Source organism: Variovorax sp. 10L426 (assembly GCF_056395305.1).
On sequence record NZ_JBFTJF010000026.1, the window covers coordinates 1 to 56,533 of the forward strand.

Annotated in this window: 52 protein-coding genes and 1 pseudogene (1 of these 53 cut by a window edge); 28 read left to right on the forward strand and 25 right to left on the reverse strand. The window is 64.8% G+C overall.

The annotated features are described in order from the left end of the window. Positions 1-215 precede the first annotated feature (215 nt). On the forward strand, positions 216-1,355 hold the full coding sequence (locus AC1DHL_RS26940) for an ABC transporter substrate-binding protein (protein ID WP_478163985.1): 1,140 nt from the start codon (positions 216-218) through the stop codon (positions 1,353-1,355). 107 nt (positions 1,356-1,462) lie between these two features. Here AC1DHL_RS26940 and AC1DHL_RS26945 read toward each other — a convergent pair whose 3' ends face one another. Genes AC1DHL_RS26945 through AC1DHL_RS26960 form a run of 4 tightly spaced genes read right to left on the reverse strand, consistent with a single transcriptional unit; the run spans position 1,463 to position 5,562 of the window. Beyond that, positions 1,463-2,431, reverse strand: a complete 969-nt coding sequence (locus AC1DHL_RS26945) for a PDR/VanB family oxidoreductase (RefSeq protein WP_478163986.1) — start codon at positions 2,429-2,431, stop codon at positions 1,463-1,465. Positions 2,432-2,477: 46 nt separating this feature from the next. Further along, on the reverse strand, positions 2,478-3,257 hold the full coding sequence (locus AC1DHL_RS26950; protein WP_478163987.1) for an SDR family NAD(P)-dependent oxidoreductase: 780 nt from the start codon (positions 3,255-3,257) through the stop codon (positions 2,478-2,480). 5 nt (positions 3,258-3,262) lie between these two features. Beyond that, complete coding sequence (locus AC1DHL_RS26955; protein WP_478163988.1) at positions 3,263-4,243, reverse strand: Bug family tripartite tricarboxylate transporter substrate binding protein; 981 nt, start codon at positions 4,241-4,243, stop codon at positions 3,263-3,265. Positions 4,244-4,287: 44 nt separating this feature from the next. Then, complete coding sequence (locus tag AC1DHL_RS26960; RefSeq protein WP_478163989.1) at positions 4,288-5,562, reverse strand: Rieske 2Fe-2S domain-containing protein; 1,275 nt, start codon at positions 5,560-5,562, stop codon at positions 4,288-4,290. 158 nt (positions 5,563-5,720) lie between these two features. On the opposite strand from AC1DHL_RS26960, the gene AC1DHL_RS26965 reads away from it, so the two are divergent. Beyond that, positions 5,721-6,473: an IclR family transcriptional regulator gene (locus AC1DHL_RS26965; RefSeq protein ID WP_478163990.1), complete on the forward strand. Its 753-nt coding sequence runs from the start codon at positions 5,721-5,723 to the stop codon at positions 6,471-6,473. Between the two features lie 10 nt (positions 6,474-6,483). Here the strand turns inward: AC1DHL_RS26965 and AC1DHL_RS26970 are convergent, their stop codons facing one another. After that, on the reverse strand, positions 6,484-7,512 hold the full coding sequence (locus tag AC1DHL_RS26970; RefSeq protein ID WP_478163991.1) for a GGDEF domain-containing protein: 1,029 nt from the start codon (positions 7,510-7,512) through the stop codon (positions 6,484-6,486). Positions 7,513-8,049: 537 nt separating this feature from the next. Here AC1DHL_RS26970 and pgaA point away from each other — a divergent pair. Genes pgaA through AC1DHL_RS26990 form a run of 4 tightly spaced genes read left to right on the forward strand, consistent with a single transcriptional unit; the run spans position 8,050 to position 13,718 of the window. Then, positions 8,050-10,104, forward strand: coding sequence for a poly-beta-1,6 N-acetyl-D-glucosamine export porin PgaA (gene pgaA, locus AC1DHL_RS26975; RefSeq protein WP_478163992.1), 2,055 nt, complete (start codon positions 8,050-8,052; stop codon positions 10,102-10,104). Next, on the forward strand, positions 10,101-11,897 hold the full coding sequence (pgaB, locus tag AC1DHL_RS26980) for a poly-beta-1,6-N-acetyl-D-glucosamine N-deacetylase PgaB (protein WP_478163993.1): 1,797 nt from the start codon (positions 10,101-10,103) through the stop codon (positions 11,895-11,897). Before pgaA ends, pgaB begins: the two co-directional genes overlap by 4 nt. Before the next feature lie 29 nt (positions 11,898-11,926). Further along, positions 11,927-13,180 (forward strand): poly-beta-1,6-N-acetyl-D-glucosamine synthase, encoded by a 1,254-nt coding sequence (gene pgaC / locus AC1DHL_RS26985; RefSeq protein WP_478103602.1) that lies wholly within the window; start codon positions 11,927-11,929, stop codon positions 13,178-13,180. 16 nt (positions 13,181-13,196) lie between these two features. Next, positions 13,197-13,718, forward strand: a complete 522-nt coding sequence (locus AC1DHL_RS26990) for a PgaD family protein (RefSeq protein WP_478163994.1) — start codon at positions 13,197-13,199, stop codon at positions 13,716-13,718. On the opposite strand, the gene AC1DHL_RS26995 is transcribed toward AC1DHL_RS26990, so the two are convergent. Beyond that, a complete protein-coding gene (locus AC1DHL_RS26995; RefSeq protein WP_478163995.1) occupies positions 13,715-14,128 on the reverse strand; it encodes a PaaI family thioesterase in 414 nt (137 codons plus the stop codon). The two genes, AC1DHL_RS26990 and AC1DHL_RS26995, sit on opposite strands and share 4 nt — an antisense overlap. Positions 14,129-14,349: 221 nt before the next feature. Here AC1DHL_RS26995 and AC1DHL_RS27000 point away from each other — a divergent pair, with 221 nt between their 5' ends. Beyond that, positions 14,350-15,222, forward strand: coding sequence for a sce7726 family protein (locus tag AC1DHL_RS27000; RefSeq protein WP_478163996.1), 873 nt, complete (start codon positions 14,350-14,352; stop codon positions 15,220-15,222). Positions 15,223-15,272: 50 nt separating this feature from the next. Next, the gene (locus AC1DHL_RS27005) at positions 15,273-16,226 is read left to right on the forward strand and encodes a sce7725 family protein (protein WP_478163997.1); all 954 of its coding nucleotides are present in this window, start codon (positions 15,273-15,275) and stop codon (positions 16,224-16,226) included. Between the two features lie 202 nt (positions 16,227-16,428). On the opposite strand, the gene AC1DHL_RS27010 is transcribed toward AC1DHL_RS27005, so the two are convergent. The 5 genes and pseudogenes from AC1DHL_RS27010 to AC1DHL_RS27030 all read right to left on the reverse strand — a co-directional run bounded on the left by AC1DHL_RS27010 (position 16,429) and on the right by AC1DHL_RS27030 (position 21,009). Beyond that, entirely contained in the window at positions 16,429-17,118 is a 690-nt protein-coding gene (locus tag AC1DHL_RS27010; RefSeq protein ID WP_478163998.1) for a PIN domain-containing protein, read from the reverse strand. Positions 17,119-17,129: 11 nt separating this feature from the next. Continuing rightward, positions 17,130-18,944 carry a DEAD/DEAH box helicase gene (locus tag AC1DHL_RS27015; protein ID WP_478163999.1) on the reverse strand — a complete coding sequence of 605 codons (1,815 nt, stop codon included), beginning with the start codon at positions 18,942-18,944 and terminating at the stop codon, positions 17,130-17,132. Positions 18,945-19,158: 214 nt separating this feature from the next. Next, positions 19,159-20,127, reverse strand: coding sequence for a DUF4236 domain-containing protein (locus AC1DHL_RS27020; RefSeq protein ID WP_478164030.1), 969 nt, complete (start codon positions 20,125-20,127; stop codon positions 19,159-19,161). 87 nt (positions 20,128-20,214) lie between these two features. Then, positions 20,215-20,370, reverse strand: a pseudogene (locus AC1DHL_RS27025) (DUF4236 domain-containing protein); the annotation flags it as partial. A 276-nt stretch (positions 20,371-20,646) separates the two neighbouring features. Continuing rightward, on the reverse strand, positions 20,647-21,009 hold the full coding sequence (locus tag AC1DHL_RS27030; RefSeq protein ID WP_478164000.1) for a PaaI family thioesterase: 363 nt from the start codon (positions 21,007-21,009) through the stop codon (positions 20,647-20,649). Between the two features lie 199 nt (positions 21,010-21,208). Here AC1DHL_RS27030 and AC1DHL_RS27035 point away from each other — a divergent pair, with 199 nt between their 5' ends. Continuing rightward, positions 21,209-22,822, forward strand: a complete 1,614-nt coding sequence (locus AC1DHL_RS27035) for an AAA family ATPase (protein ID WP_478164001.1) — start codon at positions 21,209-21,211, stop codon at positions 22,820-22,822. A gap of 325 nt (positions 22,823-23,147) precedes the next feature. Here AC1DHL_RS27035 and AC1DHL_RS27040 read toward each other — a convergent pair whose 3' ends face one another. Together AC1DHL_RS27040 and radA are read right to left on the reverse strand one after the other, a co-directional pair. Beyond that, a complete protein-coding gene (locus AC1DHL_RS27040) occupies positions 23,148-23,504 on the reverse strand; it encodes a hypothetical protein (protein ID WP_478164002.1) in 357 nt (118 codons plus the stop codon). Positions 23,505-23,776: 272 nt separating this feature from the next. After that, positions 23,777-25,168, reverse strand: coding sequence for a DNA repair protein RadA (radA, locus tag AC1DHL_RS27045; protein ID WP_478164029.1), 1,392 nt, complete (start codon positions 25,166-25,168; stop codon positions 23,777-23,779). 95 nt (positions 25,169-25,263) lie between these two features. Here radA and AC1DHL_RS27050 point away from each other — a divergent pair, with 95 nt between their 5' ends. Both AC1DHL_RS27050 and AC1DHL_RS27055 read left to right on the forward strand, forming a co-directional pair. Next, complete coding sequence (locus AC1DHL_RS27050) at positions 25,264-25,659, forward strand: MAPEG family protein (protein WP_478164003.1); 396 nt, start codon at positions 25,264-25,266, stop codon at positions 25,657-25,659. Positions 25,660-25,795: 136 nt separating this feature from the next. Continuing rightward, positions 25,796-27,724 carry a hybrid sensor histidine kinase/response regulator gene (locus AC1DHL_RS27055; RefSeq protein WP_478164004.1) on the forward strand — a complete coding sequence of 643 codons (1,929 nt, stop codon included), beginning with the start codon at positions 25,796-25,798 and terminating at the stop codon, positions 27,722-27,724. Between the two features lie 98 nt (positions 27,725-27,822). Here the strand turns inward: AC1DHL_RS27055 and AC1DHL_RS27060 are convergent, their stop codons facing one another. After that, complete coding sequence (locus tag AC1DHL_RS27060; RefSeq protein WP_478164005.1) at positions 27,823-28,707, reverse strand: LysR family transcriptional regulator; 885 nt, start codon at positions 28,705-28,707, stop codon at positions 27,823-27,825. Between the two features lie 116 nt (positions 28,708-28,823). Here AC1DHL_RS27060 and AC1DHL_RS27065 point away from each other — a divergent pair, with 116 nt between their 5' ends. The 12 genes from AC1DHL_RS27065 (at position 28,824) to AC1DHL_RS27120 (ending at position 39,613) form a co-directional block, all read left to right on the forward strand. After that, positions 28,824-30,518, forward strand: a complete 1,695-nt coding sequence (locus tag AC1DHL_RS27065; RefSeq protein WP_478164006.1) for an FAD-dependent oxidoreductase — start codon at positions 28,824-28,826, stop codon at positions 30,516-30,518. After that, a complete protein-coding gene (locus AC1DHL_RS27070; RefSeq protein WP_478164007.1) occupies positions 30,515-31,501 on the forward strand; it encodes a Bug family tripartite tricarboxylate transporter substrate binding protein in 987 nt (328 codons plus the stop codon). Before AC1DHL_RS27065 ends, AC1DHL_RS27070 begins: the two co-directional genes overlap by 4 nt. An 80-nt stretch (positions 31,502-31,581) precedes the next feature. Next, the gene (gene hpaR, locus AC1DHL_RS27075) at positions 31,582-32,013 is read left to right on the forward strand and encodes a homoprotocatechuate degradation operon regulator HpaR (RefSeq protein ID WP_478164008.1); all 432 of its coding nucleotides are present in this window, start codon (positions 31,582-31,584) and stop codon (positions 32,011-32,013) included. Next, positions 32,010-32,633, forward strand: coding sequence for a fumarylacetoacetate hydrolase family protein (locus AC1DHL_RS27080; RefSeq protein ID WP_478164009.1), 624 nt, complete (start codon positions 32,010-32,012; stop codon positions 32,631-32,633). Before hpaR ends, AC1DHL_RS27080 begins: the two co-directional genes overlap by 4 nt. Next, positions 32,630-33,382: a fumarylacetoacetate hydrolase family protein gene (locus AC1DHL_RS27085; RefSeq protein ID WP_478164010.1), complete on the forward strand. Its 753-nt coding sequence runs from the start codon at positions 32,630-32,632 to the stop codon at positions 33,380-33,382. Before AC1DHL_RS27080 ends, AC1DHL_RS27085 begins: the two co-directional genes overlap by 4 nt. A gap of 35 nt (positions 33,383-33,417) precedes the next feature. After that, on the forward strand, positions 33,418-34,875 hold the full coding sequence (gene hpaE / locus AC1DHL_RS27090) for a 5-carboxymethyl-2-hydroxymuconate semialdehyde dehydrogenase (protein WP_478164011.1): 1,458 nt from the start codon (positions 33,418-33,420) through the stop codon (positions 34,873-34,875). 1 nt (position 34,876) lies between these two features. Continuing rightward, entirely contained in the window at positions 34,877-35,755 is an 879-nt protein-coding gene (gene hpaD, locus AC1DHL_RS27095; protein WP_478103579.1) for a 3,4-dihydroxyphenylacetate 2,3-dioxygenase, read from the forward strand. Positions 35,756-35,769: 14 nt separating this feature from the next. Beyond that, positions 35,770-36,174, forward strand: coding sequence for a 5-carboxymethyl-2-hydroxymuconate isomerase (locus AC1DHL_RS27100; RefSeq protein WP_478103578.1), 405 nt, complete (start codon positions 35,770-35,772; stop codon positions 36,172-36,174). Between the two features lies 1 nt (position 36,175). After that, positions 36,176-36,976, forward strand: coding sequence for a 2-oxo-hept-4-ene-1,7-dioate hydratase (gene hpaH / locus AC1DHL_RS27105; protein ID WP_478164012.1), 801 nt, complete (start codon positions 36,176-36,178; stop codon positions 36,974-36,976). 9 nt (positions 36,977-36,985) lie between these two features. Beyond that, on the forward strand, positions 36,986-37,798 hold the full coding sequence (locus AC1DHL_RS27110; RefSeq protein ID WP_478103575.1) for an aldolase/citrate lyase family protein: 813 nt from the start codon (positions 36,986-36,988) through the stop codon (positions 37,796-37,798). Positions 37,799-37,810: 12 nt separating this feature from the next. Further along, positions 37,811-38,602 carry a class II aldolase/adducin family protein gene (locus AC1DHL_RS27115; protein WP_478103574.1) on the forward strand — a complete coding sequence of 264 codons (792 nt, stop codon included), beginning with the start codon at positions 37,811-37,813 and terminating at the stop codon, positions 38,600-38,602. A gap of 33 nt (positions 38,603-38,635) precedes the next feature. Continuing rightward, positions 38,636-39,613 carry a 2-dehydropantoate 2-reductase gene (locus AC1DHL_RS27120; RefSeq protein ID WP_478164013.1) on the forward strand — a complete coding sequence of 326 codons (978 nt, stop codon included), beginning with the start codon at positions 38,636-38,638 and terminating at the stop codon, positions 39,611-39,613. 40 nt (positions 39,614-39,653) lie between these two features. Here the strand turns inward: AC1DHL_RS27120 and AC1DHL_RS27125 are convergent, their stop codons facing one another. Continuing rightward, positions 39,654-41,462 carry a tannase/feruloyl esterase family alpha/beta hydrolase gene (locus tag AC1DHL_RS27125; protein ID WP_478164014.1) on the reverse strand — a complete coding sequence of 603 codons (1,809 nt, stop codon included), beginning with the start codon at positions 41,460-41,462 and terminating at the stop codon, positions 39,654-39,656. A 166-nt stretch (positions 41,463-41,628) separates the two neighbouring features. On the opposite strand from AC1DHL_RS27125, the gene AC1DHL_RS27130 reads away from it, so the two are divergent. Further along, positions 41,629-42,207, forward strand: coding sequence for a MarR family winged helix-turn-helix transcriptional regulator (locus AC1DHL_RS27130; protein ID WP_478164015.1), 579 nt, complete (start codon positions 41,629-41,631; stop codon positions 42,205-42,207). Here the strand turns inward: AC1DHL_RS27130 and alr are convergent. After that, positions 42,164-43,252 carry an alanine racemase gene (gene alr, locus AC1DHL_RS27135; protein WP_478164016.1) on the reverse strand — a complete coding sequence of 363 codons (1,089 nt, stop codon included), beginning with the start codon at positions 43,250-43,252 and terminating at the stop codon, positions 42,164-42,166. The genes AC1DHL_RS27130 and alr overlap by 44 nt on opposite strands. 170 nt (positions 43,253-43,422) lie before the next feature. On the opposite strand from alr, the gene lplT reads away from it, so the two are divergent. The 3 genes from lplT to AC1DHL_RS27150 are packed head-to-tail and all read left to right on the forward strand — an operon-like array spanning position 43,423 to position 46,131. Beyond that, positions 43,423-44,727, forward strand: a complete 1,305-nt coding sequence (gene lplT / locus AC1DHL_RS27140; RefSeq protein ID WP_478103567.1) for a lysophospholipid transporter LplT — start codon at positions 43,423-43,425, stop codon at positions 44,725-44,727. 19 nt (positions 44,728-44,746) lie between these two features. Beyond that, the gene (locus AC1DHL_RS27145; RefSeq protein WP_478164017.1) at positions 44,747-45,649 is read left to right on the forward strand and encodes a DMT family transporter; all 903 of its coding nucleotides are present in this window, start codon (positions 44,747-44,749) and stop codon (positions 45,647-45,649) included. Beyond that, on the forward strand, positions 45,646-46,131 hold the full coding sequence (locus AC1DHL_RS27150; RefSeq protein ID WP_478103564.1) for a glutathione peroxidase: 486 nt from the start codon (positions 45,646-45,648) through the stop codon (positions 46,129-46,131). The genes AC1DHL_RS27145 and AC1DHL_RS27150 overlap by 4 nt, the downstream gene beginning before the upstream one ends. Before the next feature lie 22 nt (positions 46,132-46,153). Here AC1DHL_RS27150 and AC1DHL_RS27155 read toward each other — a convergent pair whose 3' ends face one another. The 7 genes from AC1DHL_RS27155 to AC1DHL_RS27185 form a co-directional block, all read right to left on the reverse strand. After that, entirely contained in the window at positions 46,154-46,567 is a 414-nt protein-coding gene (locus AC1DHL_RS27155; protein ID WP_478164018.1) for a carboxypeptidase-like regulatory domain-containing protein, read from the reverse strand. Between the two features lie 86 nt (positions 46,568-46,653). Next, complete coding sequence (gene glcF / locus AC1DHL_RS27160) at positions 46,654-47,892, reverse strand: glycolate oxidase subunit GlcF (RefSeq protein ID WP_478164019.1); 1,239 nt, start codon at positions 47,890-47,892, stop codon at positions 46,654-46,656. A gap of 19 nt (positions 47,893-47,911) precedes the next feature. Then, the gene (glcE, locus tag AC1DHL_RS27165; RefSeq protein ID WP_478164020.1) at positions 47,912-49,012 is read right to left on the reverse strand and encodes a glycolate oxidase subunit GlcE; all 1,101 of its coding nucleotides are present in this window, start codon (positions 49,010-49,012) and stop codon (positions 47,912-47,914) included. Positions 49,013-49,039: 27 nt separating this feature from the next. Continuing rightward, the gene (locus AC1DHL_RS27170; protein ID WP_478164021.1) at positions 49,040-49,960 is read right to left on the reverse strand and encodes an SMP-30/gluconolactonase/LRE family protein; all 921 of its coding nucleotides are present in this window, start codon (positions 49,958-49,960) and stop codon (positions 49,040-49,042) included. A 151-nt stretch (positions 49,961-50,111) separates the two neighbouring features. Then, a complete protein-coding gene (locus AC1DHL_RS27175; protein ID WP_478164022.1) occupies positions 50,112-51,650 on the reverse strand; it encodes an ammonium transporter in 1,539 nt (512 codons plus the stop codon). 27 nt (positions 51,651-51,677) lie between these two features. Continuing rightward, positions 51,678-52,016 carry a P-II family nitrogen regulator gene (gene glnK, locus AC1DHL_RS27180; RefSeq protein WP_028249673.1) on the reverse strand — a complete coding sequence of 113 codons (339 nt, stop codon included), beginning with the start codon at positions 52,014-52,016 and terminating at the stop codon, positions 51,678-51,680. Positions 52,017-52,074: 58 nt separating this feature from the next. After that, a complete protein-coding gene (locus AC1DHL_RS27185) occupies positions 52,075-52,947 on the reverse strand; it encodes a TorF family putative porin (RefSeq protein WP_478103693.1) in 873 nt (290 codons plus the stop codon). A 165-nt stretch (positions 52,948-53,112) separates the two neighbouring features. On the opposite strand from AC1DHL_RS27185, the gene AC1DHL_RS27190 reads away from it, so the two are divergent. Then, positions 53,113-54,651 carry a YifB family Mg chelatase-like AAA ATPase gene (locus AC1DHL_RS27190; protein WP_478164023.1) on the forward strand — a complete coding sequence of 513 codons (1,539 nt, stop codon included), beginning with the start codon at positions 53,113-53,115 and terminating at the stop codon, positions 54,649-54,651. Between the two features lie 117 nt (positions 54,652-54,768). Here AC1DHL_RS27190 and AC1DHL_RS27195 read toward each other — a convergent pair whose 3' ends face one another. Further along, positions 54,769-55,953 (reverse strand): fumarylacetoacetate hydrolase family protein, encoded by a 1,185-nt coding sequence (locus AC1DHL_RS27195; RefSeq protein ID WP_478164024.1) that lies wholly within the window; start codon positions 55,951-55,953, stop codon positions 54,769-54,771. A 40-nt stretch (positions 55,954-55,993) separates the two neighbouring features. Beyond that, a protein-coding gene (locus AC1DHL_RS27200; RefSeq protein WP_478164025.1) for a molybdopterin cofactor-binding domain-containing protein crosses the window boundary here: on the reverse strand, positions 55,994-56,533 show its 3' portion. 3,189 nt of this gene lie beyond the right edge of the window; the window shows 540 of its 3,729 coding nt (coding positions 3,190-3,729); its start codon lies beyond the right edge, outside the window; its stop codon occupies positions 55,994-55,996.

A 56,533-nucleotide genomic window follows, 5' to 3' on the forward strand; every position in this document is an offset into this window, starting at 1 on the left:
GACGCGGCGCCCCAGGCGCCCCAAATCCATCGTCCCATCGGTACACTTTGGCATCGGCAGTCCTCGGTTGAAATTGGCGTCAGATACCAATGTCAACGCGCTCCGGCACGAGGCTGCCGACCCTCTACTGGTGAAATTTCCGGGCTAGCATCGCCGCGCCGGCATGCAGCCACGGCGCGGCGCTGAAAAAAATCATTCGAGGAGACCCGACTCATATGGATCGTCGTACTTTTGTCCGCGCCACCGGCGCGGGCGTTGCACTGGGATGTGCCTCGCTGGCGCGTGCGGCCTTCGAGCCCGTCGCCGCAGGCGACGTGATCGCCATCGGCCAGAGCGCCGTGCTCAGCGGCCTGCTGGGGCAGACTGCCCTGGTCATGCAGGCAGGGGCCCGGCTGGCGTTCGACGAGGTGAACGCACAGGGCGGCATCGGGGACCGCAAGCTGAAGCTGATCGCGCTCGACGACGCCTTCGATCCGGCCAAGGCCCAGGCCAACTACCAGACGCTGATCCAGAAACACAACGTCCTGGCCTGCTTCGGGGGCGTGGGCGCCGCCACCACGCTGGCCGCCCTGCCGCAATTGCGCAGTGGCGGCACGCCCCTGGTCGGCGCGACGGCGGTGGTGGACTCGGTGCGCGACAAGGCCGAAGGCATCGGCTACTTCACGCGGGCCAGCCAGCAGCGCGAAGCCATCGCCCTGGTGCAGCATCTCCACACGCTGGGCATTCGGCGTCTGGCGGTTGGGTACTTCAACTCGAAGGGTGGCGAGGAAGTGCTGGCCCAGATCAGACAGGCGGCAGAGAAGTCCGACATGTCGGTGCTCGGCGCGGCTGCAGTAGACGGGGACGGCGGCAACGCCGCCGCGGCGGGCAAGGCACTGTCGCAGATGCGGGCGCAGGCGGTCATTCTGTACCTCACCGCGGCGCCGGCCGCCGGACTCGTCCAGGCTGTGTGGGCCGACGGCGGCGCGCCCTCCTTCTACGGCATGTCGATCCTGGCCGGCGACGTTGCCGCAAAGCTCCTGGGCCCGCAATCGCGCGGCATCGCGATTTCGCAGGTCACGCCCTTTCCCTGGGACGCTGCCGATGCGGATGCCACCCGCTACCGCCAAGCCGCCCAGGCAGCCAAGGTGCCCCTGGGCTACCACAGCTACGAGGGCTACATCTCCGCCCGCGTGCTGGTCCAGGCGATCCGGTTGGCAGGGCGCGACCTGAGCCGCGCCAGCCTGCATGCGAGCCTGCGCAAGCTCAAGACGCGCGTGGCGACGCTCGACGTCGATTTCAGCGCGGGGCAGAGCACGGGCTCGGAATTCGTCGAACTGGTGCAAGTGCGAAGCGACGGCCGCTACGTGCGCTGAACACGGCGCGCCGAGATGGCGCGAGGGCGGGCTTTCCACAATCGGGCCGACGCAAGCTGGCAGGCGGCTGAACAAACGTGCCGGCCTGAGGACGCCGCGCCCTACGACTACACGTCGAGCACCAGCTTCCTGCCCGTGCAGCGCGAAACGCAGATCATCATGCTCTTGCCCGACTGGCGCTCCATCTTGGTCAGAATTCCGTCCTGGTGGTCCAACTCGCCGTCGAAGCCAAGCACCGCTGTCTCGCAGGCGCCGCAAACGCCCTCCTTGCAGCTGTAGTCGGGGTTCAGGCCGGCATCGATCAGCGCATCGAGGATCGACTTGCCCGCAGGCACTTGCACCGACTGCCCGCTCTGTTCGCACACGACCTCGAAGCCGTGCATCCCGGCGGACGAGTCCACGGCCACCGCCGCGAAGCGCTCGATGTGAGTGTTGAGGCAACCCAGTTGCTCGCACGCCTTCTCGAAGGCGCCGAGCATCGGTGTGGGGCCGCAGCAGTAGTAGTGGCTATCGACGCCGCGACCGGCCAGCAGCTTGGCCAGGTCGGGCGGTCCGCCGGCCTCGTCGTCGAAGTGCCAGGTGACTGCGGCCTTGTCCTTCAGAGCCTCGATGGCTTCGACGAAGGCCGCTTCCTTGCGATTGCGCGCACAGTACAGCAGCTCCACCGGTTCGCCCAGGGTCGTCAAGCGCTGCAGCATGCAGAAGATGGGCGTCACACCGATGCCACCGGAGACCAGCACGCTCTTGGGCGCGTTCTCATGCAGCTCGAAGTTGTTGCGGGGGCCCGAGATGTCGATGACCTGCCCGACGCGCAGGTGCTGGTGCACGAAGCGCGAGCCGCCGCGGCTCTTCTTGTCGCTGAGCACACCCACCACGTAGCGGCCGCGGTCGCTCGCCGGGTTGCACAGCGAATAGCTGCGCACCAGGCCGTTGGGCAGGTGCAGGTCGATGTGCGAACCAGCCCCGAACAATGGGAACTCCGCGCCCGCGCCGGTGGGGTGGAACTCGACGCTGACGATACCGTCGGCCTCATGACGCATGGTGTGCACGAAAGCCTTGAGCGTGGGGGAATGCATTGGCGTGAGATGGGTGTCGGTGCCGCCAGATGGCAGCTCCGGTCTGTCACATGATGTGCAAGCCTCCGTCCACCATCAGGGTCGTCCCCGTGATGAAGGACGCCTCATCCGAGGCCATCCAGAGAATGGGATACGCGATTTCCATCGGGTCTGCCCATCGGCCGACCAAGGAGGTGTCCTTGCGTTCGGTACGCAACTGTTCCAGGCTCTTGCCCGCCCCCTGGGCGCGCGCCGCGTGGAACTCGGTCAGGGTAGAACCGGGACAAACCGCATTGGCACGCACGCCGTGGGCGGCCTCCTCGAAAGCGAGACTGCGAGTGAACGCCAGTTGGGCTGCCTTGGTGGCGTCATAGAGAGCCATGCCCCTGCGGCCCGTGACGGCGTAGCAGGAGGACACGTTGACCACACTGCCCTTTCCGGACGCCCGCAACGCGGGCAGCGCTGCCTTGCAGTAGTTCGACATACCCACGAGGTTGACCGCAACCATGGCCTGCCATTCCTCTGCGGTGACGTCCTCTATGGCGGCGTAGTTGCGCATCGCCGCATTGTTGACGAGCGCGTCGAGGCGCTGCCACCGGCTCAGGCACATGCGAATCACCTCCTTCGCTCGGTTCTCGTCTCGCACATCGGCCTCGATGGTGAAGACCTGGGCCCCCGGCATCTCCGCTTCAATGGCTTGACGGGTGCGTTCAAGTCCTTCGGCGTTGGCGTCCACCATCGCAACGGAGGCACCGTTCGCGCAGAACAAGGCGGCAGTCGCTGCGCCGATTCCGGAAGCCGAACCCGTGATGATCGCAACCTTGCCGGCCATTCGTTGATGGGTCATTTCCGTCATTCCACCTTGGCGCCGGTTTCCTTGATGACCGCGCCCCAGCGCTTGATCTCCGTGTCGATCCATCGGCTGAACTCCTGCGGTGAACTGGCGATGACCTCGAACTCCATGTCCTCCAGCTTCGACTTGATCTCCGGCGTGTTCAGGATGCGAACGAACTCCTCGTTGTAGCGTTTGATGATGTTGGGCGGTGTTCCACCCGGCGCCAGAAAGCCGATCCAGGAGGTGGCTTCGAAGCCCTTGAGACCCGATTCAGCCAGCGTGGGAATGTCAGGCGTGCTGTGGAAACGACGGGCGCCCGTTGTTGCAAGCAGCCGGAGACGCCCGTCTTTGACGAAGCCCTGCACATTGCCTGGAACGAAGAACCCTGCCTGCACATTGCCCGCCAGGAGGTCGGCCACAGCCGGTGCTGCGCCACGGTAGGGAACGTGGGTCATCTGGAAGCCGGCGCTCGACTTCATCATCTCCATGGTCAGATGGGACGCACTCCCGATGGACACAGAGCCATAGGAGTACTTCGTCGGGTTGGCTTTGACCTTGGCGAGAAAGTCCTGCACGCTGGTGATCCCGGTCGATGGATTCACGACCAGATACTGGGGCGATTTCACCGCCAGGGTGATCGGCGCGAGATCCTTGCGCGGGTCAAAGGGCATCTTCTCGAACAGGGTGACATTGATCGCCAGCGGTCCGTTGTATCCCACCAGGAGCGTCTGACCGTCCGGTGCGGACCGGGCCACCTCGGCGGCGCCGATGTTGCCGCCAGCCCCGCCCTTGTTCTCGACCACGAAAGGCTGGCCGAATGCTTCCTGCAGCTTGGGGGCCACCAGACGGGCCAGTACGTCGTTGGTGCTTCCGACGATGGGCACGATGATGCGAACCGGCTTGTTGGGGCGCCAGTCGGCCGCGGCCTGGTCAGCCCAGGCCTGCCCCGTGGCGGCTGACGCCATCACGACGGCAGCCAGCAATGTGGTGAGTTTCACTTTGTCTCCTTTGATCGTTGGGTATCGGCTTGTCTCGTTCAGGCCTAGAGGCTGAAGACCGGCTTCTTCGTGCTGTCGGCAAGATGCTCACTGGCCCACTCGAGCGGGCTCTGATCCTTCGGCAGTAGCACGCCAGCGGGCCGAACACGCTGCTGGCTCGAATCGAGTGCCGGAGGGACGTCCCCTTTTTCCAATCCGATCGCGGCTTCCTGGAGCATTCGGCGCGCCATGACGATGGCCTTGTCGGTCGGCAGCAAGCGCTCGGCCTCGTGATCCTGGATGGGCCCCATGCTTTCCTGCAGCGAATAGTCCTGGGCGGAGAATCCGAAGACGCCGCTGTAGGACCGCTCTTCACGCTGGGCAACGCGGTCGATCAAGTAGTCGTTGTCTCGATTGGCGCGCGGCACGAAGCTTCCCGGCGCCTCGTAGTCCACGTGGATGCCCTTGCCGGCCTCCATGGCCTCCCGCTCTTCCGCACCCAACGCGCGGTCCGGCTGCCAGTTGATGCTCCATGCCCAGCAGTTGTGATCATCGATCGGCACCCAGATATGACCAGCCAGCGCGTGATCGCCGAACGGGGCAATCAGCGTGAACCATGGGAACAACCACTGGGTGATTCGCCAGTAGTAGGAATCCGGCTCGCCGTTGCGCCGGCCAAACAAGCTCAGGCCGAAGGGCGTCTTCTCGATCTCGAAGATCACGTTGCCGTCCGCCTTGATGTAGTCCAGCGCCTTGACCCCCTGGTGCATGGGATCGGTATCGACCTCATAGCGGTGCACGTAAGACACATGCGCCGTGTCGATGCCGCCCTCCATGGCCTGGAGATAGCTGCTGCGCTGCAGGCGCTTGGAGACGAAGACACGGTCTGCCGGCAACGTGCACCACTCGATCTCGGGCAGCTCCGGCTGCATACCCTCCGGCCCCATGTAGGCCCAGACGATGCCACCGCGCTCGATGCAAGGGTATCCCTTGATGTGCATCCGGGCGCACGACTGGGGGGACGACGGGACGTCCACGCATTTGCCGTCGCCATCGAACTTCACGCCGTGGTAGGCGCAGCGGATTCCGTTCTCTTCGTTGCGACCGAAGAAAAGCGACACACCCCGATGGGAGCAGAACTCGCCGATCAGGCAAGCCTTGCCGTCCGTATTCCGGAAGGCCAGCAGCTTCTCGCCCAACAACTGCACTCGCACCTGCGGCCCATTGGCCTCTTCGATCTCACTCGACATCAGCGCCGGGACCCAATAGCGCCGCAGCAGATCGCCCATGCGCGTTCCTGGCCCGACCCGGGTCAATGTTTCCGACATTTCCTTGTTCATCGCGTCATCTCCAGTTTGTTCAGATCTGTCCGACCTGCGGACACATGTATCCATAGTACGGACTTCATTGATCCAAGTCAACAGGTGAGATCAGCTGTCCATCTGATGGACAATACGCTTCGCGACAATGAGAACCAACCGAACGAAAGAGGTGCGTTGTGGATGCTGAGGAGAAGTCGAGCGAAGGGGTTCGGGCGGTAGAGCGCGCACTGGACATCCTGATGGCCTTCACGTCCGGCGATCACGAATTGACTGCGGGCGAACTGCTCAAGCGCGTGGACCTGAGCCGTCCGACCCTCTACCGTTTGCTGCGCACGCTGGAAAACAAGGGATTCGTTGTTTCCTCCGGGGATCCGCAGCGCTTTTCACTGGGTGCGTCCGTGGCGCAGCTGGCCCATGTGTGGAGCAACAGCATGGATGTTGCCGCGGTCGCCCAACCCATGCTCAAACGACTGTGGGATCAGACAGGAGAGACTGTCGCGCTGCTCGTCCACGAGGGCAACGACCGCGTGTGCATGGCGGAACTTCCCAGCGCCCAACCGTTGAGCTTCAAGCGCGGCGTGGGGCACCGGGAAGACGTGACCCGTGGAGCCAGCGGGCGCGTCATCCTCGCCCATCTGCCATCCCCCGAAACGTACCTGCAAGGGGGCCACGACGAGCCCATCGACCTGGCCGCGTTTCGCAGGCGCCTGAAAAAGATCCAGGACCAGGGCTATGAAGTCAGCCGCGACGAACTCATCAAGGGCGCTGTGGCGGTCGCGGTCCCCTTTTTTCTCGGAGACGGCAAGGTCATCGGGTCACTGGCGGTCTTTGGTCCTGGCGTGCGCGTGGATCATGAGCGCGTGTCGTTCTTCGCGGAGCTTCTGAAGGCTGAAGCAAAGAAGCTATCCCAGGCGCTTGGGCAGCGATAGTCGTCCAGCGTCAAGCCATCGGTTGCAGGCCAATGCGGGTGACGCCGAATTTCTCATGCGCTTTCGTGAACACGAACGATCGCTCGAAATCGGGTCGATTGTCCGGTTCGGAGTTGACGCTCCAGCAAATCTCGAAGTTGTCGACAGGCTTTGCCGCCCGGCCGGCGTAGAAGCTCGTGTAGCACTCGCTGACCCGCTCGAGCGCATCCTGGGCATATCGCTTCGCGTTCGCCGGATCGGGCCAATGGACTTGCGCCAGCGCGCAACGAAAGCTCAACGCGATCCGCTCTCCGAGGATGGGCTCGGTGTTGAAGTCGCGGAAGAGGTCGCGCAAGCGATTGCAGAAACCCAGCGCGGCGATCAGATCGCCGCGCACCAGGAACAAGAACTCATCACCCGCCGCGTACTTTCTGTAGAAGCGGCGTTGGGTCAACGGGACCTTGGCGAGCGACTCGCTTCCGACTGGAGAGCCGCCAAATTTCTTCTTGTACATCTCCTCGTCCCTGCGCATGGTGGCGTGGATCTTCTGCACGATGCCCCTGAGCAACCGGTCGCCGCGCTCGAATCCGAACTTCTGGTTGACGCTGCTGAAGTCATGGATGTCGAGGAGGATCAGGTGACCTTCGCGCTGCAAACCCTGCGCCAGCGCGAACATGGCAAAGTCTTCTTCAAGACGGTCCTGCCGAGGTATGCCGGTGACGACGTCGAGCGTGAAGCTGCGATTGACCGATGCCAACATCCGCTTGAGATTCTCGATTTCATCGTCCTTGCGCTTGCTCGCCACCTCTTCCGCGAACCAGAGCCTGTCGACCAGAAACCACGCAGCGCTCGCCGCAAGCATCATCGAGAAGATCAACAACGGCCACGAAAGCAAGAGCACCGAGCCGTCGACATGCACGACGGTGTCGGCCGGCACCAGGAAGAAGTCGACCAGCGTCTTCCGGAAATCGTCACTCAGCTTGGCGGCCCCCAGCAGCAAGCTTGCGACCGGGCCCACGACCGCGATCACCAGTTTGGGATTGACCGGCCTGAGTTTCATGCGGGGCTCACAACGCTACCGGAACCACTCGGCCGACGAGAGGTAGCTTCTGTCGCTTCTCCCCCCCACGGCCAGAACCAGGCCGTGCCCCCCGCAACCAGCATCTGGCCGTCGGGCAGCAGAACGGCAGCGGCAGAGGCATGCACGTGCTTCATGCTGCCGGCGAGCGACCAGGCGCCGGTCTTCGGATCGAACAGTTCGGCAGTGGCGCCGTCGCCGCGGCCTCGCCGACGGCCTGGACCTTTCGCGACATCATCTTGATCCCCCGCCGCAGCCCCCGTGCAACGGGGTGGGCCGCGCATGTTCAGTAGAAAGCGGTGCCTTTCGCCTGCCCGAAGTAGATCTCGTCGGGTGGGTGCCTGTCCAGCGATGCGTGCGGAGGCCGGACGACGCCAGAGAGGATTGATCGTATGCTCCCGGCGGATGACGCTCCGACTGCGATTCACGGCCCGGACCCGCTGGAGGTGCATCGGAATCGCTGTGACGGTTGCATGCGGCAGTGCGGGGGGACAGACCGCGCCACCGCATGACCCGGCCATGCCGGTGCCCGGCGCAGCTGAAACCGCCCGCGCGCAAGCCGGTCCCGACAAACATTCCGATGCCGGGACGGAGGCGTCGGCGTCGGCGTTGCTCGAGCGCGGCCGCGCCTCCCTGCGTGCCGGCGATCGGTACGCGGCCCTCGCCGCCATCGCGCAGGCCCGACGCCTGCAACCCGACAACGCCGAGATTGCCCAGGCCCTGGCCGATGTGCTGATGGAACTGGGCGCCCCGAGTGCCGCAGCCCAGGTGCTGGGCGCGCGCGCTGACCCAGGCGTGCGCAGCCGCGTCGCCGGCCAACGCCTGCGCTGGGCCATCGACATCCCCCCGCGCTCGCCCGATCCGCGGCATCGATTCGACGATGTGGATCCGGCACTGGCGCGCCTGAACCAGCTGCTCGCCGAGGCGCGCGCCGCCGTCCCGCCGGATACCGGGCTCATCATCCGCCTGGAGCGCGACCGTGCGGTGGCCCTGCGCCATCGCGAGCGCTGGCAGGAGGCGGTCGACCAAGTGGGCGCGCTGCGCGAAGCGGGGGACACGCTCCCCGCCTATGTCCTGCGAGCAGAAGCGGACGCACTGCTCGCTCTGCGCCGCCCGATGGATGCTCGCCGCGTCTACGAAGAAGCCCTGCAGCGCCTGTCACCGGCCGAGCGCGCGGATGACGACGGGCCGTGGCGCTCGATCATGGTGGGGCGCGCGTACGCCGAGGAAGAGAGCGAAGACTTCGATGCCGCCTTCGCCACTGTTGACGCCCTGCTGGCCGCCGCTGGCCCTCCTTTTCGCAGCGCCGGCGAGTTCCAGACGCCGCGCGAGAACGACGCCTGGCTCGAGGCAAAAGCGCTCGACGCCGCCATACGCAGCTACGCGGACATGCCGGCCGAGGCGTGGGCACGGATCGCACCGCTGGAGCAAGGCGCGCCGGCGCTGCCTTGGCTGCGGGCGCAAGAGGCCGATGTCGCTGCGCAGCAGGGCTGGCCTCGCTTGGCCGAAGACGACGTGGACACCGCCGCGGCCCTCGCGCCGGAAGACTTCGGCGTCCGCGTGCAGCAGGTGGATTCGGACACGCGCCGACATCGCCTGCTGCGGGCCGATGAGCGCCTGGCGCCGTTGCTGGAAGAGGGCGCGGACATCCCGCGCGTGCAGCAGGTTCGTCGGGAACTCGACGCCGCAATGGGCCCCAGCCTGAGCTTCGAGCTCGGAGGAAGGCACACCAACAGCCAGGCACTTCAAGGGCCGGGGAATGGCGGTGAGGCCAGTCTTCAGGTCGAGTCCTCGACCTTCGCCGGAACATGGCGGCTCATCGGCATGGCCGACAGCAGCTCCGACTCGCTGGAGGAAGGCCGCGCCGAGCGCCATCGCTTCGGCGGCGGCGTGCAGGCCCGCTGGCCCGATTGGAAGCTCAATGCGTTGGCATGGTCCCAGACGGGCTCCCTGAACACTTCCGGCGGTTCGCTCGCCGCTCAGTGGGAGCCTACCGATCACTGGACCTTTCTGGCGGACGCCGCCAAGCATTCGCCCGACGCCCCGTTGCGCGCCGACTTCCACGGCATCACCGCGGACGCCGTGCGCGGCGGTCTGCGCTATGCGTGGAGCGAATCGGCGGAGGCGGGCCTGAAAGCGCAGTACATGGACTTCAGCGACGGCAACAGGCGGGACCTGGTGACGATCGACGGCGTCCTCAAGGTGCTCGAGCAGCCCCACCTGCGCGTCACGCTCAAGCCGCGCATCGAGTGGCAGAGCAACAGCCTGTTGGTCACGCCGTATTTCAATCCGAGCGAATCGTGGCTGCCGTCCATCGAGGCTCAGGTCGAACACGTCATGTCGCGCGTCTACGAGCGCACACTCTTGCAGCGGCTGCGACTGACCGTGGGCATGTTCGATCAACGCTTCTTCGGCGAACACGCGGTTGGCGGCGCCGCGTATGAACAGACCTGGCGCCACGATCCATGGACCGAGGTGACCTGGGGCATCGAATGGGCGAGCGCGGTGTACAACGGCCAACGCGAACGCACCCTCAACGGCTACCTGAAGCTCGAACACAAGTTTGGACGATGAGCACGAACCATCCCTTGAGCACAGCGATCTGCGCCCTCGCGTCGGTGCTGCTGGGGATGTGCATTGCCGCGCAACCCGCGTCCGCGCAAGAACCGTCTTCGATGTCCTTGTCGCCACCCGCCTTCGCAACCATCGGCTTCCATGATGTGGTCGATGCCAAGAGCGAACTGGACGATGACGCGGTCACTGCCGACCGCCTGGTGAGCTTCTTCGACTGGCTGCGCGGCAACGGATGGACGGCGGTCTCGCTGGATGACATCGCGCGCGCGGGCCGGGGTGAGAAGGCGCTGCCGGCCAAGGCCGTGCTGATCACGTTCGATGACGGCTACCGAAGCTTGTACACCCGTGTCTATCCGTTGGCCCTTGCCTACGGAATCCCGATCGTCGCAGCGCTGGTCAGCGACTGGATGGAGCCGCCTGCGGGCTCGTTGGTGAAGTACGGCAGCCGCATGGTGCCGCGGGAGCGCTTCATCTCCTGGGATCAGGCACGCGAGATGCAGCGTTCGGGCCTGGTCGAATTCGCGCTACATACCCAATCGCTGCATGATGAGGTCGTCGGAAACCCGCAGGGAAACACCATGCCCGCCGCGGTGACGCGCAGCTACGCGGCCGGCGTCGGATACCAGAGCGAGGCCGACTTCGTTGACACCGTCCGCGTCGACCTCGCAAACGGGCGCGCCACGCTGATGCGCGAGTTGGGCCGCGCGCCGCGTGCGCTCGTGTGGCCCTACGGCCGCTACAACGCCACTGGCACGCGGGTGGCTCGCGGTCTGGGATTCGAGTTTGCGCTCGTGCTGGACGAAGGGCCCTCCAGCCTGCGAGAACCTCTCAGGATTGCTCGCTACTTGCCCACCTACAACCCTCCTCTGCTGGATCTGGTGCGGAACCTGCGACCCGATCCGAATGAAAGGAGGGTGGATCGCCTGGTGTGTCTGGACCCGGAAGCCTTGTGGACCGGAGACGAGGCCACGAGCAACGAACGGCTGGGCCATGCGATAGAGCGCGTGCGCGCGCTGGGCGTGACCGGCCTCGTCGTCGATGCGGTTCGCCACGACGCGCAGGGGCAAATCACCGCCGCCTGGTTTCCGACGCACGAACTGCCGCTGGCGGGCGACTGGCTCTCGCGCATTGCCTGGCAGATGCACACACGCGCCGGCGTGAAGGTCTATGCCCGCTTGCCGCACCGCGCATCGCTCGAGGTCCTGGGCGATGAGGCTCGGGTGCGGCGCCTCTACGAAGATCTGGGCGCACTCGTGCCGTTGGACGGTTGGCTGCTCGAGAACAGCGAAGTGCCGGCGCTGCCCCGCTTCGATGGTCCGCCGCCGCTCTTCGTGCATCGTCCTGGCATTCCTCCGAGTTGGTCCGCCTGGGTGGTGCGCGATCGGCGGCAATCGATGCTTCCTGCACTCGGCCAAGGTGACGGTATCGACGCGCTGGGCTGGCGGTCTTTTGCCGCGCTGGACGCCGCGCGACCCGGGTTGGAGTTGGTGTGGCTCGCGCCGACGCGTGCGACGACCGCCGCGCACCCACTCGCCGACATCAGCCTGGGGCCCGCCGGCTTCGGCGAACCGATCGCCGACAGTCGCCTCGCGCCGGTCGATCCCACGCTGACCCGCTGGTTCACCGGTGCCCAGCCACCCGACGCGCGACTGCTTGCCCGCAGGGCCATGGACTTCGAGCGCCACGGCGGCGTCTCGCTGGGCTGGTGCCCTGACGACCCTGTTGCAGACCTGCCTGGGGCGGCTGTCGTGGCGCCCGCGGTGTCTGCGTCCGTGTTTCCTCTGCGACATTGAGACGCAGGATCGCACCGAGGCTGAACCCAATGACCTTCCAGGACCTCATCGCCACCTTCTGCTTCGGCTATCCCTTCGTGATGGCGATCTACTGGATGTGTGGTGGCGCCCTCTACGTCTTTCTGCGCGGCCGCCATGAGCCGCGGCCGGAGGAACCCCCGCCTCTCTGGGACTATCCGGGCGTATCGGTGCTGGTGCCGTGCCACAACGAGGAGCGACAGCTGGCCGAAACCTTCGGTGCGCTGACGCTCATCGAATATCCGAACTTCGAGATCATCGCGATCAACGACGGCTCCAGCGATCGGACCGGAGCCTGGCTCGAAGCACTCGCCCTGCAGATGCCGACGCTTCGCGTGGTGCATCTGGACAGCAACCAGGGCAAATCCACCGCGCTGAACGCCGGCGCGTTGGCCGCTCGTCACGAGTTGCTCGTCTGCATCGACGGCGATGCGCTGCTCGAACCTCACGCGCTGACCTGGCTGGTGCGCCGATTCCAGACGGACCCCCGCATCGGTGCCCTCACGGGCAATCCGCGCGTGCGCAACCATGCCACGCTGCTGGGGCGCCTGCAGGTCGGCGAGTTTTCTTCCATCGTCGGACTCATCAAGCGAGCGCAAACCGTCTACGGGGCACTCTTCACCGTCTCCGGGGTCATCTGTGCTTTCCGCAAGCGCGCGTTGCAGGACGCCGGCTGGTGGTCGCGCGAGGCCCTGACCGACGATGTCGATGTGAGCTGGCGCATCCAGCTTGCGGGCTGGCGCGTGGTCTTCGAGCCCAAGGCCCTCTGCTGGATCCTGATGCCGGAGACCCTGCGGGGGCTGTGGCGCCAGCGCCTGCGATGGAGCGAGGGGGGGACGACGGTCATGATCAAGGTCTTGCCGTCACTGCTTCGCCGGCCGGGCCTGCTGCCGATATGGATCAATTTCGTGGCGGCGATCGCCTGGGCCTACGCAGTCGGGATCGGCTTTCTGGTCTGGGCCGTCGTTCCATTGCTCGAGCACTGGGGGTTCAGCTTCCCTGGAATCTGGCCGTCCTTCGGCCCGTATCCCCGCGACTGGGGCCAGGTTCTCGCGATGACCTTCCTTGTGCAGGCCCTGACCAGTGCGGCGATCGACGAGCGTTTCGAGCGGGGGATCCATCGCTCATTGTTCTGGATCGTTTGGTATCCGCTGGTTTTCTGGGTCGTCCAGGCCCTGACGTCGATCGTCGGGGCACCGCGTGCCATATGGCATCTGGGTCGGACGCGCGGCACCTGGGTGAGTCCGGACCGAGGCCTGCGCTGACCTTCAGGAGCATGCAATGCATCGAGAGACGTCTGCCGACACCCCTCAGCGAGACGGCGAGCCCCCGGTCAGGCCGGCGCCGCCGCAACAATGGCCGCCTCGAATCCCGCCGACGCACGCGCCGTTTTGGATGCGGACTCGGGATCGAGTGTTGACCGTCGCCGTGTGGATGGCCTACCTGTGGATCCTTCGCGAGCGCATCGTGATCCTCGTTGGCCGGTTCAGTCCTGAACTTGAGGCGTTTCTCAGGAAGAGGATCGATGTCGAGTTCACGGTGTACCTGCGGCCCTATGTCTGGGCTGCCGCGGTCCTCGTGGCTTGGATCGTCTTGTTCGGCGTGCTCCGTCGACGATCCCTGTCGGCCTCGGCGCACGCTGAGCACGAGGTGCCAGCGTTGCCTCCCGAGCCGCACTTCGCGACCGCAGGTGTGCCTGTATCGCAACTGCCGGTGTGGCGCGGCGCGCGCTGCCTGCATGTGCAGTACGACACGGAAGGCCGCATTGCGGGCGTCGCACCATCACTGCCTGCCGCTCACTAGAGATCTGCCAACAAGCCGGTCGAGGTGGCTTCGGCGGCCAACTTGCCTGCGGGGTTGTAAAGCGAAGCCTCCAGAAAGGTCACCCGCTTGCCGCGCCTGATCACGCGCCCCTCGACCCAACCCTCACCGGGACCGACCTTTTCGTAGAAGCTGACCTTGATCTCCAGGCTGAAGACGGTTTGCGCGTGCCCGGTGTCGTTGATCACCGCATGCGCCATCGCCGCATCGAGCCAGGCCGTGATGAATCCGCCCTGAGCGATCGTGCCGTTCGTGTGGCAATACTCGGGGCGAACCGTGAATGCCGCCTTCAGGGCCTTTCGTTCGGGGTCCCATTCGGTCACGTGGAAGTTGCCCATCGATTCGCTCAGTGCCTTGCCTGAGCGGATTCGTGCGTCCAAGTCGTCGTTCATTGCTCGCGCCTGCTGTTGGAGGTGGGATTGTCGCGCCGGGGGTTGATGGGCAATGCTCGAGCTTTCAAGCCCCAACGGCTGTCGTTGCCTGACCAGATCGATTCGATGGCCAGGATGGGTTCGCTATAGTGCGCGCTAAACCGCCCCTAGAGGCCTATCACTTCCGGCGGCTGCACTGAATACAAAAGCGTTGCCATACGCAAGTCTGGCAGACACAGACGATGACACCGATCGAACGCAACCGAATCCTTGCAAGGATGTTTACACGCCCGGTGTTGACTGCACTAGCCCGTACGGGAAGTACCGTGCCCGCGCTCTCCTTCTTGGCGTCCACGGGTGTGGCCGCTCGCGCGAAGGGGCCGGCCGTCATGCAGTTGTTTGAGCGGGCATTCGAGGATATCAGGAAGCACTACCGCAACGAGTACGTCTACAAGACTGCAATCGCCAATCGCATCGTCTTTGGGCGTCATAGTCCTCGGACGGCCGCCATGCAAGTCGAGCTTCAAGTCGGCCACTCAATAGTCGATGTGGCCGTCTTTAACGGCACTTCGACCGCATATGAAATCAAGACGGAACTGGACACCACCAAGCGGGTGAACTCACAGTCCGCTGACTACCTGAGAGCATTCGACCGCGTCTATCTCGTTACCCATCCTCAGTTTGTTCAAAGATTTGAGAAGGCCGTCGACGCACGTGTGGGCATCCTTGCTCTGACGCGAGATGAAAACTTGAGCGTCGTACGTCCAGCGTCTAGCAATGCCCACAGCATCAGTCAACAGACGGTGCTTCGCATGCTCCGCCGTAGTGAGTACATGGCAGCGGCACAGCAGATTTACGGTCCCCAGCCCAAGTTGCCCAGCGGGTTGTTGTTTGCTCATTACGAGAAGCTCTTCACCGATATGTCGGCAGAACACGCGCATGAGGCGCTCGTCAGAGCGATGCATGCCCGGACGACCGAACCTTCGTATGTTGAGTTCATATCGGCGTTGCCACAGAGCTTGCGAGCCCTGGGATATGCGACACCGATGTCGAATACTCAAAGAAATCGAGTACTTTCAACTCTTGCGTCACCTTCATTGTTACGGTTAGCATAAAGTGTATTCATCGCGATAAACGCGATTGCCGGCTGGGAGGCGGCTACACGATGTACTTTCCATTCTTGTATGGAAGAAGATCCGAGTTTTTGGCATTGCGAGCGATGCTCGCTGACTATCGATCACTCGATTCACTCGTTCCGGTCATTGAGCCGGTGAACGCGAAGCCAGATGACTTGCTGAGATGCTTGGAGGCGTTCGGCAAGGCGGGGCGTGCAGCAGCGGTCATCATCAACCCAGACAAGCATCAACTCGATACGCGAGCTGCGACGCAGACGTGGAGAAAGGCGGTCGATCCCGTTCTAAAGGCTCATCCAAGTCTAATTCCCGCGTACCGCTGCCATGCTGCGTCCACCCAGTCCAACATCGACGCGTTTTTTAAACTTTATCCGACTGGCGACACTGCCATCGTCTACGCGAGTCCAGGACTGAGCGACGCGGAAATCAATGCGCTTGCAGCCAGTCCCCGCGTGCGCTTTCACATTGTCCTGAACGGCAAGATGACCGCAGCACAACGCTCGATGCTGCCTAAGACCAAGTTTGTAGACATACGGGACGACTTCAACAAACTTGACAGGAACGCTGACTACGGCGCGCCCGAACTCTTCACAGATCGCCATAAGACCTTTCCCTCTCAGGGGGTAGGATTTGGCGACTACACGTCCGTTGGCTCCCTCTTTCGGGATGGCGGCACAACTCCGCACGCAGTCGCAGTCCACGCGATCTACCGCAATAAGTCCACTTCCGACTTCTGGATCGAGCACTTCGTCTCGGATGACATTGACAAAGACGTTGGCGACGTAGCAAGCAAGTACCTGCAGGCTGTCAAGAAGCTGGTTAACGCGGCGAAGAAGCGCCCCGCTGAGTTCGGGACAAACTTTGTACTAGATGCCTACGCTGCCCATGTGAAATCTTCGGAGTATCCGGGGCTCGGCAAGAACAAGGAATTACAGATCGGGCATCACATCTGTCTGATGCTCGACGTACTAGCCGGTTCGACCTGAGTTTAGGCTTAGCAAGAGCAAGCTTTGCGCGGCGACGCTCTACAAGAACGGCAAGTCAATAGCAGAATGCTCCTGCGCATCGTGGATACCTTTGTGATTGGGCCCAGGGCGAAGAGCTTGAGCAGTGCGACCCGTATCTAACCCGGTCATGTCAGGCGGGTATCGGAACGGCCATCGCGGGCGACGTATTGCACGCCTTGGATCAATTCTTGGTCGACCGAGCGGCCGGACTCAGCGGCGCATAGATCAATACCCCCTCGATGACCTTGATCACATCCATGGTCTCGAGCCTGGCAATCACGGCAGCCACCTTGTCAGGTGCTGGTTCCTGACCGATACGTGACTGGATGCGGGTCTTCAACGCTTCGAGGTTTCGTGGCCTGCTGAACCCGCGAACGTCGTTCAGGATACCGCCGTATACCAAGCTCACGGACTTCGGCTTCCCGGCCTTTGGTACGGATTGAACGCGCGCTGGCGACTCGCTGGCGGCAGACTTGGGCGGAGCATTCGATGTCGCGACAACCGACTTCGAAGGGAGTTCGGCGACCGCGGGCATGACGGCCAGATCTTCCACGCGCTCGACTTTCCGCCCCTTCGACAGGGCGTGAGCGATCACCGGGTCGTAGTCGCCGTCGGCCGCGACGATCACGAATCTCGCATTCGGTTCGTGCCTGCCAACGAGGTAGCCCAGATAGAGCACAAGGTGAAAATCAAGCGAGTTCTTGCCGGGCCTGGAGATGTCGACGATGGAGACTCGCTCGCCCAGTTCCAGGTACTGCGGAAGTGCGCCGATCTCTTGCTCGCCGAAAAAGATCCAGGCTTCGCCGTCTACGCCCATCCATCGCGCCACGCATTCCGGCGCTGGCCGTCGATTCTGCAGATCGATCAGCAAGTAGGTCTTGGTCAATGCGGCACCGCGTTGGCAACGATAAGCCGTGAAGTCGCGCGTGTCGCCCCGACATAGAACAGCCGCATTTCCTCCAGCGCATCGCCATCCGCAGCGCTCGCGTCGCTACCCACCGCAGGCTGGCGCGCCCCCATCACCGCGACGACCGGAAACTCCAGACCCTTGCTCGCATGCAGCGTCATCACCTTGATGTCGTCGGCCAGCGGATCGAAATCGTTCGTGCCCTTGCGCACCTTGTGCGGCAGGCGACGACGACTCAACGCCCGTGAGCACTCGTCCATCAGCGCCCAGCTGCGGCACAGCACCGCCATGTCGCCCCAAGCATGGCCTTCGTTGTGGGCGCTGGCCATCAGCTCCGCGATGCGGTCGGCCTGCTCGCGCGGGCTCGGCAAGTCGATGACGATCGGCTCCGGGCCATCGCGGCCACAGCTCACGGGTTGCAGGATCGGGATGCCGTCATCGTCCTTTTCCTGCGGGCGCAACAACTCCGACGCCATCGCGCTGGCGGTCTGAAGGATCTGCCGGGTGTTGCGGTAGTTGATCTTGAGGATCGTTGTGCGCCCCTGTGCCTGCACGCCGACGCTCTTGAAGCTGAAGGGCTTGCCCCGCCGCTTGTCGTAGATGCTTTGCGCATCGTCATAAAGCAGCAGCAGGCTGTTGGTGCTCGGGTCGACCATCTGCGTGACCAGCTTGAGCCACTCCGGCGCGAAGTCATGACCTTCGTCGACCAGCACCGCCAGATACTGGCCCGAGGGGATCATGCGACGGTCGACCCCTTCGATGACGTTGAGCACCATCCGATCCATCTTGGCGCCCACCGGCAGCTCGTTGGGCGGCAGCGGCTGGCCGAAGGCCACCAGCTGATCGCGGCACCACTTGTGGAAATGCCGGACATGCACACGGTCCGACAGTCCCTTGGCCCGCATCGTTGCGTGCAGCTTGACCGCCAGCGGTTCGTTGTAGCAAAGGATGAGCACCGGCTTCGCACCGGCGGTCGCGGCCTTGGCCAGGTACTCCGCGCGGTAGCCCAGGATCATCGTCTTGCCCGATCCGGCCACGCCGTGGATCACGCGGTGGCCGTCGCCGAGGCTGCGCGCGAGTTGCTCCTGCTGCAGGTCCATCACGCGAAGGAAATCCGGGATGGCTGCCTCTTCATTCGCATCGTCGAAGAGCGAGCCTTGATCGGGCACACGCACTTCGGGAAACAGGTTCCACCGCACGCGATCGATCTGGGGTAGCGACAGCGTGCCGCGCATGAGCTGCGGGAACATGTCCCACAGCCGAGATTGAAAGGCTTCAGGCTCGGCGTCTTCGAGCATTTCGTCGGAGCAGATCACCCGGTGCGGCTCGATCGCGCGGGAAAGGCCGGCCGCTTCGAACTGCTTTCGCGTGATGCGCGTGAAGACGACGCCGTAGCTCCACGGAAAGGTGAGCATGCCTTTGTATTTGCCCTCGTGCTGCACCAACTGCGCGTCGCGCTTGAGGGCATCGACCACCTGCAGGGTCTGGTGGCGGGCCTGCTCGATGGGGTTGGGGACGCTCTTTGGCACACCGTCGGGCACGATCTGCCAGTCGCCGCGGCTGGCCTCGCGGATGGTGTCGAGGCGCCAGTCCTTGGTCTCCAGGATCAGGAGGCCGCGGCGCGGATGCAGGACCACGAAGTCCGGATGGCATTGCTTGGGGCCGATGGGGACGTCGAACCACAGCAGGTAGTCGTCGTCGAGCTTCTGCTGAAGCCGTTCCGCCAAGCGGCGCTCGCCGGAGGTCATGCGGGCGACGCATGTGCCGAGGGCGGGGATCAGGACGGCCATTGGAGAGATTCCCTAGGTTGGTCAGCTTGGCATCATGGCTGTGGTGCCCATTGGAGAGCACCCTTCGGCACGAAGCGAGGCACGAACTGTGGAATATGCCCTAGCCTTAGGACGTAGTGTTCGGTTTGCCTTTGGGTCTCCGAAATGCAGCGGAAGAGGCAATTCGAGGCCGCCTTCGCGAATCGCCACCAGTCTGCTGACGCGACGATGCCGCTCAAGCCTCGAACGGCTGAATCGGCTTAAATACGCCGGTCTTGCTCATCGTGCGGCGCAGTTCGAACCGCGTGAGCGCCTCGACCACGTCGAGCGCTTCCAAGTGCGCGAAATCGATCGTCTCCCAATCGAGGCGATTGACTCGGACCGACAGCAGATATTCATCGCTGAGCTGCGCGGTGGTTGTGCTCCGCCGCTGGGAGTAGGCCGAGAGGACAACGTCCTTGGCGACGGGAAGCGCAGCGAAGGTTTCCCCAATGAGCCGAAAGGCGATCCCATGGATGTGCGCCATATACATCTTCTGCACCCTGGTCGCGGACAGATCCTTGATTGAAAGCCGAAGGCCGCGTGCTGGCACTGCAGCCAAGCGCGTCGGCATGTCCTCTATCTCGGGCAAGTCCACGTCGAGCATCACCAAGGCTCCGCCTTCTTTGATCTCAAAGACGACTTCGGTCTCCCGGGGCCAAGTCACGTCTTGCAGTGCCATCTCGAGAAAGGACTCCATGGCACTCAGATCGCGATAGATGTCGACTTCGACCAGCGCCTTGCGCTGAGCGATGTCCTGGTCGTACTCTTGCTTGGCCACCGCCCATTCACGACCATCCTCTTTGTGGGCCTCGGCCGCCGCTTCGTTCTCCCTTGCGATCAATTCGGTTCTTCCGGGAACGAAGCGCTCCCACCATTTGGCGCGCCGCTTGATCGGTGCGACCGGAGGTGGCTCCATGAACTCTGGCGCTTGGAAGCGCGGCTTCACCTTCGGATCCGGCGTCTCATCGTGAATGTGGTCAAGGGAGTTGATCTGCGAATTGATCCGCTCACAGGAGTCCGCAATCAGCGCGCGAAGTTGATCCTTGCCCTGGCCTTTCGCGAGCGCGATGTGCTGTTCGCTCGCCTGCCGTCCATCGGTGTCCGTGAATACGATCTGGCCGTCATCCTGAACGGAACATAGCAGCGCAATCTTCTCCTGCACAGGCTCTGGCCGCGCCGCTAGCGCCCTCTGTACGGTGCGTGGTGTCGACCTCGAATTCCCGGACGAGAGGCGAGTTCGAGAGGAAAGGCCAGTGCCAGGAATCCCGGTGTTGAGGAACGTTCCCCTCTTCCCAACGCCGATAGAAGCGCCACGCGGACCGAACGTCCAGCTTGAGCCGCTACCGGAGATGTTCCAGCGCACGCCTGGCGCAAGCTTGATCGACTTGCGGAATCTCACTGCCACTTTTCCCCCTTTCGCTATTCATCGCTGGGCGGATTGCCTATGAAGTCAACCGTACCGCGATGAGGATGCTGCCTTCGTGGCGACAAACCGTCCGGCCCCGGCGACCAAGACTGTAGCGAACTCACCGACTGCATGGCCGACGGTCACTTTTGGCGACGACGAACATCGTGGCCTAGAGATCGGCCAGTAACCCGGTCGACGTGGCTTCGGCCGCCAACTTGCCTGCGGGGTTGTAGAGCGAAGCCTCAAGAAAGGTCACCCGCTTGCCGCGCCCGATCACGCGTCCCTCGACCCAACCCTCACCGGGGCCGATCTTTTCGTAGAAGCTGCCTTGATCTCGAGGCTGAAGACGGTTTGCGCATGCGCGGTGTCGTGCATCACCGCATGCGCCATCGCCGCATCGAGCCAGGTCGTGATAAATCCGCCTTGGGCGATCGTGCCGTTGGTGTGGCAATACTCGGGCCGAACCGTGAATGCCGCCTTCAGGGCCTTTCGTTCAGGATCCCACTCGGTCACGTGGAAACTGCCCATTGATTCGCTCAGTGCCTCGCCTGAACGGATTCGTGCGTCCAAGTCGTCGTTCATGGAGTGCGATTGATGGTGGGGGTGGGGCATGGTCGTGCCGGGGCCGATGGACAATGCTCGGGCTGCATGCAGGCGCGAATTGCCGGTTCGCAGTGCGGAAGCGGTCGTTGCCGGCAAGATCCCGAACTTCCGCAGTCGGGCCAGCACCGGCCGTCATAGCGACCGCGGCATCGGCTGATGCGTCAAAAAGCAAAAAATTTAACTTCAGCAAAAGCAGCTACGAAGCCAATCGAGTAGTCTAATTAATTTTGATATGACAGAAATCGCTCTGATAAAGCTAAATATTTCAACTGGCGCGACGGCGACCGCCATTGAGGTGTATGCGGGCAAGCCGGTATTCATATTGGGTCGAAACGGCACAGGAAAGTCTGCGCTGATACATGGATTACACGGTCAAATTGGGGAGAGGGTTGTATATCTACCGGGTTCCCGCCCAAATTACTTCGACAACGAAAGCCTTTCGCTCACGCCTGCATTGCGACGCAATCTCACGCAGAATTTGCGCTCTTGGGATTTGTCTCCTGATACCAGATGGCGGGCCATTTCCGGCACATCGCGCAATGAAAAGGCTATCCACGATCTTCAGGCGAAGGAAACGCAGTACAAGATTGACGCTGCCAACGAAGTTAAGCGAGATGGCAATACATCACCTGCAATTTCGCGTCTTCAATCAAATAACTCCCCTCTTGATCGCATAAACGCCTTGATTGCACAGGCGAATTTACCGATTTGCATGTTGATTGATGGAGGAGAGTTAAAGGCTACGCAGTCAGGCGATGTCTACAGTTTCGCGAGAATGTCAGACGGCGAGCGATCTGCGCTAGTTCTCTCGGCAGAAGTGGTCGCGGCGCCGAAGGGCTCGATCTTCTTAGTGGACGAACCCGAACTTCACCTGCATCCATCAATAGTTGTACCTTTGCTAAACGGCCTTATTGCTGAAAGACCTGACTGCGGTTTCGTAGTTAGTACACACGAGCTTGAGCTGGCCGGTAGTGCGCCTTCTGCTCAGGTTGTATTGGTACGCGGCTACTCCTGGAAAGACAGCGCATGGGACATCGATGTGCTAAGTGATTCAAACGAAATTCCAGATTCGCTTCGCACCGACTTAATCGGGTCGCGTCGAAAGATTCTTTTTATTGAAGGAATCCCGAACAGTCTTGACCAGCCTTTGTATTCCTTGCTATTTCCTCGGATCTCCATTCGCTCACGCGAAAATTGCCGCGAGGTTATGCGTGCTGTCGCTGGCCTTCGTTCTGTCCCTGCATTGCATCGAGTAGAAGCATTTGGACTTGTCGATCACGACGGAATGGGAGACGAGCGATCCGCTGAACTAGAACGCGAAGGCATATATCCACTACCAGTCTTTGCGGTAGAAAGTCTTTACTACTCCGCAGAAGTGCTTTCGGCAGTTGCAGCACAACAAGCCGCCACGTTTGGAATTGCGGCGGAGGAGTTATTGAGTGAGGCGAAACGCCTTGGGTTGACGGCTCTCAATGCGAGCAACGTAGTCGAGCATTTGGCAAGCAGGATCGCAGAGAGACAATTAAGAGACAAGCTAATGCTTTCCTTACCTGACCGTCATTCAATGATCGAAGGTAGAGATGGATCGATCAGTTTATCACTGCCGTCCCCTTATCCGAACGAACTAGCACGAATTATCAAATTAGTGAAGATCGGAGACGTTGATGGCGTCGTATCCAGGTATCCGGTTAGAGAATCAGGTCTATTGGGCAACCTAGCAAAAGGTCTGCGATTTTCGAATCGACAGGACTTTGAAAGAGCCGCACTAACTCGCATCGGCGCGGATGAAGATCTCCGATCGGCGTTAAAGTCAAAGCTCGGCTCGTTGGCGTCTCGCCTGGAATGAGTCCCCGAGCGACCAACACTTGATCGCTACCGCCTACCTTTGGCGTCTCAGCGTGACCTATTGTGTCGTCGATGCCGAGCTTTTGGATGTCCGCTTGAGGGTCAATTGAAAGCGGCTTTTGTTTGAATTTGCCTATCATCCGGTGCGACGAACGCGGCGAAGAGCAAAGAGCAAAGAGCGACGTTGCCCCAGGGCAGCTTCGCGCACGTTGCTGCGTTCGTTTGTGCGCCTCCAGCGAATGGCTGGAGTGAGGCTTAGGCAGACACCCCAGGCGACGTCGAGCGGCCAACTCAGCCGCAAGGTGCGACCGAGCTTTCATTGGTCTTCAGTGCAACGCCTCACGCACCGACCGAATCGCATCGGTCACCGTCTGCATGCGCCGCACCATCTCCGCGTTGACCACCTCCATCAAAGCGCTCAACTCGATCGGCTGAATGCGGAACTCCTCGATTTCCTGCAAGTAACTCGGCGTCAGAAAGCTTTGCACACAGGCGTACGCACGGTGCGCCGCGCGCAGGCTGTTGAACTCGTCCTCGACGAGTAGCGCGGCGTTGCGTGCCGCCCTGTTCTTGGCTGACTTCCGAAGCGCGGGACTTGTTGCCGGGCGGCGTCCAGTGGCTTTTCGCCTTTTGGAATTAGGGTTGCCGGAAGAACTCGCGGTTGAGCGATCAGACTTAGCCATTTTTTTAACTCCCTATTGAAACGGTCTCGCTTCAACCGCCGCATCCGCTTCCAAACGGAGGCGGCGGCCCGAACGGGTTGGAAGACCGGGGGAGTTTCTTACGAAAGAACCGGCAGGACTTGCGTCCTCCCGCTCGAGCCGCCAAAAACAGGGGCACAAGCGACGAAGCCGCAGGCCAAAGGCAGCTGCGGCTTTCGCCGTAAAAAACTCCATTGCGGGCTTCCAAACCCGATCGCGTCCTTTTTCGACGCGACTCGCGCAGTATGCCAGCGCTACTGCATCTGCCTCACGATATCCAGAGCCTCCTCAATACGATCCACCGCATGAATCGTCAGCCCTTCAATTTCCTTCGCCCCCTTCCTCGGCGCATTCGCCTTCGGCACGATCGCCACACTGAACCCCAGCTTCGCCGCCTCACGCAACCGCTCCTGCCCACGCGGCGCCGGCCGCACTTCACCGGCCAGCCCCACTTCCCCAAACGCAATGAACCCCTTGGGCAGCGGCTTCCCCCGCAAGCTCGACGTGATCGCCAGCATCACTGCCAAGTCCGCCGCCGGCTCACTGATCCGCACCCCACCCACGGCGTTGACGAACACATCCTGATCCATGCAAGCCACCCCCGCATGCCGATGCAGCACCGCCAGCAGCATCGCCAGCCGATCCCGATCCAGCCCCACCGACAGCCGCCTCGGGCTCGGCCCACCGTTGTCGACCAGAGCCTGAATCTCCACCAGCATCGGCCGCGTGCCTTCCAGCGTCACCAGCACCACGCTCCCAGGGACCGGCTCCGCGTGCTGGCTCAGGAAGATCGCGCTCGGATTCGCAACACCCTTGAGCCCGCGCTCCGTCATCGCAAACACGCCGATCTCATTGACCGCCCCAAAGCGGTTCTTGATCGCCCGCACCAGCCGGAAGCTCGAATGCGTGTCGCCTTCGAAGTACAGCACCGTGTCCACCATGTGCTCCAGCACACGCGGCCCGGCGAGCGCGCCTTCTTTCGTGACGTGACCGACCAGCACCACCGCCGTGCCGCTGGCCTTGGCGAAGCGCGTGAGGTGCGCCGCGCATTCGCGCACCTGCGCCACGGAGCCCGGCGCGGAGGTGAGCTGGTCTGAATAGACAGTCTGGATCGAATCGATCACCGCGATCGCGGGTCGCGTGGCGTCGAGCGTGGCGATGATCTTTTCCAGTTGGATCTCGGCCAGCACCTGCACCTGCGAATGGTCGAGGCCGAGCCGGCGCGAGCGCATCGCGACCTGCGCGCCGCTTTCTTCGCCGGTGACGTAGAGCGCGTTGCGGCCGGCGCGTTGCAGCGCATCGACGGCCTGCAGCAGCAGCGTGGACTTGCCGATGCCCGGATCGCCGCCGATGAGCGTGACGCCGCCGTCGACGATGCCGCCGCCCAGCACGCGGTCGAGTTCGTCCAGGCCGGTGGGCGTGCGGGCGACCTCGGAGGCTTCGATTTCAGACAGGGTCGCAAGCTCGGCGGAGCCCGCGAGCGCCGCGAACTGGGTGCCGAAGCGGTTGTTGGCGGTGCCGCCCGCGGGCGCGGCGACCTGCTCGATCAATGTGTTCCAGGCGCCGCAGCTGGGGCATTTGCCGAGCCACTTGGCGCTCGTGCCGCCGCATTCGCTGCAGACGTAAATCGTTTTTTCTTTGGCCATGGCGTCGAGTGTAGGGAGGCGCAGATGTAACACTCCGGCGCACAATGGCGCGCCCGAGGCTGAGACGCCGCACATCGATCAACCAGGACCTTGATATGACCACCACCCTGACGCTCGTGATCTACATGGCCATCCTTACGTTTCTCACAACGCTTGTCGCGAGCCTCATCCGGGTCAAAGGATGGACCTTCCCCGGCACCAGGCTTGCGCTCGGGAACCGCGACAACTTGCCCGAAGCCACGCGATTCGCGGGACGGGCCGAGCGCACCGCCCGAAACACGTTCGAGAACTTCGTGCTCTTTGTCGCGATCGCGCTGGTTGCGCATGCAGCGGGCGCCACCAGTCCGAAGATCGCCACGGGGGCGGAAATATTCTTTTGGGCGCGCGTGCTGTACATCCCGGTCTACTACGCCGGGATCGTCTATCTGCGCACGGCGATCTGGGGGGTGAGCATCGTGGGTCTGGTGATGATGGTGCTTGCCATCTTGTAGGCTCTTGTAGGGGCAACTCACGCCAGCTGAGCACTTCCGCGACCATCTCTCGTTCAGCGACATTGCGAGGCGCGCGGGAGATGCAAGCGCTGCACAGGTCGCCGCCGCGGCATCCCGGCGCTAGACTCGCTGGACCATGACGGCAAGCCTCGATCAGCCTTCCCGGCAGGTGTTCACACCGCAGGCGTCGGCCGGCGAGGCGGATCGCTTACCGCCTTTGGCAGCTCTTGCCGAGGGCGCGCTGCTGGACCGCGAACTGGAAGACCGGCTGCGTCGGCGGCTGTTCGTGCTGGGTCATTCGGCCGTGCGCCAGGGCCTGATGGCGGTGGCTGTGTTCGCAGCGGTCTTCTCGGCGCTCACCGGCCCGCGGCTTGCCATTTTCCTGTGGGTGGCGCTCGTGTGTGCTGTGCTGATGGTGCGCCTGTACTTCCTCGAACAGAACCTGCGGGTGTACCCGGCGCCCCAATACGCCGAACGCCAACCGGCCGGCAACTGGCGCTACTTCGCGCCCTACACCGCGACCAGCGTGGCCTGGGGCCTGGGGCCGTGGTTCCTGATGCCGCTGGGTCCGATCCCGACCGAGTGGCTGGCGGTGCAGGCGGTGTTCGTATCGGGACTGATGACAGGCGTCGTTCCGGTGGTGGCGCCGTCGCGCACGGCCCCCTACGTATGGCTCGTGCCGCTGGCGCTGGGCATGGCGACACGCGCCGGGGTCCAGGGCGGAGCGGTCGGCTGGACCCTGTGCACCTACATCCTGCTGTACGCGATCGTGGCGTTGCGCTTTGCGCGCCAGCAGAGCGAACTGCTGCGCGCCGGCCTGCGTTCGCAGATCGAGAAGGAAGAGCTGTCCCGACAGCTGATGGCCCAGTCGCACGACCTGGAGCGGCTGAACACCGAGCGCAGCCGCTTCTTCGCGTCGGCCAGCCACGACCTGCGCCAACCGGTGCACGCATTGGCATTGTTCTCCGAGGCGCTGCGGCGCGAAGTGCAGGGCACCCCGGCGCAACGGCTGGCCGACCGCGTGGTGGAGGCCACGCAGTCGGTGAGCGGTCTGCTCAACGGATTGCTCGACATTTCCAAGATCGACGCTGGCGCGGTGCAGCCGGTGTTCGCGCCAGTGGCGATCGATCAGATCTTCCTGCGCCTGTCCCAACTGTATGAAGACCGCGCCGCCGCGGCCGGCCTGCAGCTACGCTTTCACCCGATCCCGTGCGAGATCGTGAGCGACGCCGATCTGCTGCTGCGCGTGCTGTTCAACTTCGTCGACAACGCCTTCAAGTACTGCGAGCGCGGCGGCGTGCTGGTGAGCGCGCGGCCGCGCGGCGGGCGCATCAGGCTGGCCGTGTGGGACACCGGGCGCGGCATCGGCGCCGAGCACCTGTCGCGGGTGTTCGATGAGTTCTACCAGGTGGACAACCTCCATCGCGACAGCGCGCGCGGGCTCGGAATCGGGCTGGCGATCGTCAGGCGGCTCGCGGTGCTGCTGGAAGGTGAGGTGGGCTTGCGTTCGGCGCCGGGGCGGGGCAGCGTGTTCTGGATCGAGCTGCCGCTGCACCCCAGCGCTGCTGCCCGGGCCAGTGCGGTCGCCAACGTCGCCGGTGCGCCGGTGCCCTGGGTGGCGAGCGCCGGTGCAGCGACGCCCGAGCGGCCGCTGCGCGTGTTGCTGCTGGACGACGAGGCAGCAGTCTGTGAGGCGATGCGCCTATGGCTCGCGCCCTACTGCGCTGCCATCCACACCGCGCAGACGGTGGACGAGGCGGGCGTCGTGGTGGCGCGCGAAGGCGCGAGGCTCGACGCGTTGCTGGTGGACTTCCGGCTGCACGGCGAACTCAACGGGATCGGCGCCACGCACCGCCTGCGCGCCCAGGCCGGGCGCATGCTACCTGTCATCCTGATCACCGGCGACACTGACCCGGTGCTGGTGCGTGAAGCCTACGACAGCGGTCTGGTGGTGATGTTCAAGCCGGTGCAGCCCGAGCAGTTGGTGAAGCGACTGCGCGAGCTGTGTGCGGCGCCGGCCGGTGCGGGCATCCCGCCGTGCGACAGCGCGCGTTTGTCAAGATGAAGTGTTTCTCATTGTTGGCAAATTGGTAGCTTTGCCAACAATGAGAAACGATTCAGCCAATCGCACTCGGTGCAGACGTCGAGTGCCGGGAGGCGCACTCAGTGGCTCGCGCCGAATTCGCGCACGAGAAGTTCCGCGAAGGCCTCGGCGGCTGGCGACAGTGACCGGCCGCGCTTGACCACGACCGCGATGTTGCGCGCCACCGTAGGTCGCACAAGTCGCCTGGCCACCAGATTCGGGTAACTCGCGTGCGCGAGTATCGATGCGGGCAGCACCGAAGCGCCGAGTCCGCTCGCTGCCATCGCGAGCGCAGTGCCAAGCAAGGTCACCTCGTGCGCAATCTTCAGTTCCACGCCCGCCTGGGCGGCGGCGCGGTCGATGCTGCCGCGCACGCCGTAGCCCGGCTTCACGGTGATCAGCGGATGCGCGGCCAATTGCTTCCACGAGATCTGCGGAGACGATGAAAGTCGCATCTCGCGGTCGACGATGACGCTCAGATGGTCGCGCACGAAGACGCGCTCTTCCAGCCCCGCGACCTTGCCGTCGAGCGTGCCGACGCCGAAATCAACCTGCTCCCTCTGGATGCGTTCGACGAACTGACCGGGCGCGCAGTCGTCGATATTGACCTGCACATCAGGATGGGTGCCGAAGTAGCGCTGCATGGCCTTCGGCATCAGGGTCTGCGCGATGGTCGACGTGGCGGCCACGCGCACGCGGCCATGCCGGCCGCTGGCGAGGTCGGTCATGGCAGAACCGAGCGCGTCGAGGTCGGCCAGCACACGCTCAGCGAAGACGATGGCCTGGTCGGCGGCCTCGGTGCTGCGCAAGGAGCGCGTGGTGCGATCGAACATGCGCAGGCCCATGCGCTGCTCGAATTCGCGCAGCAGCACGCTGACCGCCGGCTGCGTCAGCGCAAGCTGGTCCGCCGCGCTCGACAACTGGCCGCTGTGATACACGGCGACGAAGGCGCGCAACTGCCGCACGGAGGGCACACCTCGCATAGATAACGGTTTTTTATGAATCGCCATGAAAGCTTCATTTTTGAGCCGGCGCACATCGGCATCTAATCGCCGGCTGAGATTCCTGGAGACAACGAGCAATGAGTGAAGAACTCGAAACGCAGGTGCTGATTGTCGGCGCCGGCCCCGTCGGCCTGACGCTGGCGATGGATCTGGCGCAGCGCGGCATCGACGTGCTGGTGGCCGAGACCCGCCATCGCGGTGAGCCGCCGAACGTGAAGTGCAACCACGTGTCGGCGCGCTCGATGGAGATCTTTCGCCGGCTGGGCGTTGCCGCCAAGCTGCGCGACAGCGGCCTGCCAGCCGACTACCCGAACGACGTGGCCTACCGCACGACGATGACGGGCGACGAGTTGTCGCGCATCCCGATTCCCGCGCGCCGCGACCGCTACACCGCAACGGGCGGCCCCGACACGTGGTGGCCGACGCCGGAGCCGCCGCACCGCATCAACCAGATCTATCTGGAGCCGGTGCTCTTCGCGCATGCCGAAGCGGTGCCGGGCCTGCGCATCCGCAACCGGACGCGCATCGACGACTTCACGCAGGACGATGAGGGCGTGTGGGCGAACGGCGTCGATCTCGACGACGGGCGGCCGGTGCGCATCCGCTGCCGCTACATGATCGGCTGCGACGGCGGGCGCTCGATGGTGCGCAAGAAGATCGGCGCGCAGTTGCACGGCACCGATGTCGTCGGCCGCGTGCAATCGACCTACTTCCGCGCGCCGGCGCTGCTTGGGCTGCTGAAGCACGCGCCTGCCTGGGCCACCTTTTCGCTCAATCCACGGCGCTGTGGCAACGTCTACGCCATCGACGGGCGCGAGACCTGGCTGCTGCACAACTATCTGCTGGCGGACGAGACGGACTTCGAGGCGGTCGACCGCGACTGGGCCATTCGCGAGATCCTGGGGGTCGGCCCGGAGTTCGAGTACGAGATCATCTCGAAGGAGGACTGGATCGGACGCCGACTGGTGGCCGACCGGTTCCGCGACCGGCGCGTGTTCATCTGCGGCGATGCCTCACACCTGTGGATTCCGATGGCCGGCTACGGCATGAACGCAGGGATCGCGGATGCGATGAATCTGTCGTGGGTGCTCGCGGGCCGTTTGCAAGGCTGGGCAACGGAGGCCGCGCTGAATGCGTACGAAGCGGAGCGCCAGCCGATCACCGAGCAGGTGTCGAACTTTGCGATGAACCACGCGATTGCGTTGCAACGTCAGCGCGAGGGCGTGCCTGCGGGCATCGAAGCGCCGGGCGCGGAAGGCGACGCGCTGCGCGAAGCCACCGGGCGTGCGCTCTATGACCTGAACGTGCAGCAGTATTGCTGCGGCGGGCTCAATTTCGGCTACTTCTATGATCGTTCGCCGCTGATCGCTTACGACGGCGAACCGGCGCCGGCCTACACCATGGCCACCTTCACGCCATCGACCGTGCCCGGCTGCCGCACGCCACATCTTTGGCTCGACGATGGCCGATCGCTCTACGATGCGATGGGCACAGGCTACACGCTGTTGCGGCGCGATCCGAATGTCGATGTCCGTTCGATCGAAGCCGCTGCAGCTTCGCGCGGCGTGCCGTTGACGGTGCTCGACCTTCGCGCCGCCGACGCCGAGACACTCTACGACCGCAAGCTGGTGCTGTCGCGGCCCGACCAGCACGTGGCGTGGCGCAGCGATGCGGTGCCTGCCGATCCGTTCGCATTGATCGACCTCGTGCGCGGCGCCGGAACGCCCGCCGCGCTGCAACTCGAAGAGAAAGACAAGGAGACCGTCCAGTGAACCGCCGTCAAGTCATCCGCCGCATCGGCACCCTGTCCACCGCTGTCTGCGCAGCCGGGCCATCGTGGGTCCTCGCGCAGGGCGACCGGCCGATCACCATCGTCGTGCCCTACGCGCCGGGCGGCACCACCGACATGCTGGGCCGGCTGATCGCGCAGCAGCTCGGCACTGCCCTCGGCCGCACCGTCATCGTCGACAACAAGCCGGGCGCCGGCACCGCGATCGGCGCCAGCCAGGTCGCCCGCGCTGCACCGGACGGCAATACGCTGCTCGTGGCGACCAGCACGACGCTCGCCATCAACCCATGGCTCTACAAGAAGCTGCCCTACGACCCGGCGAAGGACTTCGCGCCTGTGGGGCTGATCGGCGCGGTGCCGCTCATGGTGGTGGTGCATCCTTCGGTGAAGGCGAACTCGCTGGCCGAACTGGTGGCGCTCGCGAAAGCCAAGCCCGATGCATTGAGTTACGGATCGGCCGGCAACGGGAGTCCGCAGCACCTGGGGCCCGAGATGTTCAAGGCAGCGACTTCCATCAATCTCAGCCACGTGCCCTACAAGGGCAGCGCCCTGGCGCTGACCGATCTGCTGGGCGGCCAGATCCAGCTGATGTTCACGGACATCGCGCCGGCCCTGCAGCATGTGCGCACCGGCAAGCTGCGCGCGCTCGCCGTCACTTCGCTGAAGCGCCAGAGCGCCGTGCCCGAAGTGCCGACGGTGGCCGAATCCGGAATCCCCGGCACGGCCGGATTCGAGGCCGTGGCATGGCAGAGCATCGTCGCGCCCGCAGGCACGCCAGCCGAAATCACCGAACGCTACAGCCGCGAAATCGCGAAGATCCTCGCTCAGCCCGATCTGCGCCAGAAGCTGGAGCGCGAAGGGCTCGAATCGCGATCGAGCACGCCCGCCGAGTTGGCCGCCTACATGAAGACCGAAGCCAAGCGCTGGGGTGAGGTGGTGCGCCTCTCGGGCACGACGATCGACTGATCGTTCCGAGGGGCCACGAGGGTTAACCCGAGGAGGGGTCACAAGCCGATCATTTAACATGTTAAGTAAATGAGGGCTTCATGACGACCACTTTCGCGCACCGCAATCTTCCGCGCCTGCTCTTGCAAGCGCGAGAGGCCGTGATGGCCCATACGCGCCCCAGCCTGCGCGAGCATGAATTGTCCGACCAGCAATGGCGCGTGCTGCGCGTGCTGGGCGAACACGGCGCGGTTGAAACAGGCCGTGTGGCGCGCGAGGCTTTCATCCTCGGACCCAGCCTGACCGGCGTGCTGGCGCGCATGGAGCGCGACGGGCTCATCACGCGGAGCCGCGATCCCGAGGACCAGCGCTGCACCGTCATCGAGGCCACGGCCCATGGCCGCAAACTGGTCAAGCGCCTTTCCACCAGCATCGAAGCGCACTACAAGTGGATGGAAGAGACGCTGGGCAAGGACAAGCTCGAGCAGATCTACGCGCTGCTCGACGAACTGATCGCATTGGAACAACCATGAGCTTTCTCCCAACGGGCACCGTCTACGGCGTGCTGCTGAACTTTCGCAAGGAAGTCGAAGCACTCGCGCCGCAGATGGACCAGCCCCCCTACAAGGCTCCGCCGAAGGCGCCGATCCTCTACGTGAAGACAGCCAACACCTGGAGCCCGAACAGCAGCGCCATCGCGGTGCCGGTGCGCGTGCCGGAGGTCGAGGTCGGCGCGACCGTCGCGATGGTGATCGGCCCGGACAACGACGTCGAAGGCTTCGTGCTGATGAACGATCTCTCGATTCCGCACACGAGCTTTTTCCGGCCTCCGGTGAAGTTCAAGTGCCTGGACGGCTTCCTCGGCATCGGCCCCGCGATGCGTGACGCGCAGGACGTCGCCGATCCCGCCGACTTCAAGCTCGAAGTGCGCATCAATGGCGAACTGCGCCAGTCGGTGGACTTCTCGCAGACGGTGCGCAACGCCGAGCAGTTGCTGTCCGATGTCGGCGCCTTCATGACGCTGCAGCACGGCGACGTGCTGATGCTGGGCTGCGACGCCGGCCGTCCGCTGGCGCGGCCCGGCGACCGCATCGAGATCAGCGGCGCGGGCTTCGAGACGCTCGTCAACACGCTCGTGAAGGAAGAAGCATGAAGCGCGCACGCATCCTGTTCGAAGGGGCGGTGCACGACGCCGTCGAGAAAGAAGGCCAACTGCTGCTGGCCGATGGCCGCCTCGTGGCGCTGGACGCCGTTTCGTGGCTGCCGCCGTTGGCGCCCACGCCGCGCCCGCGCACCATCCTCGCCCTGGGCCTCAACTACGCCGACCACGCCAAGGAACTCGAGTTCAAGGCGCCCGAAGAGCCGCTGGTTTTCGTCAAGGGCGAGAGCACGCTCACCGGGCACCGTCAGCTCACCTATCGCCCGTCGGACGTGCAGTTCATGCACTACGAATGCGAACTCGCGATCGTCGTCGGCAAGACCGCGCGCAAGGTGCGCCGCGACGATGCCTACGACTTCATCGGCGGCTACACCGTGGCCAACGACTACGCGATCCGCGACTACCTCGAGAACTGGTATCGCCCCAACCTGCGCGTGAAGAACCGCGACACCTGTACGCCGATCGGCCCCTGGCTGGTCGATGCCGCGGACGTGCCCGATCCGATGTCGCTGGCGCTGCAGACGACCGTCAACGGCAAGGTGACGCAGTCGGGCAACACGAAGGACATGATCTTCGATGCGCCTTTCCTCATCGAGTACTTCAGCAGCTTCATGACGCTGGCGCCGGGCGACCTGATCCTTACGGGCACGCCAGATGGCGTGGTCGACTGCCGGCCCGGCGACGTCATCGTGACCGAGATCGAGCGCATCGGCGCGCTGGTCAACACCATTGCAGCCGCCTGAGCGGCGACGCCCAACGAAACCGAACGAGATATTCAATGCAGATCGATCACCTCATCAACGGCAAGCCGGTCGCGGGCCGCGACTATTTCCAGACCGTCAATCCCGCCACGCAGGAAGTGCTGGCCGAAGTCGCCTCGGGCGGCGAAGCCGAAGTGAACGCCGCTGTCGCGGCCGCGAAGGAAGCCTTTCCCAAGTGGGCCGGCATGCCCGCGCCTGAGCGCGCGAAGCTGATCCGCAAGCTGGGCGACCTCATCGCGAAGAACGTGCCGGAGATCGCCCAGACGGAGACCAACGATTGCGGCCAGGTGATCGCGCAGACCGGCAAGCAGCTGGTGCCGCGCGCAGCCGACAACTTCTACTACTTCGCGGAGATGTGCACGCGCGTCGACGGCCACACCTACCCGACCCCGACGCACCTGAACTACACGCTGTTCCACCCGGTGGGCGTCTGCGCGCTGATCTCGCCGTGGAACGTGCCCTTCATGACCGCAACGTGGAAGGTCGCGCCCTGCCTCGCCTTCGGCAACACAGCAGTGCTCAAGATGAGCGAGCTCTCGCCGATGACGGCCGCGCGTCTTGGCGAGCTTGCGCTCGAAGCGGGCATTCCGCCCGGCGTGCTGAACCTCGTGCACGGCTACGGCAAGGAAGCCGGCGAGCCGCTGGTGGCGCACTCGAACGTACGGGCGATTTCGTTCACAGGATCGACGGCGACCGGCAACCGCATCGTCAAGAGTGCAGGCCTCAAGAAGTTCAGCATGGAACTCGGCGGCAAGAGCCCCTTCGTGATCTTCGACGACGCCGACCTCGACCGCGCGCTCGACGCGGCTGTGTTCATGATCTTCAGCAACAACGGCGAGCGTTGCACCGCGGGCTCGCGCATCCTGGTGCAGCAGTCGATCTATGCCGACTTCGTGGCGAAGTTCGTCGAGCGCGCCAAGCGCATCTCGGTTGGCGACCCGCTCGATGAAAAGACCATCGTCGGTCCGATGATTTCGCAGGCGCACCTTGCCAAGGTGCGCAGCTACATCGAGCTCGGCCCGAAGGAAGGCGCGACGCTGCTGTGCGGCGGCCTGGGCGCGCCCGAGCTGCCGGACCGCGTGAAGAAGGGCAACTACGTACTCCCCACCGTGTTCGCCGACGTCGACAACCGCATGAAGATCGCGCAGGACGAGATCTTCGGGCCGGTCGCATGCCTGATTCCGTTCAAGGACGAGGCCGATGCGATCCGGCTTGCCAACGACATCCAATATGGCCTGTCGAGCTACGTGTGGACCGAGAACATCGGCCGTGCGCATCGCGTGGCCGCCGCCGTCGAAGCGGGCATGTGCTTCGTCAACAGCCAGAACGTGCGCGACCTGCGCCAGCCCTTCGGCGGCACCAAGGCTTCCGGCACCGGGCGCGAAGGCGGCACGTGGAGCTACGAAGTCTTCTGCGAGCCGAAGAACGTGGCGGTGTCCTTGGGTTCGCATCACATTCCGCACTGGGGAGTCTGAGATGGGCAAGCTCGCACTCGCAGCCAAGATCACGCACGTGCCGTCGATGTACCTGTCGGAGTTCCCCGGTCCGAACTTCGGCTGCCGCGACGCTGCGATCAACGGCCACAAGGAGATCGACCGGCGCTGCCGTGCCCTCGGCGTCGACACCATCGTGGTCTTCGACGTGCACTGGCAGGTGAACAGCGAATACCACATCAATTGCGGCCCGAAGTTCGAGGGTATCTACACGAGCAACGAACTGCCGCACTTCATCAAGAACATGCCCTATGCGTATCCGGGCAATCCGCAGCTCGGCCACCTGATCGGCGACATGGCCAACGAGATGGGCGTGAAGAGCCGCGCCCATAGCGACACGACGCTCGATCTGGCGTACGGCACGCTGGTGCCGATGCGCTACATGAACGCGGATCAGCACTACAAGGTGATCAGCATCAGCGGCTGGTGCGACTGGCACGACCTGCGCGAGTCGGGCCGCTTCGGCCTGGCGGTGCGTCGCGCCATCGAGGAGCGCTACGACGGCACGGTGGCCGTGTTCGCGAGCGGATCGCTCTCGCACCACTTCGCCGACAACGGCCGCGCACCCGAATTCATGCACAAGGTCTACGATCCGTTCCTCGAACAGGTGGACCACCGCGTGGTCGAACTCTGGAAGGCGGGCGACTGGAAGACCTTCATCGGCATGTTGCCGATGTACGCCGACAAGTGCTGGGGCGAAGGCGACATGCACGACACCGCGATGCTGCTCGGCCTTCTCGGCTGGGACCAGTACGAGGCGCCGGCGGAGATCGTCACGCCCTACTTCGGCAGTTCGGGCACGGGGCAGATCAATGCGATCTTCCCGGTCACGCCCTTGCCTGCGAATGCAACCACTGCCTGAGAAGGTCCAAATCCATGCCGCATCTCGTCATCCTCTACACCCCGAACATCGAGCCGGAGACCGACATGCCGGCACTCTGCCGCACGCTCGCCGACACCATGCTCGAACAGCGCGACGAAGACGGCAAGCAGGTCTATCCGACCGGCGGCACGCGCGTGCTCGCCTACCCGGCCGCGCACTACGCGGTGGCGGACGGCAAGGCGGACTACGCTTTCGTCTACCTCAACCTGCGCATGGCGGCAGGCCGCAGCGCGACCGTCAAGAAGCACGTCGGCGATGCGCTGCTCGATCAGGTGAAGCGACACTTCGCGCCGATCTTCGACAAGCGGCACATCGGCATCACGCTGAACATCGACGAAAGCCCCGGGCAGGTCTACGACGGCAAGCACAGCAATCTGCATCCTCTCTTCAACAAATAACATGCTCGCTCCAGACGTCATCCAGCAGCTCGCCGCCGAACTTCACGAGAGCGAGAAGTCGCGCGTGCAAGTCGAGCACTTCTCCAAGCGCTTTCCGCAGATGACCATCGAGGACGGCTATGCGATCTCGCGCGAATGGGTGAAGGCCAAGATCGCCGAAGGCCGCGTCGTCAAGGGGCACAAGATCGGCCTGACTTCGCGCGCGATGCAGCAGGCCAGCCAGATCACCGAGCCCGACTACGGCACGCTGCTCGACGACATGTTCTTCGAGCAGGGCGACATCCCTTTCACGCGCTTCATCGCGCCGCGCGTCGAGGTGGAGCTGGCCTTCGTGCTCGGCAAGCGGCTGAAGGGGCCGAACGTGACGATCTGCGATGTGCTCGCTGCCACCGAATACGTCGTGCCCGCCATCGAGATCATCGACGCGCGCATCGAGCAGTTCGACCGCCACACCAAGGTCATGCGCAAGGTGTTCGATACCATCGCCGACAACGCGGCCAATGCCGGCATCGTGACCGGCGGCCGACCGGTGAAGCCCGACGCAGTGGATCTTCGCTGGGTGAGCGCCCTGCTCTACAAGAACGGCGTGATCGAGGAATCCGGCGTCGCCGCCGCCGTGCTCAACCATCCCGCGACCGGCGTCGCCTGGCTGGCCAACAAGCTCGCGCCCTGGGACGAATGCCTGGAAGCCGGCGAGGTCGTCCTCGGCGGTTCGTTCACGCGGCCGACCCCGGCGTTGCCGGGCGATACCTTCCACGCGGACTACGGCCCGCTCGGCGCCATCGCCTTCCGCTTCATTTGAAGGAACAGCATGCAAACCCCCACGAATCTCTTCAAGCAGGCGCTCATCGAGAAGCGCGCCCAGATCGGCCTCTGGCTCGGCCTTGCCGATGCCTACAGCGCGGAGATCTGCGCAGGCGCCGGCTTCGACTGGCTGTTGATCGACGGCGAGCACTCGCCCAACGGGCTGCAGAGCATCCTGCAGCAGGCGCAGGCGATCGCGGCCTATCCGGGCGTCAACGCCATCGCGCGCGTGCCGCTGGGCCACGGCGATGCCGGCACGGCGCTGATCAAGCAATACCTCGATCTCGGCGTGCAGACGCTGCTGGTGCCCATGGTCGACACGCCGGAGCAGGCGAAGGCCATCGTCCGCGCGATGCGCTATCCGCCGCAGGGCATCCGCGGCATGGGGGGCGCGCGCGCGTCGGGATGGGGCCGCTTCCCGGCCTACGCGAAGGAAGCCAACGACCGGGTCTGCCTATTGGTGCAGGCCGAGTCGCGCGAGGCGCTGGCGAATCTGGACGCCATTGCTGCGGTTGATGGCGTCGACGGCGTCTTCATCGGCCCTGCCGACCTGTCGGCGTCGATGGGCTTCATCGGCAACGCGGGCCATGCCGAAGTGCAGTCGGCCATCGAGGATGCCATCGCGCGCATCGGCCGCGCCGGCAAGGCCGCGGGCATCCTGACGCCCGACGAAACGCAGGCCCGCAAGTACCTCGACCTGGGTGCGCTCTTCGTCGCCGTCGGGCTGGACACCAACCTGCTGGTGCGCACCACCACCGCGCTGGCAGCCCGCTTCAAGGGCGGCGCCAAGGCGACATTGGCGACCGGCGGCACCTACTAGGAGGAATCGATCATGAACACCCGACTCGACACGCCCCTCTCCGCGACAGGCCATCCCGACATGCACCCCGACGAGCACGCCGCGCGGCTCGAACTCGCCGCCTGCTACCGCGTGTTCGCGATGCTCGGCTGGACCGAGATGATCTACAACCACATCACGGTGCGGTTGCCCGACAGCGTGACGGGCGGCGAGAAGCAGTTCCTGATCAATCCCTTCGGCCTGCACTACAGCGAGGTGACGGCGAGCAATCTCGTCAAGATCGACCTCCAGGGCAAGGTGCTCGACGGCTCGCCGCATCCGGTGAACCCGGCCGGCTTCACGGTGCACGCCGCCATCCACGACGGCCTGCCCGGCGCACATTGCGTGATGCACATGCACACGACGGCCGGCGTGGCCGTGGCCTGCCTGCAGGGCGGACTGCAGCAGACCAATTTCTATACGGCGCAACTGCACGACATGGTCGCGTACCACGACTTCGAGGGCATCACGATCCACGCCGACGAAGGACCGCGCCTGCTCAAGAGCATCGGCAACCGCAACGCCGTCATCCTGCGCAATCACGGCCTGCTGGCCTGGGGCCGGACGCTGCCGCAGACCTTTGCCATTCTCTGGACGCTGCAGCGCGCCTGCGAGATCCAGATGGCGACGTTCTCGATGGGCGCGGCGATTCCCGTGCCCGAGGACATCGCCCGAAAATGCACGCGCGATGCGCTGCAGTTCAATCCGAACCACGGTGCGGGCAAGGACGTGTTCGATGCGCTGGTGCGCCAGGTCGACCGTATCGACGGCTCGTATAAAAACTGAACCCCACTGAACCCCACTGAACCCAACCGAACCATGAAAGTTTGCATCTACGGAGCCGGCGCGATCGGCGGCTGGATGGGCGCGAAGCTCGCGCAGGCGGGCTGCGAACTCGATGTGGTCGCGCGCGGTGCGACGCTCGACGCGCTCAAGCGCGACGGGCTTTCGCTGGTGAGCGGCGACTCGCGTGTGTCGGTGCCGGTGAACGCCAGCGACGATCCAGCCGCGCTCGGCGTCCAGCAATTGGTCGTCGTCGCGGTGAAGGCGCCGGCACTGCCCGCCGTCGCGGAACGGATCGCGCCGCTGCTCGGGCCCGACACCATCGTGCTCACTGCCATGAACGGCGTGCCGTGGTGGTTCCTGCAAGGTGGCTTCGGCGGCAGCGTGGCCGGCGGTCAATTGCAAGCGGTCGATCCGGGCGGAAAGATCGACGCGGCGATTCCGGCGAAGCACGTGGTCGGCGGCGTGGTGCATGCGAGCTGCTCGCTCGACGCGCCCGGCGTGGTGCGGCATCACTTCGGCAACGGCCTCATCGTCGGCGAACCTTCCGGCCAGGCCACGCCGCGTGCGGAGGCACTGCGCGACCTCCTGGTGCGCGCGGGCATCGACACCAAGCTCTCGCCGCAGATTCAAAAGGATGTCTGGTACAAGCTGTGGGGCAACATGACGGTCAACCCGATCAGCCTGCTGACCGGCGCCACGACCGACCTGATCCTCAACGACGACCTGGTGCGCGGCCTGATCTCCACGATCATGCTGGAGGCCCGCGAGATCGGCGCGCGCATCGGCGTGCCGATTGCCGAGAGTCCCGAAGACCGGCATGCCGTCACACGCAAGCTGGGCGCATTCAAGACGTCGATGCTGCAGGACGTGGAAGCCGGGCGCGCGGTGGAGCTCGATGCGCTGGTGTCGGCAGTGCGCGAACTCGGCCAGTTGGCCGACGTGCAGACGCCGTTCACCGATGCACTGCTGGGGCTTTCGCGCTTGAGGGCGCGGCAGCTGGGGCTCTACTGAATCCGCTCAGCGGTGCGCATCGCGCGCACCGCCCCGGGGCCTATTGGCAGCTGAAGTTTTCCGCCTTCTCGATGTCACCGCTGCCCTTGTAGCGCGCGACCTTCGGGTAGGCGCAAAGCGGCCGGGTGCGATCAGGTGCCCAGCTTGCCGGAACGTCGGCATTCACGCCACCCGCGTTGCCCGTGCCGCGCGCGGAAGCCACGACGGTATCGACGACGTCGCCCTTCTCGACCCAGTTGACGAGCGGCGTGAGCATGTCGAACTGGTCGGTCGCGGGACCGCCGCTGCAGTGGTTCATGCCGGGGACGCGATAGAAGCGGGCAAAGTTCGAAGCGTCGCCCCCATTGGCCGCCATGAGCTGGTCGTACCAATGCTGCGTGTCGTCGCTCGAGAAGATCGGGTCGCTCGTGCCGTGATAGGCCATCACCTTTGCGCCGCGCTTCTTGAGTCGGCTCAGGTCCGCAGGATTCGGCGGAGTCATGAACGACAGCGAGTTCTCGGTGTAGAGCGCGCTCGTCGCGGTGATCTTCGCGAGGATCGAGTCGATGCTGGTGGTGAGCGTGAAGTTCGGACCATTGAAGCCTGCCTGGGTTTCAGGCGGAACTTGCCAGATGAACCCCACCGCGCCCGAATCGAGGTTCAGCGAGTTTGAGAACTTCCACGACGCCCAGCCGTTGGTGTTCACCCCTGCATCGAAGGGGAAGCTGGCGTAGAACTTCTGCCCGTTTCCGTCGAGCGCGCCCGCGAAAAGCCGACCGATCCGCTGCTTCTGGTCCGCACTCAGGCAAGTGCCGTCACGCGTGCCGCTGCAGGTGGGGACATCGCGATCGAGGTTGAAGGCGGCCTGGCAGGCGGCCGTGTCTTGAACCAGCCCATCGGCCGATCCATCAAGCGCATCGCATTTGGCCAGCACCGCATTGGAGACCAGCGTGCGTTCGGCCTGCGTGAAGCCCGTGCCCGGATCGCCGGGTGTGGTCGCCAAGGCGTTGTAGTTCTGGGCACCGACGATGTTCGCCGAAGCCGCCAGAGGAAGCCTGAAACCGGGATCGCCCACCAGGAAGCCATCGTAGTCGTCCGGATAGCGGGACATGGCGACCATCGTGTGTCGGCCCCCGTTGGAGCAGCCGCCGAAGTACGAACGATCCGGCCCCTTGCCATAGGCCGACGCGATCAGCGCCTTCGCCATCGGCGTGAGCTTTGCAACCGCCTGATAGCCGTAGTCCAGGCGCGCCTGCGGATCGATGCCGAAGAACGGCGTCGGCGCCTGGTGGCCCGCGTCGGAACTGATGACGGCAAAACCCATGTTCAGGGCGTTGTTCAGGCCGCCACCTCCGTTCACCGCCCCGGTGGCGGTGGCGACGCTGCCATCGACACCGCCATTCGCTTGATAGAAAAAGCGCCCATTCCAGTTCAGCGGCAAGCGCATCTCGAAGCCGATCGCATAGTTCTGACCATCGACCGAACTGGTTCGGGAGTACATGGTGCCGCGCACCTGGCAATGCGCATCGATGGACTTGCCGGCGACCTTCAGGGTGCCCGCTGCGATCGAGTTCGCCGCGGTGATCGTCGTGTTGGCAAAGCTGAAGCCGGCGAGCGAGGCGCAGTTGCCCAGCGCTGCGCCGGTGGCCACGCCGAGGACCGGCAATGTCTCGACCGGCGTCGTCGAACCGCCGGAATTGGTACTTCCGGAGTTGCCGTCCCCGGAATTGCTGTCTCCCGTTGTGCTGGTCCCGGCTGTTGACGTGCCCGTGGCGGGCGTTGGAGAGAGGAAGCCGCCACCTCCGCCGCCGCCGCAAGCGGCCAACAGGGAGGCGACAACGACCAGCGTTAGTGATGCAGGGGTCTTCAAGAATGTCTCCTTTGACGCATGCAAACAGCGTCATCTAGTTAGTTTATTTAACTATGTGTAGTAACTTTTCATGGTTTTCCACTAGCTAATCAAGCATCCAATGGCATCGCTGAATCGAATGAAGTTCATCCAATGAAGCAATGAGAGTCGCGCGACAATTCGTCGGATGCCCAAGAACAGAAGCACCCCGCAGGACGCCACGCCCGCCGGCCGGCTGGTCGAAGCCTCCCTGCACCTTGTGCTGGGCTACCAACTCGCACAGGCGACGATCGTGACCGACGCGGTGTTTGCCGGCCGGGTGGGAGGCTCATTCGATCTGCGCCCCGTCGAGTACACGGTGCTCAGCCTGATTCACGAAAACCCGGATGTGTCGGCCGCCCGCCTGGCCAAGGCGCTCGCGGTGACGGCGCCCAACATCACGGCATGGATCGAGAGACTCGAGCGGCGAGGCTTGATCCAGCGCACCCCCCATGCGACCGATCGCAGGGCGCAGTACTTGCGTACCACGCCGGCGGGCGCGGCGCTCGCAGGCAAGGCCACCCGATCAGTGCTGGAAGGCGAGGAAGAAGCGCTCGGCAATCTGTCGACGGCCGAGCGCATGATGTTGATCGAACTGCTGCACAAGGTTGCGCTGTCGCGCAGCGTCTCCCCGGATGCGCAACGAGCGCCAGCCGGAAAGGATCCTCAAGCGAATCCGACTGTCAGCCGACCACGACAGGCACGCGCTGCGAGACCGCGCACATGAGTTCGTAGCCCACGGTACCGCCGGCCTGCGCCACCTCGTCGATCGTCAGCACCGCGCCGCCGGACGCGCGCCCCCACAGGATGACTTCGCTGCCGAAGCCGGCGTCGGGCACCGGGGTGAGGTCGATGGTGGCCATGTCCATGCTGACGCGCCCGACGATGCGCGTGCGCACGCCGTTCACCAACACCGGCGTGCCGGTGCCGCAATGACGCGGGTAGCCGTCGGCATAGCCGACCGCCGCCACGCCGATGCGCAGCGGGCCGTCGGCGGTGAATCTCGATCCGTAGCCGACGGCGTCGCCGGCCTTCAGGGTTTGCACGGAGATGAGCTTGGTCGACAGGGTCATGCCCGGCTGAAGCTGCCAGTGCGCGATGTCATGCTCGGGAAAATCCGGCGCGCTGCCGTACAGCAGGATGCCCGGCCGCACCCAGTCGGCGCGCGTGCCGTGCGAATGGCGCAGCGTGGCGGCGCTGTTGGCGATCGATCGCTCACCGGGCAGATCCTGCGTGGCGCGCTCGAAAGCCTCCATCTGATGGGCAATGCCGCGGTCGGCGTCCGCGTCGCTGAAGTGCGTCATCAACGAAATCTCGTCGACCTGCGGCAGCGCGTTCAGGCGCGTCCATGCCGAACGGAAGCGATCAGGCGTGAAGCCCAGCCGGTTCATCCCCGAGTTCATCTTGAGGAACACGCGCTGCGGCACCTGCGTCTTGTGCGCCGCCAGCCAGTCGATCTGGGCGTCGCAGTGCACCACATGCCAAAGGTCGAGGCGGGAACAGAGTTCGAGGTCGCGGGCGTCGAAGACGCCTTCGAGCAGCAGCACCGGCCCGCGCCAGCCCAGCGCACGCACGCGTTCGGCCTCGGCCAGGTCGAGGAGCGCGAAGCCGTCGGCGCCCCGGAATGCTTCGAACACTCGTTCGATGCCGTGTCCGTAGGCGTTGGCCTTGACGACGGCCCAGACGCGCGAATCAAGCGCCGCTCGGCGCGCGCGGTCGAGGTTGTGCTGCAGTGCGGAAAGATGAACAGTGGCAAGGATCGGACGCGGCACGAAAATAAACCCTGGAAAAAGCAGGAAACACTCACAAAAATGAGCCCGACGCTACGGGGACATCGCGCCATTTTGACACCGCACCCCCATGCTATAACCGCGCAGCCGCCGCTGAAGCGGCCCCTCTTCCACAATCGCCGGACCCCTCGTTGCCGGCCAGTCAGCCATCGATGAAGCGCGGTTTCTATACGATCATGTCGGCCCAGTTCTTCTCGTCGCTGGCCGACAACGCGCTCTTTGTCGCTGCTGTCGAACTCATGCGAAGCAGCGGCGCGCCCGAGTGGCAGCGCGCGGCGCTGGTCCCGATCTTCACCGTCTTCTATGTCGCGCTCGCGCCGCTCGTCGGTGCCTTTGCCGACGCCTTGCCCAAGGGCAAGGTCATGTTCATCAGCAACGCCATCAAGGTGGTCGGCTGCGTGACGATGCTGTTCGGCTCGCATCCGCTGATGGCATACGCGATCGTCGGCCTGGGGGCGGCGGCGTACTCGCCGGCGAAGTACGGCATCCTGACCGAGCTGCTTCCGGCCTCGCAACTGGTCAAGGCCAATGGCTGGATCGAAGGCCTGACCATCGCTTCGATCATTCTCGGCATCGTGCTCGGAGGGCAACTGGTGAGCCATGCCCTCTCGAGCCACTTGCTGGCGCTGGACTTCCCCTTCATCGACACCGGCGTCAGGACGCCGCCCGAAGCCGCGATCTCGACGCTGATCCTGGTCTATGTGGTGGCCGCCTGGTTCAACACCCGCATCCCGGACACCGGCGTGGAGATGCGTCCGCTGCGCGCCAATCCTCAGCACGGCTTCGTGCGCAACATGGCCGCACTGCTGCCCGATTTCTGGCACTGCAACTCGCGGCTGTGGCGCGACAAGCTCGGCCAGATCTCGCTGGCCACCACCACGCTGTTCTGGGGCGCGGGCGGCAACCTCAAGTACATCGTGCTCGCCTGGGCCTCGCTGGCACTGGGCTACAACACGGCGCAGGCTTCGTCGCTGACGGGCGTGGTGGCGATCGGCACTGCCGTCGGCGCGATCGTGGCATCGGTGCGCATGCGGCTCGACATGGCGACCCGCGTGATCCCGATGGGCATCGGCATGGGCGTGCTGGTCATCGGCATGAACTTCATCGGCAACATCTGGCTGGCCGTGCCCTTCCTGATCCTGCTCGGCGGGCTGGGCGGGTTCCTGGTGGTGCCGATGAACGCGCTGCTCCAGCACCGCGGCCACAACCTGATGGGCGCCGGGCGATCGATCGCGGTGCAGAACTTCAACGAGCAGGCCTGCATCCTGGTGCTCGGCGCGTTCTACAGCGCATGCACCGGGATCGGCATGTCGGCCTATTCGGCCATCACCGCCTTCGGTATCGTGGTGGCAGGGTTCATGTGGCTGATCAAGCGCTGGCACCAGAGCAATCTTCGCAAGTACCCCGAAGAGGTCGAGCACCTGCTCGCCATCGCACGCAGCGACAAGCACCACTGAACGCGGGTCCGGAACAGTCTTGCCCGCCATTGCGCTGATCTTCAACGCCTTCGTCTGGGGCGTTTCGTGGTTTCCCTTCCGGCAGATCGAAAGCCATGGCCTGCATCCGGTGTGGGCGACGTGCCTGATCTACGCCGCGATCACGCTCGCCATCGTGCTGCTGCGCCGCAGCATGTGGCACGTCTTTGTGCGCAACCCCGCGCTCGTGCTGCTGGGCTTGGCAGCGGGGTTCACCAACGTCGGCTTCAACTGGGCGGTGACGCAAGGCGACGTAGTGCGGGTGGTGCTGCTGTTCTACCTGATGCCGCTGTGGATCGTGCTGCTCGCGTGGATCTTTCTGGGCGAGCGCCCGACGCTATCGGCGCTGGCGCGGGTGGCGCTTGCGCTGGTCGGCGTGGCGGTGGTGCTGAAGACGCCGGAGACGGACTGGCCGATCCCCTCCAGCCTGCCGGACTGGCTCGGCGTGGCAGCGGGTTTCGGCTTCGCGGTGACGAACATCCTGTTGCGCCGGCTGCGCGCGGCACCGGGCGAATCGCGCGCGCTGGCGATGTTCGGGGGCTGCGCGCTGGTGGCCGGCGTGACAGCCATGGCCGGCACCCTCGTGGCGGCGATTCCGGCGCCCCCGCTCGGCGACACCGGGTGGTGGGGCTGGGCGCTGGTGCTGGGGGGCGGCTTCGTGATCGCCAACATTTGCCTGCAGTACGGCGCCGCGCGTCTCGCGGCCAACGCGACCTCGGTGATCATGCTGTCCGAAGTGCTGTTCGCAAGTGTCTCGTCGGTCGCATTGGGCGCCGCCACGCTCGACGCGCGGATCTGGATCGGCGGCGCGCTGATCGTGCTGGCGGCCGCGTGGTCCGCGTTTGCGCGAACGCCAAGTGGCGACGATGATCGACGCTCTGATTTCCAGGAGGACATGCCATGACCAGCGTCTATGACTTCGAAGCCCGCCAGATCGATGGCAAGCCCGTGCCGCTCTCCAAGTTCAAGGGCAAGGTGCTGCTGATCGTCAACACGGCCAGCCAATGCGGCTTCACGCCCCAGTTCGCGGGGCTGGAGGTGCTCTACGAGAAATACAAGTCGAAGGGCCTGGCGGTGCTGGGCTTCCCGTCCAATCAGTTCGGCCACCAGGACCCCGGAACCAACGAGGAAATCGGCGCCTTCTGCACCCAGAACTACGGCGTGACCTTTCCGATGATGGAAAAGATCGACGTCAACGGATCGGGCGCGGCGCCGCTCTACAAGTGGCTCGTGAAGGAAGCACCGGGCTTCCTCGGCAGCACGGCCATCAAGTGGAACTTCACCAAGTTCCTGATCGGCAAGGACGGCCAGGTGGTCAAACGCTACGCGCCGCTGGACAAGCCCGAATCCATCACGCGCGACATCGAGGCCGCATTGGCGGCCTGAGATTCAGAACGTCTTCAGAACGTCAGAACCGGAAATCGGCTGTTTTCGATCCGCTGCCCAGCATCACGACCTGGGTCTTGAGGACGCCCTCGCTCTCCGCCTCGACGGTGTAGCGCCCCGCCGGAAGATCCACGAGGCAGACAGGCCCGCTGGCGCGCATCGCCAGTGCGGTGGTGCCGCCCGCGTCCTTGACCGTCACAGCCACGTCGGCCAGGTAGGCGCCGCTTGCACGCGCGAACAGCAGCGACAGCGGATGGTCCTTCATGGCAGCCCGCATCGCGACGGATTCGTCCGAACCCACGCCACCGCACACATACTGCGCGCCGCCATCCTCGGACATATGCACTGCAGGGGGCTGGGCCTGCGCCATCCATGGAACAAGTGAGCACGCGCACACGGCGGCGGTGCGCGCAACAGTTTGGAAAAAAGCTTGCATCGAATCACTCCCGGAATGAACACCAGAAAATGCTCACGCCGCCCGGGCTGCGCTGGGGTCAGACCAGACCCCCAGTTCCTGTCCGATCAGGCTGCCGAGGCAGGGGCCAGCGCTTCGTCGAGCAACTCGACCCAGTGCCGCACAGGCACTTCGCTGCCGCTTTGCAGATGAGTGATGCAACCGATGTTGGCCGACACGATGGCGGTCGGCTGGAGCTGGTTGAGATGGCCCAGCTTGCGGTCCCGCAGGGGGTAGGCCAGTTCAGGCTGCAGCACCGAATAGGTGCCGGCCGATCCGCAGCAGAGATGCGCCTCGTTCTGTGCGACCTGGATGTCGAAGCCCATCGTGCGCAGATGCATCTCGACACCGCCGCGCAGCTTTTGCCCGTGCTGCAGCGTGCAGGGTGGGTGGTAGGCGATCACGCCGGACGACGCCCGGACGCGCGCTTTCAGCGATGCGGAGAGTTCGGGCAGCAGTTCGCTCAGATCCCTTGTGAGCGCGCTGATGCGTGCCGCTTTTGCGGCGTAGGCAGGGTCGTCCTTCAGCATGTGGCCGTATTCGCGCACGGTCACTCCGCAGCCCGATGCATTCATGACGATCGCCTCGACCTCACCGCTGTAGACCTGCGGCCACCATGCGTCGATGTTCGCGCGCATCTGGGCCTTGCCACCGTCGTGGTCGTTGAGGTGAAACTTCACCGCGCCGCAGCAACCCGCGTTGGGCGCGACGATGACCTGAATACCGGCTGCGTCGAGCACGCGCGCGGTCGCGCTGTTGATGTTGGGCGACATCGAAGGCTGCACGCAACCGGCGAGCATCAGCATCTTGCGAGCGTGCGTGTGCGCAGGCCACGCACCGGCGGATCGCGGCGCGGGCACCTTGGCCTTGAGCTTGCCGGGCAAGAAGCCGCGCAACGATTGGCCGAGCTTCATCGCCGGCCCGAACAGCGGCGACGGCAGTCCTTCCTTCAGCGTCCAGCGCACGGCGCTTTCGAATGCCGGTCGCGGCACTTTCTCGTCGACGATCTTGCGGCCGATGTCGACCAGATGACCGTACTGCACGCCGCTGGGGCAAGTGCTCTCGCAGTTGCGGCACGTCAGGCAGCGATCGAGGTGCAGCTGCGTGCTGCGCGTCGGCGCCTTGCCTTCGAGCACCTGCTTGATCAGGTAGATGCGCCCGCGCGGCCCGTCGAGTTCGTCGCCGAGCAACTGGTAGGTCGGACAGGTGGCCGTGCAGAAGCCGCAGTGCACGCACTTGCGCAGGATCGCCTCGGCTTCGCGACCGTCGGGAGTACCCTGGAATTCGGGTGCGAGTTCGGTTTGCATGCTGGGGTGTCGGTGCGTGTCAGTGCGCGGGATAGAGCCGCCCGCGATGGAAGACGGCGTAGGGATCGAATTCCTGCATCAGTGCGCGATGAATGCGCTCGACCGGTGCGCTCAATGCGTCGAACCTGTCGAGCACCCGGTGCCCATGGGCATCCGACGGCCTGAACAGCGTCGCGTGGCCGCCGGCCTTGTGCGCCGCTGCGCGCAGTCGCGGACGTTGGTCGGGCGGCGCAAGGTACCACCGCTGCCCGCCGTGCCATTCGACCAGCGGTGCGCCGTCGACGTCGAGCACCGGCGCCGTCTGCGGCACCGAGATTCGCCAGAGGTCGTTCGCGCCCTGCGCCGTGGCGAACCACGGATGCCGTTGGTCGCGCAGCGAATCCCAGCCGGGCGCTGTCTGGGCGTTGTCTTGCCGCTCGCCGCCGAGGTGTGCGCAGGCGGCCTCCACGGCCGCCACCGCGCCGCGCAAACGCAGCGACAACACACCTGCGCCGTCACGTTCGCGCCAGACGCTGGCATTGAGCGGCAGCGGCCGGCCGCCCCATTCGTTGAGCAATCGCAGTGCGTCAGCTTGGGTGCAAGCGAATTCAAGCGTCGCCTCGGCGGGTGCCAGCGGCAGCACCTTGAGGCTCACCTCGGCAATGACCCCGAGCACGCCCAGCGACCCCGCAAGCACGCGGGAAACGTCGTAGCCCGCCACGTTCTTCATGACCTGGCCGCCGAAGGTGAGAACCTCGCTGCGGCCGTTGACCAAAGTCGCGCCGAGGACATAGTCGCGCACCGAGCCCACGCTGGCACGCGCCGGCCCGCTGAGTCCGGCGGCCACCATGCCGCCGACCGTGCCACCTTCACCGAAGCGTGGCGGTTCGAACGGCAGGCATTGGCCTTGCGCGGCCAGCACGGATTCGAGCTCGACGAGCGGCGTGCCGGCACGCGCGGTGACGACCAGTTCGCTGGGCTCGTAGCTCGTGATACCCGCGAGTCCTTCGGTGGGCAGCGGCTCGCCCTGGGGCATCTCGCCGTAGAAGTCCTTGGTGCCGCGGCCGCGAACGCGCAGCAACGTCCCATCGGCGGCGGCGGCGCGTATGCGCTCGGTGATCTGGCAAAGGGCTGGATCCATGCGGGCGATCGTACCGCCAGCGCAAGTTCAGTCTTCGAAGAACTGGACCGGCAGCCCCGGCGTCGCCACGCGAATCGACAGCACATGCCCTGACGCGGGCCGCTGTTCGAGTTCCGCCGCCGGCCTGCCGCGCCGTGCGGTCGTCACGAACAGGGTGCGCAGATCGTCCCCGCCGAAGCAGGGCATGGTCGGGCACTGGACCGGCGTGGGCAGCGCCGACACGCGCTCGCCCGAGGGTGCAAAGCGCAGCACCTGGCCGCCTTCGAACATGGCGACCCAGTAATGCCCGTCGGCATCGACCGTCGCGCCGTCGGGCCGGCCTTCGTAGTGCAGGGGCGACTCCGGCGTCCAGCCATCGGGCTTGTTGTCGAATTGCTGGAACACACGCGGACGGGTCATCGCGTTGACCCGTGCCGCCCAAGTCCAGGCGCGCACGCGATGCGCCGCGGTGTCGGCCCAGTACAGCGTGTCGCCGTCGGTCGAAAAAGCCAGCCCATTGGCCGTGGTGGCTTCGTTGGCCATCTGCTTGAGCGACGGCGCACGACCGCCGCGCGCATCGAGGCAATAGAGCGCCGCATTGGGCCGGTCCTTGGCCTCGTTCAGGGTGCCGGCCCAAAACCGTCCCAGCGGATCACACTTCCCGTCGTTGAAGCGCATGGTGCGCACATCGTGATCGACCCGCGCCATCATCTGGAGCGTGCCACCCCATTCCCGCGCACGATAAACGCCGTCACGCAGCGCGATCACCAACCCGCCGCCATGTGCCGGCGCCATGCAGCCCGGCTCAGTCGGAAGATCCCAGCGCTCGACAGCGGCATCGGCAATATCGCCGCGCGTCCGCAAAACCGCGCGCCCCGGAATGTCCAGCCAATACAGCGACCGTTCCCCCGGATGCCAAAACGGCGATTCGCCCAGCTGGCTCAAGCTGTGATTCAGTGTGGTCCACATCAAAAAATTATGCCCGCCGCAGCCCGACTGCGGCGGGCAAAGCCACGCCCGTTGGTGAAACACCGCGGATCTGGCTTTGCCAGTCCGCTGGTGTTGCCCCCGGCAGGGGGTGGGCGCCCGGACACGAAGTGCCGGGCAACCTGGGGGCGAGTTACCTGTTGTATGCAGTCTCGCCGTGCGCCGAGATATCGAGGCCTTCGCGCTCTTCTTCCTCGCTCACACGGAGGCCGATGGTGAGGTCGGCGATCTTGTAGGCGATGAAGGACACCACGCCCGACCACACGATGGTCAGCAGCACGCCCTTGAGCTGGATCCAGAACTGCGCGCCGATACCGTTGGAGATGACGCTGGCCGTGACCCAGTCGCCCACCAGGCCGGGGCCGCCGAGCGCTTGCGTGTTGAAGACACCGGTCAGCAGCGCGCCGACGATACCGCCGACACCGTGCACGCCGAACACGTCGAGCGAGTCGTCCGCGCCGAGCAGCTTCTTGAGACCGTTGACACCCCAGAGGCAGGCGAAGCCGGCGATGAAGCCGATGACGATGGCACCCATCAGGCCGACGTTGCCGGCGGCCGGCGTGATGGCCACGAGGCCGGCAACGGCACCCGAAGCGGCACCCAGCATGGAGGCCTTGCCACGCATCAGCGCTTCACCGATGCACCATGCGAGCACGGCGGCGGAGGTGGCGGAGAAGGTGTTCATGAACGCCAGCACGGCGCTGGTACCCGCTTCGAGCGCGGAGCCGGCATTGAAGCCGAACCAGCCCACCCACAGCAGGGAGGCACCGACCATCGTGAGCGTCAGCGAGTGCGGCGTGAACGATTCCTTGCCGTAGCCGATGCGCTTGCCGATCAGGTAGGCGCCGACCAGGCCGGCGACGGCCGCGTTGATGTGCACCACGGTGCCGCCCGCGAAGTCGAGCGCGCCCCACTGCCAGACCAGGCCGGCCTTGGCGTTCATGGCGTCGACCACTTCCTTGCTCGAGTAAGCGTCCGGGCCCATCCAGAACCAGACCATGTGCGCGATCGGCGCATAGCTGAAGGTGAACCAGATCGCCATGAACAGCAGCACCGCCGAGAACTTGATGCGCTCGGCAAAGGCGCCGACGATCAGGCAGCAGGTGATGCCGGCGAAGGTCGCCTGGAAGGCGGCGAACAGCAGTTCGGGGATGTACACGCCCTTGCTGAAGGTCGCGCCGGGTGCGAACACGCCGGTCGACGCATCGAAGATGCCCTTCATGAAGAGCCGGTCGAACCCGCCGATGAATGCGTTGCCTTCGGTGAACGCCAGGCTGTAGCCGTAGATCAGCCACAGCACGACGATCATCGAGAAAGTGACCATCACCTGCATCAGCACCGACAGCATGTTCTTGCTGCGGACCAGGCCGCCGTAGAACAGCGCCAGGCCGGGGACCGTCATCATGATCACCAGCAGCGTGGACACGAGCATCCACGCGGTATCACCCTTGTTGAACGAGGGTGCAGGCGCGGCAGCGGGGGCGGCGGCATCGGCAGCCGGTGCCGCGGTCGCGGCGGCGGGTGCAGCAGCAGCGGCGGGCGCGGCGGCAGTGGYGGCAGGCGCCGTCGCCGCGGGCGCCTCGGCCGCGGCCGGTGGCGTCTGCGCGAAGCCGGCGGTGCCGGCGGCAAGCACGCTCAGGCCGAGCGCGAGTGAAACAAGGAATTTTTTCATTTCGGTTTGTCTTTCATGCCTTGCAGGTCAGAGTGCTTCGCGGCCCGTTTCGCCGGTGCGGATGCGTACGACTTGCTCCAGGTCGTACACAAAAATCTTGCCGTCGCCGATCTTGCCGGTGCGTGCGGCGGCCTCGACGGCCTCGATCACGCGCTCGACGAGTTCGTCGGCCACGGCGGCCTCGATCTTCACCTTGGGCAGGAAGTCGACGACGTACTCCGCGCCGCGGTAGAGCTCGGTGTGGCCCTTCTGTCGACCGAAGCCCTTGACCTCGGTGACGGTGATCCCTTGCACGCCGATGGCCGAGAGGGCTTCGCGCACTTCGTCGAGCTTGAAGGGTTTGATGATGGCTGTGACCAGCTTCATGGTGTTTCTCCTACGGATGGATGGAAGCGGCGCGGCTTCGAAGCCGCGCCTGCGGCAACTACAGCGTCTTGGTCAGCATGACAATGAATCGAGTGACGTTCGGCGAAAACGTGGAGCCGCCGATCGGTCCGAAGACGGTGCCGGTGGGGATGCCCGGGCTGGCGACCAGGTTGAAGGCGCTCTGGTTGTTGCCGCCCTGTACCGAGCCACCGAGCGCCAAGCCGCTGCCGAGGTCGTAGGACACGCCCACGTTGTAGTCCAGGTAGTCCTTGTAGCCCAGGCTCTTGATGTCGCTGGTGAAGAAGGTGTAGCCGATGGCCGTCTTGAAGGTCAGCTTGGGAAAGATCTCCTTCGTGTACGACAGGTTCAGGTAGCTGGTGTTCTGGCCGTCCAGGCCCGAGCCGCCCTGGTTGCCGGCGTAGTTGAAATAGTCGTTGGAGACGGTCCAGGAGTACTTGCCCGCGAAGGTGCCGATGCGCTCGTCGGTCCAGCTGGCGCCGCCGTAGATTTCGGTGGTGTTGCCCGCGGTGTTGCCGGGGTAGTAGTACTGGTAGACGCCGACGTCCCAGTCGATCGGGCCACCCTTGAATTTGTAGCCGCCGTAGAAGTCCATCTCGACCGAGTTGCCCGCCAGCCAGTTGACGCTGGAGTTCCAGTTGCCGACGTAGAAGCCGCTGTCGCCGAAGACGTAGTCCAGGCCGCCCTGGATGGCGGGCTTGAACCAGCTGGTCTTGGCGAAGCCGTTGTGTCCGATGGTGTCCTGGTCCTGGCCGCGGAACTTGTAGTTCGTGGTCAGGGAAACGTTGCCCGTGAGATTCGGGGCCGGGGCCGCTGCCGGCGCCGCGCTCGCGTCGGCGGTTTGCGCGCTCGCCAACATCGGCAAGACGGCGAGGGCGCCCAAAGCCAGGATTCGGACGGGTTTGCGGTGCATCATCGAGAGACTCCTCGGAGTTGTTTTGAAAGTGGGTTGGAAACCACGTCGAAGCAGGGAGCGTGCCAAGCGCATCAAGGCCAGGTTTACAAAGGCTTGCGCAGGCATGTACGTCGTCACATACAAGATGGGATGGAGCGCACCATCCTGGGGATAGGGAGAGTCATGAGTCTTTGTTTGGTGCAAAGCCGTGCGTTGTTGGGCCTGGAAGCGGCCAGCGTCACGGTCGAGGTGCATCTGGCCAATGGTTTGCCCAGCTTCACGCTGGTCGGTCTGGTCGATGTCGAAGTCAGGGAAGCGCGCGAACGCGTGCGGTCGGCCATCCAGAACACCGGCCTCGAGTTCCCCAATAACAAGCGAATCACCGTCAATCTCGCGCCTGCGGACCTGCCGAAGGATTCCGGGCGCTTCGATTTGCCGATCGCCCTCGGCATCTTGGCGGCCAGCGGCCAGATCGAGGCGAGCCGGCTGTCGGGGCACGAGTTCGCGGGCGAACTCTCGCTTTCGGGGCAATTGCGGCCCGTGCGTGGTGCGCTCGCGATGTCGCTGGCCCTGCACACGCGCGGCATCGCCACGCGGCTGGTGCTGCCGACCGACAGTGCACAGGAAGCCGCCCTGGTGCCCGGCGCCGAGGTCTACGGTGCGCGGCACCTGCTCGACGTGGTGCGGCAATTCCTTCCGGCTGACGGCGCGCCGCCGGCGGATGCCGGTGAAGACGGTTGGGCCCGGGTTCTTCCAGCGCCTCGCGGACTGGCCGCTCGCCACGCCGACCTCGCCGACGTGAAGGGACACGCCAGCGCCAAGCGCGCATTGGAAATCGCCGCGGCCGGCAACCACAGCCTGTTGATGGTGGGACCGCCCGGCTCAGGCAAGTCGATGCTGGCGCAGCGCTTTGCAGGCCTGCTGCCCGCGATGAGCGTCGAGGAGGCGCTCGAAAGCGCTGCCGTGGCCAGCCTGGGCGGCCGCTTCGCGGTCGATCGCTGGATGTGCCGGCCGACGTCGAGTCCGCATCACACAGCCAGCGCGGTGGCGATGGTCGGCGGCGGGTCGCCGCCAAGGCCGGGCGAGATCTCGCTGGCGCATCACGGCGTGCTGTTTCTCGACGAGTTTCCAGAATTCACGAGGCCCGCATTGGAGGCGCTCCGCGAGCCGCTGGAGACCGGAACGATCACGATCGCTCGCGCGGCGCGGCGGGCCGAGTTCCCGGCGCGGTTCCAGTTGATCGCGGCAATGAATCCGTGTCCCTGCGGTTACCTGGGCTCGACGCTCAAGGCCTGCCGGTGCACGGCCGATCAGGTCTCTCGCTATCAGGGCAAGCTCAGCGGCCCCTTGCTCGATCGCATCGATCTCCACATCGAGGTGCCCGCAGTCTCGGCGCAGCAGTTGCTGGATTCGCCCGCTGGCGAGGCGACCGACGCCATCCGCGAGCGAGCGGTCGGGGCTCGCGAACGCGCACTGGCCCGGCAAGGCAAGACCAACCACGCACTACAAGGCGCAGAGATCGACCAGCACGCTTCATTGGCGCCGGACGCGCTGAAGTTCATGCACACGGCGGCGGCGAAGCTGGGCTGGTCGGCGCGCAGCACGCACCGGGCACTGAAGGTAGCCCGCACGATCGCCGACCTGGCGGGGTCTGAGGCCACCGAAAGCGCGCACGTCGCGGAGGCCGTTCAGTACCGCCGCGCGCTAAGGGCGGCAGACTGAGCGGCTCAACCCCTCGTAAAAGCCAGAAAACCCGTGGAACCGGCTTCGCCGGGCCACCGGGTTTGCCCCCGGAGAGGGGGTGGAGAGCGACACGAAGTGCGCGAACCTGGGGGTGATCTAAATGACTCCGCGCCCCGCGAGATTGCGCATCAGCGCACCGATGCCGAAGGTCCACCGCGCCGCATCTTCGGAATGCACGACCCGGTTCTCCAGCGCGCCGAGTTCGGGCGCCGAAATGGTGACCCGGTCGCCCACCACATGCGTGAAGCCCTGCCCCGGACCGTGGCGGTCCTGCGTGGGCGCGAACATGGTGCCGAGAAAAAGCATCAGGCCGTCGGGGTAGGCATGATGCGCGCCGATCGCCTGCGACACGAGGTCCAGCGGATCACGGCTGATCTTCGAAAGCGAACTCGATCCTTCGAGCGTGAAGCCTTCCGGCCCCAGCACGCGCAGCGCGACGGTGATGCGGCGCACGTCGTCGATGCCGAAGTGGTCGTCGAAGAGCCGGACGAAAGGCCCGATCGCGCAAGACGCGTTGTTGTCCTTCGCCTTGCCGAGCAGCAGCGCGCTGCGGCCTTCGAAGTCGCGCAGGTTGACGTCGTTGCCCAGCGCCGCGCCGAGCGTCTGCCCGCGGCTGTTGACGGCCAGCACGACTTCGGGCTCGGGGTTGTTCCACGCCGACCCTGAATGAATGCCCACGTCGGCGCCGGTGCCGACCGCCGACAGCACGGGCGCCTTGGTGAAGATTTCGGCGTCGGGGCCGATGCCGACTTCGAGGTACTGCGACCACGCACCCTGCGCGATCAGCACGTCCTTGACCTTCGCGGCTTGCGGCGATCCGGGCACGATGCCGGCGAGGTTGTCGCCAAGCACGCTGCCGAGCGCGGCGCGAATGGATTCCGCCTTCGACGCATCGCCGCGCGACTGTTCTTCGATCACACGCTCCAGCAGGCTCGCGATGAAGGTCACGCCGCTGGCCTTCACCGCCTGCAGATCGCAGGGTGCGAGCAGCCACGGATGCCGCGTGTCGCGGCGCGATTCGTCGCTGTTCGCCAGTGTCGCCTCCAGCGAAGCCACGCGCGGCGTGCGCTCGTCGCGCAAGACCTGGCGCACGGCGCCCACCGGATCATCGAGCTCCAGCAGCTGGCTGGTCGTCGCTGCAATGCGCGAGAGGTCGTGCAGCCCGCCTTCGTGCACGGCCGCAAGCACGGGCCCGACGTCCGGCAGCCAGAGGCGGCCGATCAGGGTGGCGCGCTCGGCGTCCCGAGGCAATGACTGGGCGGGCGTCAGCGTCGATGTCATGCGGAAGTCTCCTGATTGATCCGCTGATCGTACGGGACTGTCAGCGCTTCATGTCGACGTGGCTCGCCCGGACCCGGGCGACCGCCTTCGGCAGATCCTCCCATGCCGGTGCCTGTGGCGCGAAACGCGCGCGCATGTAGCCGGCCAGTTCGGCGATCTGCGCATCGTCGAGCGCTTCGCGGAAAGCGGGCATGAAGCCGATATCGCGCGCCGCCGGCTCGCGCACGCCGTCGAGGATGGTGCGCAGCAGGTTGTCCGGCCGCGCGCTTGTGAGGTTGCTGTTCAGCGCGAGGGGCGTGTTGACGCCGAGCAGCGTGGGCCCGTCGCCATCGTGATGGCAGGCCGCGCAGGCGCTGTCGAACATGCGCTGGGGGCCGCCGAGCAGTTGGCCCTGGCGCGCCGCGGCATCGGCAACGACGCGCTGCGCCTGCGCCTGCGCCGAGGCTGCCTCGTCCGACGCTTCGGCGTTGAAGGAAGCGAGATAGGTCGCCATCGCGCGGATGTCCGCGTCCGGCACGGCGGCGAGTTCGCGCACCACTTCCGCCATCGGGCCGCCTGCGATGCCGTGGTTCTTCGCGTG

Bases quoted from the DNA above. Each gene is read 5' to 3' on its own strand.
- AC1DHL_RS26940 (WP_478163985.1), top strand. From the start codon at position 216: ATGGATCGTCGTACTTTTGTCCGCGCCACCGGCGCGGGCGTTGCACTG.
- AC1DHL_RS26945 (WP_478163986.1), bottom strand. From the start codon at position 2,431: ATGCATTCCCCCACGCTCAAGGCTTTCGTGCACACCATGCGTCATGAG.
- AC1DHL_RS26950 (WP_478163987.1), bottom strand. From the start codon at position 3,257: ATGACCCATCAACGAATGGCCGGCAAGGTTGCGATCATCACGGGTTCG.
- AC1DHL_RS26960 (WP_478163989.1), bottom strand. From the start codon at position 5,562: ATGAACAAGGAAATGTCGGAAACATTGACCCGGGTCGGGCCAGGAACG.
- AC1DHL_RS26970 (WP_478163991.1), bottom strand. From the start codon at position 7,512: ATGAAACTCAGGCCGGTCAATCCCAAACTGGTGATCGCGGTCGTGGGC.
- pgaA (WP_478163992.1), top strand. From the start codon at position 8,050: ATGCCGGTGCCCGGCGCAGCTGAAACCGCCCGCGCGCAAGCCGGTCCC.
- pgaB (WP_478163993.1), top strand. From the start codon at position 10,101: ATGAGCACGAACCATCCCTTGAGCACAGCGATCTGCGCCCTCGCGTCG.
- pgaC (WP_478103602.1), top strand. From the start codon at position 11,927: ATGACCTTCCAGGACCTCATCGCCACCTTCTGCTTCGGCTATCCCTTC.
- AC1DHL_RS26990 (WP_478163994.1), top strand. From the start codon at position 13,197: ATGCATCGAGAGACGTCTGCCGACACCCCTCAGCGAGACGGCGAGCCC.
- AC1DHL_RS26995 (WP_478163995.1), bottom strand. From the start codon at position 14,128: ATGAACGACGACTTGGACGCACGAATCCGCTCAGGCAAGGCACTGAGC.
- AC1DHL_RS27000 (WP_478163996.1), top strand. From the start codon at position 14,350: ATGACACCGATCGAACGCAACCGAATCCTTGCAAGGATGTTTACACGC.
- AC1DHL_RS27005 (WP_478163997.1), top strand. From the start codon at position 15,273: ATGTACTTTCCATTCTTGTATGGAAGAAGATCCGAGTTTTTGGCATTG.
- AC1DHL_RS27015 (WP_478163999.1), bottom strand. From the start codon at position 18,944: ATGGCCGTCCTGATCCCCGCCCTCGGCACATGCGTCGCCCGCATGACC.
- AC1DHL_RS27035 (WP_478164001.1), top strand. From the start codon at position 21,209: ATGACAGAAATCGCTCTGATAAAGCTAAATATTTCAACTGGCGCGACG.
- AC1DHL_RS27040 (WP_478164002.1), bottom strand. From the start codon at position 23,504: ATGGCTAAGTCTGATCGCTCAACCGCGAGTTCTTCCGGCAACCCTAAT.
- radA (WP_478164029.1), bottom strand. From the start codon at position 25,168: ATGGCCAAAGAAAAAACGATTTACGTCTGCAGCGAATGCGGCGGCACG.
- AC1DHL_RS27050 (WP_478164003.1), top strand. From the start codon at position 25,264: ATGACCACCACCCTGACGCTCGTGATCTACATGGCCATCCTTACGTTT.
- AC1DHL_RS27055 (WP_478164004.1), top strand. From the start codon at position 25,796: ATGACGGCAAGCCTCGATCAGCCTTCCCGGCAGGTGTTCACACCGCAG.
- AC1DHL_RS27065 (WP_478164006.1), top strand. From the start codon at position 28,824: ATGAGTGAAGAACTCGAAACGCAGGTGCTGATTGTCGGCGCCGGCCCC.
- hpaR (WP_478164008.1), top strand. From the start codon at position 31,582: ATGACGACCACTTTCGCGCACCGCAATCTTCCGCGCCTGCTCTTGCAA.
- AC1DHL_RS27080 (WP_478164009.1), top strand. From the start codon at position 32,010: ATGAGCTTTCTCCCAACGGGCACCGTCTACGGCGTGCTGCTGAACTTT.
- AC1DHL_RS27085 (WP_478164010.1), top strand. From the start codon at position 32,630: ATGAAGCGCGCACGCATCCTGTTCGAAGGGGCGGTGCACGACGCCGTC.
- hpaE (WP_478164011.1), top strand. From the start codon at position 33,418: ATGCAGATCGATCACCTCATCAACGGCAAGCCGGTCGCGGGCCGCGAC.
- hpaD (WP_478103579.1), top strand. From the start codon at position 34,877: ATGGGCAAGCTCGCACTCGCAGCCAAGATCACGCACGTGCCGTCGATG.
- AC1DHL_RS27100 (WP_478103578.1), top strand. From the start codon at position 35,770: ATGCCGCATCTCGTCATCCTCTACACCCCGAACATCGAGCCGGAGACC.
- hpaH (WP_478164012.1), top strand. From the start codon at position 36,176: ATGCTCGCTCCAGACGTCATCCAGCAGCTCGCCGCCGAACTTCACGAG.
- AC1DHL_RS27110 (WP_478103575.1), top strand. From the start codon at position 36,986: ATGCAAACCCCCACGAATCTCTTCAAGCAGGCGCTCATCGAGAAGCGC.
- AC1DHL_RS27115 (WP_478103574.1), top strand. From the start codon at position 37,811: ATGAACACCCGACTCGACACGCCCCTCTCCGCGACAGGCCATCCCGAC.
- AC1DHL_RS27120 (WP_478164013.1), top strand. From the start codon at position 38,636: ATGAAAGTTTGCATCTACGGAGCCGGCGCGATCGGCGGCTGGATGGGC.
- AC1DHL_RS27130 (WP_478164015.1), top strand. From the start codon at position 41,629: ATGCCCAAGAACAGAAGCACCCCGCAGGACGCCACGCCCGCCGGCCGG.
- lplT (WP_478103567.1), top strand. From the start codon at position 43,423: ATGAAGCGCGGTTTCTATACGATCATGTCGGCCCAGTTCTTCTCGTCG.
- AC1DHL_RS27150 (WP_478103564.1), top strand. From the start codon at position 45,646: ATGACCAGCGTCTATGACTTCGAAGCCCGCCAGATCGATGGCAAGCCC.
- AC1DHL_RS27155 (WP_478164018.1), bottom strand. From the start codon at position 46,567: ATGCAAGCTTTTTTCCAAACTGTTGCGCGCACCGCCGCCGTGTGCGCG.
- glcF (WP_478164019.1), bottom strand. From the start codon at position 47,892: ATGCAAACCGAACTCGCACCCGAATTCCAGGGTACTCCCGACGGTCGC.
- glcE (WP_478164020.1), bottom strand. From the start codon at position 49,012: ATGGATCCAGCCCTTTGCCAGATCACCGAGCGCATACGCGCCGCCGCC.
- AC1DHL_RS27170 (WP_478164021.1), bottom strand. From the start codon at position 49,960: ATGTGGACCACACTGAATCACAGCTTGAGCCAGCTGGGCGAATCGCCG.
- glnK (WP_028249673.1), bottom strand. From the start codon at position 52,016: ATGAAGCTGGTCACAGCCATCATCAAACCCTTCAAGCTCGACGAAGTG.
- AC1DHL_RS27185 (WP_478103693.1), bottom strand. From the start codon at position 52,947: ATGCACCGCAAACCCGTCCGAATCCTGGCTTTGGGCGCCCTCGCCGTC.
- AC1DHL_RS27190 (WP_478164023.1), top strand. From the start codon at position 53,113: ATGAGTCTTTGTTTGGTGCAAAGCCGTGCGTTGTTGGGCCTGGAAGCG.
- AC1DHL_RS27195 (WP_478164024.1), bottom strand. From the start codon at position 55,953: ATGACATCGACGCTGACGCCCGCCCAGTCATTGCCTCGGGACGCCGAG.